This is a genomic window from Acetobacter orientalis (assembly GCF_000963965.1).
Classification (GTDB): Bacteria; Pseudomonadota; Alphaproteobacteria; order Acetobacterales; family Acetobacteraceae; genus Acetobacter; species Acetobacter orientalis.
This window is the reverse complement of the sequence record NZ_BAMX01000055.1, coordinates 154-57824: the sequence shown is the minus strand read 5'-3', so window position 1 is coordinate 57824 and position 57671 is coordinate 154. Positions and strand designations below refer to the sequence as shown.

45 protein-coding genes, 2 tRNA genes and 1 riboswitch (1 of these 48 running past the window's edge) are annotated in these 57671 nt (G+C 53.8%); of the genes, 30 read left to right on the top strand and 17 right to left on the bottom strand.

What is annotated here, in order from left to right; translation table 11 throughout:
* Both Abor_RS12730 and Abor_RS12725 read left to right on the top strand, forming a co-directional pair.
* Window positions 1-373, top strand: partial view of a glycosyltransferase family 2 protein gene (locus tag Abor_RS12730; RefSeq protein WP_371861274.1) — the 3' portion only. Its footprint begins 461 nt before the window's first position; 373 of the gene's 834 nt are visible here — the last part of the coding sequence; its start codon lies off the left edge, out of view; the stop codon is at window positions 371-373.
* Window positions 367-2070: an ArnT family glycosyltransferase gene (locus Abor_RS12725; protein WP_048842267.1), complete on the top strand. Its 1704-nt coding sequence runs from the start codon at window positions 367-369 to the stop codon at window positions 2068-2070. The genes Abor_RS12730 and Abor_RS12725 overlap by 7 nt, the downstream gene beginning before the upstream one ends.
* A 195-nt stretch (window positions 2071-2265) precedes the next feature.
* Here the strand turns inward: Abor_RS12725 and Abor_RS12720 are convergent.
* Window positions 2266-2341, bottom strand: a tRNA-Thr gene (locus Abor_RS12720).
* A 189-nt stretch (window positions 2342-2530) separates the two neighbouring features.
* Between Abor_RS12720 and Abor_RS12715 the strand changes: the two genes are divergently transcribed.
* Genes Abor_RS12715 through Abor_RS12705 form a run of 3 tightly spaced genes read left to right on the top strand, consistent with a single transcriptional unit; the run spans window position 2531 to window position 6416 of the window.
* Window positions 2531-4006, top strand: coding sequence for a paraquat-inducible protein A (locus tag Abor_RS12715; RefSeq protein WP_371861273.1), 1476 nt, complete (start codon window positions 2531-2533; stop codon window positions 4004-4006).
* Between the two features lie 47 nt (window positions 4007-4053).
* Window positions 4054-5712, top strand: coding sequence for a PqiB family protein (locus tag Abor_RS12710; protein ID WP_048842266.1), 1659 nt, complete (start codon window positions 4054-4056; stop codon window positions 5710-5712).
* 5 nt (window positions 5713-5717) lie between these two features.
* A complete protein-coding gene (locus Abor_RS12705; RefSeq protein WP_084594534.1) occupies window positions 5718-6416 on the top strand; it encodes a PqiC family protein in 699 nt (232 codons plus the stop codon).
* Window positions 6417-6560: 144 nt separating this feature from the next.
* Here Abor_RS12705 and purF read toward each other — a convergent pair whose 3' ends face one another.
* From purF to metH, 5 genes are all read right to left on the bottom strand, one after another.
* Entirely contained in the window at window positions 6561-8039 is a 1479-nt protein-coding gene (gene purF / locus Abor_RS12700) for an amidophosphoribosyltransferase (RefSeq protein ID WP_048842265.1), read from the bottom strand.
* Between the two features lie 47 nt (window positions 8040-8086).
* Window positions 8087-8611: a CvpA family protein gene (locus Abor_RS12695; RefSeq protein WP_048842264.1), complete on the bottom strand. Its 525-nt coding sequence runs from the start codon at window positions 8609-8611 to the stop codon at window positions 8087-8089.
* A 41-nt stretch (window positions 8612-8652) separates the two neighbouring features.
* Window positions 8653-9036: a phosphoribosyl-ATP pyrophosphatase gene (locus Abor_RS12690; RefSeq protein ID WP_232014995.1), complete on the bottom strand. Its 384-nt coding sequence runs from the start codon at window positions 9034-9036 to the stop codon at window positions 8653-8655.
* Window positions 9037-9086: 50 nt separating this feature from the next.
* Window positions 9087-10781, bottom strand: coding sequence for a Na/Pi cotransporter family protein (locus Abor_RS12685; RefSeq protein WP_048842262.1), 1695 nt, complete (start codon window positions 10779-10781; stop codon window positions 9087-9089).
* Window positions 10782-10865: 84 nt separating this feature from the next.
* Window positions 10866-14372 carry a methionine synthase gene (metH, locus tag Abor_RS12680; RefSeq protein ID WP_048842308.1) on the bottom strand — a complete coding sequence of 1169 codons (3507 nt, stop codon included), beginning with the start codon at window positions 14370-14372 and terminating at the stop codon, window positions 10866-10868.
* 7 nt (window positions 14373-14379) lie between these two features.
* On the opposite strand from metH, the gene Abor_RS12675 reads away from it, so the two are divergent.
* The 7 genes from Abor_RS12675 to Abor_RS12645 all read left to right on the top strand — a co-directional run bounded on the left by Abor_RS12675 (window position 14380) and on the right by Abor_RS12645 (window position 26483).
* Entirely contained in the window at window positions 14380-14880 is a 501-nt protein-coding gene (locus Abor_RS12675) for a hypothetical protein (protein WP_048842261.1), read from the top strand.
* A gap of 139 nt (window positions 14881-15019) precedes the next feature.
* The gene (locus Abor_RS12670; RefSeq protein WP_084594541.1) at window positions 15020-17287 is read left to right on the top strand and encodes a peptidase domain-containing ABC transporter; all 2268 of its coding nucleotides are present in this window, start codon (window positions 15020-15022) and stop codon (window positions 17285-17287) included.
* 3 nt (window positions 17288-17290) lie between these two features.
* Window positions 17291-18736 carry an HlyD family type I secretion periplasmic adaptor subunit gene (locus Abor_RS12665; protein WP_048842260.1) on the top strand — a complete coding sequence of 482 codons (1446 nt, stop codon included), beginning with the start codon at window positions 17291-17293 and terminating at the stop codon, window positions 18734-18736.
* A 48-nt stretch (window positions 18737-18784) separates the two neighbouring features.
* Window positions 18785-20584 (top strand): tetratricopeptide repeat protein, encoded by a 1800-nt coding sequence (locus tag Abor_RS12660; RefSeq protein ID WP_048842259.1) that lies wholly within the window; start codon window positions 18785-18787, stop codon window positions 20582-20584.
* 30 nt (window positions 20585-20614) lie between these two features.
* Complete coding sequence (locus Abor_RS12655; RefSeq protein WP_048842258.1) at window positions 20615-23710, top strand: glycosyltransferase; 3096 nt, start codon at window positions 20615-20617, stop codon at window positions 23708-23710.
* A 46-nt stretch (window positions 23711-23756) separates the two neighbouring features.
* Window positions 23757-25079 carry a hypothetical protein gene (locus Abor_RS12650; protein ID WP_146855187.1) on the top strand — a complete coding sequence of 441 codons (1323 nt, stop codon included), beginning with the start codon at window positions 23757-23759 and terminating at the stop codon, window positions 25077-25079.
* Window positions 25080-25136: 57 nt separating this feature from the next.
* Window positions 25137-26483 carry a glycosyltransferase family 4 protein gene (locus tag Abor_RS12645; protein WP_084594533.1) on the top strand — a complete coding sequence of 449 codons (1347 nt, stop codon included), beginning with the start codon at window positions 25137-25139 and terminating at the stop codon, window positions 26481-26483.
* 42 nt (window positions 26484-26525) lie between these two features.
* Here the strand turns inward: Abor_RS12645 and Abor_RS12640 are convergent, their stop codons facing one another.
* From Abor_RS12640 to Abor_RS12625, 4 genes are read right to left on the bottom strand one after another with little or no spacing between them, the layout of a single operon-like run.
* Complete coding sequence (locus tag Abor_RS12640) at window positions 26526-27116, bottom strand: PqiC family protein (protein ID WP_048842257.1); 591 nt, start codon at window positions 27114-27116, stop codon at window positions 26526-26528.
* A complete protein-coding gene (locus Abor_RS12635) occupies window positions 27113-28069 on the bottom strand; it encodes an MlaD family protein (RefSeq protein ID WP_048842256.1) in 957 nt (318 codons plus the stop codon). Before Abor_RS12635 ends, Abor_RS12640 begins: the two co-directional genes overlap by 4 nt.
* A gap of 6 nt (window positions 28070-28075) precedes the next feature.
* Entirely contained in the window at window positions 28076-28870 is a 795-nt protein-coding gene (locus Abor_RS12630) for an ABC transporter ATP-binding protein (RefSeq protein WP_048842255.1), read from the bottom strand.
* A gap of 3 nt (window positions 28871-28873) precedes the next feature.
* A complete protein-coding gene (locus Abor_RS12625) occupies window positions 28874-30043 on the bottom strand; it encodes an ABC transporter permease (RefSeq protein ID WP_052946443.1) in 1170 nt (389 codons plus the stop codon).
* Between the two features lie 257 nt (window positions 30044-30300).
* On the opposite strand from Abor_RS12625, the gene truB reads away from it, so the two are divergent.
* The 4 genes from truB (at window position 30301) to Abor_RS12605 (ending at window position 35445) form a co-directional block, all read left to right on the top strand.
* Entirely contained in the window at window positions 30301-31218 is a 918-nt protein-coding gene (gene truB / locus Abor_RS12620; protein ID WP_048842254.1) for a tRNA pseudouridine(55) synthase TruB, read from the top strand.
* Window positions 31219-31242: 24 nt separating this feature from the next.
* On the top strand, window positions 31243-31512 hold the full coding sequence (gene rpsO / locus Abor_RS12615) for a 30S ribosomal protein S15 (protein ID WP_048842253.1): 270 nt from the start codon (window positions 31243-31245) through the stop codon (window positions 31510-31512).
* Between the two features lie 295 nt (window positions 31513-31807).
* Window positions 31808-33967: a polyribonucleotide nucleotidyltransferase gene (gene pnp / locus Abor_RS12610; RefSeq protein WP_048842251.1), complete on the top strand. Its 2160-nt coding sequence runs from the start codon at window positions 31808-31810 to the stop codon at window positions 33965-33967.
* A gap of 59 nt (window positions 33968-34026) precedes the next feature.
* A complete protein-coding gene (locus Abor_RS12605) occupies window positions 34027-35445 on the top strand; it encodes an NAD(P)H-dependent flavin oxidoreductase (RefSeq protein ID WP_048842250.1) in 1419 nt (472 codons plus the stop codon).
* A 103-nt stretch (window positions 35446-35548) separates the two neighbouring features.
* On the opposite strand, the gene Abor_RS12600 is transcribed toward Abor_RS12605, so the two are convergent.
* Window positions 35549-35734, bottom strand: a complete 186-nt coding sequence (locus Abor_RS12600; RefSeq protein ID WP_048842249.1) for a YqaE/Pmp3 family membrane protein — start codon at window positions 35732-35734, stop codon at window positions 35549-35551.
* Between the two features lie 266 nt (window positions 35735-36000).
* Here Abor_RS12600 and gyrA point away from each other — a divergent pair, with 266 nt between their 5' ends.
* The 4 genes from gyrA to Abor_RS12580 all read left to right on the top strand — a co-directional run bounded on the left by gyrA (window position 36001) and on the right by Abor_RS12580 (window position 40189).
* The gene (gene gyrA, locus Abor_RS12595; protein WP_048842248.1) at window positions 36001-38817 is read left to right on the top strand and encodes a DNA gyrase subunit A; all 2817 of its coding nucleotides are present in this window, start codon (window positions 36001-36003) and stop codon (window positions 38815-38817) included.
* Window positions 38814-39347: a pantetheine-phosphate adenylyltransferase gene (gene coaD, locus Abor_RS12590; RefSeq protein WP_048842247.1), complete on the top strand. Its 534-nt coding sequence runs from the start codon at window positions 38814-38816 to the stop codon at window positions 39345-39347. Before gyrA ends, coaD begins: the two co-directional genes overlap by 4 nt.
* A 45-nt stretch (window positions 39348-39392) precedes the next feature.
* Entirely contained in the window at window positions 39393-39887 is a 495-nt protein-coding gene (locus Abor_RS12585; RefSeq protein WP_048842246.1) for a peptidylprolyl isomerase, read from the top strand.
* A 226-nt stretch (window positions 39888-40113) separates the two neighbouring features.
* Window positions 40114-40189: transfer RNA gene (locus Abor_RS12580), tRNA-Lys, on the top strand.
* Window positions 40190-40338: 149 nt separating this feature from the next.
* On the opposite strand, the gene Abor_RS12575 is transcribed toward Abor_RS12580, so the two are convergent.
* Together Abor_RS12575 and Abor_RS12570 are read right to left on the bottom strand one after the other, a co-directional pair.
* Window positions 40339-41265, bottom strand: coding sequence for a LysR family transcriptional regulator (locus Abor_RS12575; protein WP_048842245.1), 927 nt, complete (start codon window positions 41263-41265; stop codon window positions 40339-40341).
* A gap of 156 nt (window positions 41266-41421) precedes the next feature.
* Window positions 41422-41592: a hypothetical protein gene (locus Abor_RS12570; protein ID WP_158319742.1), complete on the bottom strand. Its 171-nt coding sequence runs from the start codon at window positions 41590-41592 to the stop codon at window positions 41422-41424.
* A 171-nt stretch (window positions 41593-41763) separates the two neighbouring features.
* On the opposite strand from Abor_RS12570, the gene Abor_RS12565 reads away from it, so the two are divergent.
* From Abor_RS12565 to gcvP, 6 genes are all read left to right on the top strand, one after another.
* Window positions 41764-44202, top strand: a complete 2439-nt coding sequence (locus Abor_RS12565; RefSeq protein WP_048842244.1) for a tetratricopeptide repeat protein — start codon at window positions 41764-41766, stop codon at window positions 44200-44202.
* Between the two features lie 155 nt (window positions 44203-44357).
* Window positions 44358-44822 (top strand): adenosylmethionine decarboxylase, encoded by a 465-nt coding sequence (gene speD, locus Abor_RS12560; protein WP_048842243.1) that lies wholly within the window; start codon window positions 44358-44360, stop codon window positions 44820-44822.
* A gap of 99 nt (window positions 44823-44921) precedes the next feature.
* A complete protein-coding gene (gene speE, locus Abor_RS12555; RefSeq protein ID WP_048842242.1) occupies window positions 44922-45794 on the top strand; it encodes a polyamine aminopropyltransferase in 873 nt (290 codons plus the stop codon).
* A gap of 48 nt (window positions 45795-45842) precedes the next feature.
* Window positions 45843-45932, top strand: a riboswitch (glycine riboswitch).
* A gap of 176 nt (window positions 45933-46108) precedes the next feature.
* Entirely contained in the window at window positions 46109-47245 is a 1137-nt protein-coding gene (gene gcvT / locus Abor_RS12550) for a glycine cleavage system aminomethyltransferase GcvT (protein ID WP_048842241.1), read from the top strand.
* 70 nt (window positions 47246-47315) lie between these two features.
* Window positions 47316-47681 (top strand): glycine cleavage system protein GcvH, encoded by a 366-nt coding sequence (gene gcvH / locus Abor_RS12545; protein WP_048842240.1) that lies wholly within the window; start codon window positions 47316-47318, stop codon window positions 47679-47681.
* 166 nt (window positions 47682-47847) lie between these two features.
* Window positions 47848-50778: an aminomethyl-transferring glycine dehydrogenase gene (gene gcvP, locus Abor_RS12540; RefSeq protein WP_048842303.1), complete on the top strand. Its 2931-nt coding sequence runs from the start codon at window positions 47848-47850 to the stop codon at window positions 50776-50778.
* Window positions 50779-51210: 432 nt separating this feature from the next.
* Here gcvP and Abor_RS12535 read toward each other — a convergent pair whose 3' ends face one another.
* From Abor_RS12535 to Abor_RS12520, 4 genes are all read right to left on the bottom strand, one after another.
* Window positions 51211-51984, bottom strand: coding sequence for a CHAP domain-containing protein (locus tag Abor_RS12535; protein WP_048842239.1), 774 nt, complete (start codon window positions 51982-51984; stop codon window positions 51211-51213).
* A gap of 318 nt (window positions 51985-52302) precedes the next feature.
* Window positions 52303-52653, bottom strand: coding sequence for a RidA family protein (locus Abor_RS12530; protein ID WP_048842238.1), 351 nt, complete (start codon window positions 52651-52653; stop codon window positions 52303-52305).
* Between the two features lie 46 nt (window positions 52654-52699).
* The gene (locus tag Abor_RS12525; protein ID WP_048842302.1) at window positions 52700-53380 is read right to left on the bottom strand and encodes a nucleotidyltransferase family protein; all 681 of its coding nucleotides are present in this window, start codon (window positions 53378-53380) and stop codon (window positions 52700-52702) included.
* Window positions 53381-53387: 7 nt separating this feature from the next.
* Complete coding sequence (locus tag Abor_RS12520) at window positions 53388-54455, bottom strand: XdhC family protein (RefSeq protein WP_048842301.1); 1068 nt, start codon at window positions 54453-54455, stop codon at window positions 53388-53390.
* A 204-nt stretch (window positions 54456-54659) separates the two neighbouring features.
* Here Abor_RS12520 and Abor_RS12515 point away from each other — a divergent pair, with 204 nt between their 5' ends.
* From Abor_RS12515 to Abor_RS12500, 4 genes are all read left to right on the top strand, one after another.
* The gene (locus Abor_RS12515) at window positions 54660-55073 is read left to right on the top strand and encodes a host attachment protein (protein ID WP_048842237.1); all 414 of its coding nucleotides are present in this window, start codon (window positions 54660-54662) and stop codon (window positions 55071-55073) included.
* A gap of 241 nt (window positions 55074-55314) precedes the next feature.
* Window positions 55315-55989: an MBL fold metallo-hydrolase gene (locus Abor_RS12510; protein WP_084594532.1), complete on the top strand. Its 675-nt coding sequence runs from the start codon at window positions 55315-55317 to the stop codon at window positions 55987-55989.
* 18 nt (window positions 55990-56007) lie between these two features.
* Complete coding sequence (locus tag Abor_RS12505) at window positions 56008-56514, top strand: DUF192 domain-containing protein (RefSeq protein ID WP_048842235.1); 507 nt, start codon at window positions 56008-56010, stop codon at window positions 56512-56514.
* Between the two features lie 86 nt (window positions 56515-56600).
* Window positions 56601-57581, top strand: coding sequence for an NAD-dependent epimerase/dehydratase family protein (locus Abor_RS12500; RefSeq protein ID WP_048842234.1), 981 nt, complete (start codon window positions 56601-56603; stop codon window positions 57579-57581).
* Window positions 57582-57671 lie beyond the last annotated feature (90 nt).

The window sequence follows — 57671 nt, the reverse complement described above, 5'->3', positions numbered from 1 at the left end:
GCCTTTAGTGGTGGGGGTTAGAAAACGCCGTCAAGATGGGTGGTCGCGCCGGTTTGCAACCCGCTTTGCAAATGGCTTACGCCGTCGTCTCTTGCGGGACGACTGCCCAGATACGGGTGCCCCGGTTAAACTGTTCCAGCGTGATGCCTTTTTGCGCCTGCCGCAATTTGAAGGGCTACACCGCTTTTTGCCCGCATTGCTTAACTCTTATGGTGTACCGTTAGTGTGTCACACTGTTAGGCACCGGCCACGGCTGCATGGGCATTCTAAATATACCAATCTCAACCGGGCCATTGTTGGCGTGCGCGATATGCTGGGCGTTATATGGCTCCGTAACCGCACCCGCTTGCCTAAATCGGTTAAGGAATGTTGACGCACTGGCTTAGCGGGCAACGCCTGTCTGGCCGGGCGCTTGCGTTGCTGGGGCTTTTTGCATTTCTGCTGTTTTTACCCGGTCGGGCCTCTATCCCCCCTTTCGACCGAGACGAACCCCGCTACATGGAAGCCACAGCCCAGATGCTGGAAAGTGGCAACTTTGTTGATGTACGCTTTCAAGACAAACCCCGCTATTTGCAGCCAGCAGGTATTTACTGGCTAGAAGCAGCAGCCGTTGCGGCCACGGGTACGCTTAAAGAGCGTGCTGTTTGGGCGTATCGTATTCCGTCTTTGCTCGCCATGTCGGTGTCGGTTGTGCTTACGGCATGGATTGGCTCTGCTTTGTTTGGGGCTACAGCCGGGCTTATGGCCGGTGTTATGCTCATGGTCTCGGTACTGGTTACGGCTGAAAGCCGTATGGGCACCATCGATTCGACCCTGCTTCTTACTGTGTTGCTGGCACAGGTTGCGTTGGTACGGGCTTTGCTAGACCGTGAAAACGGGCGGCCTACCCCTTGGCAGGCCGCGGTGTTGTTCTGGGTGGCTATCGGGTGCGGGCTTATGCTTAAAGGCCCGGTTATTCTTATACCTTCTCTTGGTACACCACTCGCCCTTGCACTGGTTGAGCGTAACCTCAGCCTTTGGCGTAGGCTTAGGCCCGCATGGGGCTGGTGCATTGCATTAGCCCTTATGCTGCCGTGGTGTGTAGCCATTGGGGTTGTGAGCCACGGTGCATTTTTTACCAATGCTGTAGGCACCAATTTTTTGGGCAAGGTGGCCTCGGGCCAGCAGGCGCATGGCCTGCCACCGGGTTACCATGTGCTGGTATTTTTGCTGGCATTCTGGCCGGGGTCTTTTTTTGTGGCAGCGGCCGTGCCCGCTATCTGGCAAAACCGCAGGGCGCAAACGGTCAAATATTTACTGTGCTGGATTATTCCGCACTGGGTGGTGTTTGAGCTTATTGCCACCAAACTGCCGCACTATGTTTTACCTACTTACCCGGCCATTGCTGTGCTGAGTGCTGGTATGCTGGCACGCGGTGCTGCCCAATGGCAGGCATGGCCTAAAGCACTTTGGGCGCGTGGGTTGCTTTGTTTTTATGGCGTCGCTTGGGCCTTAGTAGGGGTTGCCCTTGCCGCTGCTGGGCCTGTGCTGTTGTGGCAGCTTGAGCATGTTGTGTCTTTGCCCGCATTGGTTTTAGCAGGCGGCTGCTTACCCTTGGTGGGCTTGGCCGCTGTGCAAATTTACCGTGCAGAATTACGCCGGGCTTTTGTAACCAGTGCTACCTGTGCCGCCTTGCTTTATGTTGGGTTATTTACGGTTGTTGTGCCCCGCTTGCAGAGCATTTGGCTGGCCCCACGTTTGGCGGGCTTGGTGCAAACACATTTACCCTGCGGTGCACAAACGCAAGTGGCGTCAGTATCATTTTCTGAGCCAAGCTTGGTCTTTTTGCTGGGTGGTAAAGTACACCTTGTAGGGGTAGAGCAAGCTGCAAGCATGATGCTTGCCAACCGTACCTGCACGCTGGCGTTAGTTGATGAAAAAAAGCGTGCAGCCTTTATGGCGGCACTCGGTGGTGCACAGGCGCTGTCTTACGGCATGGTCTCTGGGCTTAATTATTCTAACGGGCACCACTTGGCTATCAGCCTTTATGGTTTGGCCCCGCAAGAGCCAACAGAACCCCCCAAACCATAAAAGCCTTTGCACGTTAGGGTGCATGCGGCACAGCTTGGCTCTGGCTCTGGCTCTGGCTCTGGCTCTGGCTCTGGCGTTGGCTTTGTGTGGCACGTGTGGTTTAGGCATAAGGTTTCCTGCAACCACAAAAGCAGGGTAAGCTGCCAAGCAACTTAAAAGGTATTTGAGAATATAGGGGAAAAATTGAAGGAAAACTGGTGCCCGCTGACGGATTCGAACCATCGGCCCCATCATTACGAATGACGTGCTCTACCAACTGAGCTAAGCGGGCATAACCAGTTTTCGAGCGCCGAGGTATCATGCTCATGGCACAAACGCAACTGAGAATGTTACAAAAAGCGGTTTCTACAGGCGGTGTTGCGTAAAAGAGCGCGCCCCGCATGGCTGCAATCTGTTGTGCGGACTATGACAAAGTGTTTATTTTCGTTTTAAGGTTGCTGGCATGAAGGTGGCACGTTTCATGGATCTGCTGCGGGAGGCTGTCTCGCCCGAGCAGGCACTCCCGGTTGATGAAACCCGGCACGTGCATATCGTGCACGATATGGTTGAGTGCCCGTGCTGTGGCCAGTTTCAAAAATTGCCCCCGCTTAAGCCCGGTACGCAGGCCCGCTGCCTGCGGTGCAACCAAATGCTAGACCGGCGCAATAAAACTGCCCCCATTGCAACGCCTTTGGCTTTTTGTATCAGCTCAGCCGCGCTGTATCTGGCCATGCTGTTTTCTACCCTCATGATGCTTGATTTGTATGGGCGGCAGCGCACGGTCGATATTATTACCGGCCCCATGGAGCTGCTGCACGAAGGGTGGGGAGAGGTCGGGGTGCTGGTGGCTATAGCCACCATTCTGGCGCCTGGCATTGTTATAGCCATGATGGGCATGATCCTGACATCAGCCCTTAGGCCAAACCTGCCGCCGTGGGTGCCGCATTTGCTGAAATGGTACGAACTGCTGCGCCCTTGGTCTATGGTTGAGGTGTATATTCTGGGCGTGTTTGTAGCCTACACCAAGCTGGTAGACCTTGCCTTTGTTGAAGTCGGGGCGGCGGTCTATTTAGTGGCTGCCCTTATGCTCACTATGGCGGCAACAGATGCCACACTCGATACAGAGCTTATCTGGCAGCAGCGTAAAATAGATACCACCATGCGCACCATGCAGGGTGTACGCCTGCCTTTAAGCGCTGTGTCTGTAGAGCAAGATGAAGAAATTACGGCCCCTTCAGCCAGCCGCGTGTCTTGCTTAAGCTGTGGGCTGGTTTTGGAGTTTGACCACGCTGTCCACCCCACAGAGCCAGTGGGCTATTGCCCACGTTGCGGCCATGTTGTGCGTAAGCGCAAAGCCAATAGCTTTAGCCGTACCATTGCATTGCTGGTTTCTGCCGTTGTGTTTTACGTGCCCGCCAATATGTACCCGGTTATGACCGTTATTAAAATGGGCAGCGGGAGTGGCCACACCATTGTGGAAGGGGCCATAGAGCTATGGCAAGATGGCATGATTCCGCTCTCACTTTTGGTGTTGTTTGCCAGCGTAACCGTGCCAGTGCTCAAGGTTGTGGGGCTTGCCGTTATGGTTATTGCCACAGCCCGCAAAAGCGCCACAGGCTTGGTGCTGCGCTCAAAACTTTTTAGAATCATTGATATTGTGGGGCGTTGGTCAATGATTGACGTCTTTATGGTGTCCATACTTGTGGCGGTTGTGCGTTTCAGCCATATGGCGAGCATTACTGCCAATGGGGGCATGGTTTGTTTTGCGGCGGTTGTTGTTTTGACCATTTTTGCCGTGCATACCTTTGACCCGCGTTTAATGTGGGACGCCGTAGAAAAAAAACGTACCCAAACTGGCACAGACCCACACGCCAGTGCCGGTACGGCTGGGGCAGTAGCGTGCCAGCAAAGCAGTGTGGGTGCTCATTTGGGTAATATGGAGCCGGACAGAGCGTGAACGGACAAAACTCTCAGCACTCTTCCAACGGGAACGACAGCGGCGTGATGCCAGATGCCGTGGTGCGCCGTATCCGGTTTTCTATTATCTGGATTATTCCAATCTTGTCCGTGCTTATTGCGGGCTTTTTGGTCTGGCGTAGCTTTGCCAGCAACGGGCCAGAAATTACCGTTGTGTTTGATACCGCAGATGGCATGACCAGCGGCCAAACCCAGCTTAAAAACAAGGCTGTGGTTTTGGGTACGGTGCAGAATATTTCTCTCACCGAAGACTTGCGGCACGTTAAAGTGCGTATTCGCATGAACTCCGGCACCAACGACATGCTCACAGACCGTGCGCGGTTTTGGGTGGTGCGCCCCCGCATTAACGGGGCCAGCATTACGGGCCTAGAAACCCTTATGTCTGGGGCTTACATTGCTTTCGACCCCGGTTTGGAAGGGGTCGATATTGGCAAAACCAAGCACATGACCACGTTTCAGGGGCTAGAAGCCCCACCCGGTGTGCGCTCAGACCAGCCGGGCCGTACTTATACGCTGGTTGCCCCTTCTATTGGGTCTATTGGGCAAGGTGCGCCTGTCTTTTTTCGGGATGTGGATGTAGGCGAGGTGCTGGGTTACACCATGCCCCCCGGTGGCCGTGGCCCTATTCTTATTCAGGTGTTTATCCGCGAGCCTTATGACCGCTACCTGCGTACCGATACACGTTTTTGGAATGTCTCTGGTGTGCAGGTTGGCTTTGGGGCTGGTGGCCTTAAAGTGCAGTTGCAGTCTTTGCAGGCACTCTTTTCTGGTGGCGTAGCCTTTGGCCTCCCGCGCGATGAAGACGGCTCTTCTACCGCTAGCGAAGCCCCAGCTGATACTGTTTTTAAGCTGTATGATAGTAAAGAAGATGCAGACAGCGCGGGCTACCATGAGCGTGTGCCACTTGCCACGTATGTAACCTCTTCTGTTAAAGGGCTTACGGCGGGCAGTCAGGTCACCATGTTCGGTATTCAGATTGGGAGTGTCACAAGCGTTAAGCTAGATCTCGACCAAAAAGCAGGGCACCCGCGTGTGCGTATTGGCATGCAAATTCAGCCCGAACGCGTGCTAGACGCCAAAGACATCAAACACGGTGCTTTGACCGATATGTTCAAAACACTGGTGGCCAATGGCTTGCGTGCGTCTACAGACAGCGCCAGCTTCCTGACGGGTGAGACCATGATCTCGCTCAACTTTGTTAAAAACCCACCCCCCGCCACAACCAGCATGGAAGGCCAAACGTTGGTTATTCCCGGTCAGGCTGGGGGCATGAACGGCATTATGGACTCGCTCTCTACCGTGGCGTCTCGCCTGTCGGCCATGCCGTTTGAGCAAATTGGCGTAAACGCTAACAACCTGCTGGCCAATGCAGACAAAACCCTAACCAGCCCAGAAATTAAACAGTCTTTGGCCAGCCTGAAGGTGTCTATGCAAAACCTGCAAGACATGAGCACCCAACTGCGCAAAGGCGTTGGCCCGCTTATGCAGCGCTTGCCAGAAATGACCAACCAGCTTGACCAGACTATCCAGAACGCCAACCGGCTTCTGGCCAGCTATGGGGGCAATAGCGACTTCCACCGCAATTTGCAGAGCATGGTTTTACAGTTAGGCCAGACCGCGCGGTCGCTCCGCTTCCTGTCTGACTTCCTGACCAACCACCCCTCAGCCCTGATCTCCGGACGGTAACAGCCATGAAACATCTTTCAGCCGCTCAGGCCCTTCCTACACGCCGCAGCCTGTTGCTTGGTGCTGCGGGGCTGGGTGTTATGGCAGTAACGCTTACGGCGTGCTCTTCCGGGTCGCCCTCTTTGTATACGCTGGCCGTGGTGCCGGGGCAGGCGCAGGCAGGTGGCCCGCGTTATGTTGAGGTACGCCAGCCCACCATTGCCTCTGGCCTAGACCGAGACAGAATGGTGACCAAAGACACCGGCTATAAACTGACCGTAGCCAGCAACGATGCGTGGGGAGATTCTCTTGCCGGGCAAATTAGCCGCGCCATGGCCGGAGACCTTGCCCAACGCCTACCCGGTACAGCCGTCTTTGCTGAAAATGATGCCGTAACCACCCAGCCTGATGCCTATGTTGAACTCTCAGTGACCCGCTTTGCAGAAGGCCCATCTGGCCGGGTTGAGATAGAGGCTGCTCTTTCTGTCCAGCCTGCTCTTGCCGGTGCCCCAGCGGGTGATGAGGGAGTGTACCTACAACGTCTGCATGTGCAGGGCGGTACAGTATCAGGCTCTGTCTCTTTGGCGCAGGAGCTTAGCACCCTGCTTGGCCAGATTGCCGATACCGCAGCCGCCCAGTTGCGCCTTGTGCCCGCCCAGCAGCAACAACTGGCAGAACAGCAACGCCAGCAGCAGGCTGCGGCAGTGCGTAAGGGCCATAAGTAACGTTGGTATAAGAGCCGTACTCTCGTAAAGGCTACGGCTACGCGGGTACGGTGTACTCACTGGCTTTGGGGTGTAGTTGAGCCCACAAAAAAGGCGGCCCGTTTAAAGGGGCCGCCTTTTTTGGTTTACCGTGTGGCGGTTAGCTCAGGCTGTGCCTTTGCCAAACTCCGCATCATGGTCAACTAAGGGAATGGGGTAGTCCCCTGTAAAGCAGGCATCGCAATACCGCTCACGGTAGGAGTCACGGCTTTCGTGGCCCATAGCGCGGTACAACCCATCGAGCGAGATAAAGGCCAAGCTGTCTACACCAATCAGTTCGGCCATTTTGGCAAGGTCGTACTGGGCGGCAAGCAGGTGGCTGCGCTCTGGGGTATCAATGCCGTAAAAGCAGGAATGTTTAGTGGGGGGGGAAGAAATGCGCATATGCACTTCTTTTGCGCCTGCTGCCCGCACCATATCCACAATCTTGCGCGATGTTGTGCCGCGCACAATGGAGTCATCCACCAAAATAACGCGCTTGCCATCTAGGGCAGGGCGGTTGGGGGAGTGCTTCATTCTTACGCCCAGATTACGGATCTGGTCTGTTGGCTCAATAAAGGTACGGCCCACATAATGGTTGCGTATAATGCCGAGCTCAAAGGGAATACCGCTGGCTTCGGCATACCCCATGGCAGAAGGCACGCCAGAATCGGGCACAGGCACCACAATGTCTGCATCCACACCGCTTTCCAGAGCCAGCTCGTGGCCAATCTGTTTACGCACAGCGTAAACAGGCAGCCCTTCCAGCACGGAGTCGGGGCGGGCAAAGTAAATATATTCAAACACACAGAAATGCGGTTTGCTTTGCCCAAACGGCCGCAGAGAGCGAATACCGTTTTGGTCAATAATTACCAGTTCGCCCGGTTCAACATCACGCACAAATTCTGCGCCAATAATGTCCAGACCGCAGGTTTCAGATGCGAGAACCCACGCCCCTTCTTCTCCGCTTTCAGCGGGTAGGCGGCCTAGCACCAGTGGGCGTACGCCCATGGGGTCACGCACACCCATAAGGGCATCGGTAGAGAGCACGACAAGCGAGTAAGCGCCCGTTACGCGTTTAAGCGCGTCTATCAGGCGGTCTTCCACTGTGGCGTAAAGTGATGTGGCAATAAGATGCACAAACACTTCTGTATCCATGGTGGACTGGAACAGGCAGCCACGGCGGATCAGCTCTTTACGCAGGCTTTCAGAGTTGGTCAGGTTACCGTTATGCGCCACGGCCAGCCCGCCAAAGGCAAACTCGGCAAACAAAGGCTGTACGTTGCGTAGCAGCGTAGCCCCGGTGGTTGCATAACGGTTGTGGCCAATAGCGCGGTCACCTTTAAGGGTGGCCATTACGCGGGGGTCGTTAAAAACATCCCCCACCAGCCCAAGCCCGCGGTGGGAATGGAACTGGGTGTCGTAGGAGACAATGCCAGCAGCTTCCTGCCCACGATGTTGCAAGGCATGGAGGCCAAGCGCTGTCAGGGCAGCAGCATCTTTGGCATTCCAGATGCCAAAAACCGCGCATTCTTCATGCGGGTGGTCATCATCATGGCAGGCAGCCGTAGAAGGCAGGGAACAGGGGGCGTCGTGGGCGTGCATTGGTGCGCAGGGCCTCCGCAAGTAACCGGAAGTAAGACGTAGGGGAACTATAGGGTGGCGTCATGGCCTGTGGAGCGCTCTGACGCAAGCCCTTTCGCGCCGAAATCTGGCAGAAAAGGTCTGAGAGTGGCTGCCCCACGCTGGATATATGGGGTTAGCCTACTGTTCTCTTCAAGGCTTTGCACATCTTCTGGCAGTAAAAGCCACTGTGCCCCCAAAAAAAGCACCACTACTAAAAAGCCGCCGCGCAGCAGGCCAAAAATACCCCCTAATGTGCGGTCTAGCCCGCTTAAAGCTGTGGCCTGCACCATGCGTACAATGGCACTTACCAAAAGAGAGACCACAACCAGCAAAACCAGCAACAGCCCAATAAAGGCCGCAATATCAGCCGTTAAGTGGTTGTGAATAAACGAGCGTGCCCACGGTATAACAAGGCCGTAATAGCGGCAGGCCAGCATAACAGACAGAATCCAGCCGCCTATGCCCAAGGCTTGCTGGGTAAAGCCACGCCACAGCCCATGCAGCGTTGAAAGCCCAATAAGCACAAGCGTAATGCCGTCTAGAACTGCCATAACGTGTTACGCTACCCCGCACAGGGCTGGTACGGTGTGCGTCATGGTAGTTTACTGGTTGAAATGCGCCAGGGGCGTTGGGTGCGGCCGTTCATTTTTTTACGGTGTGGGGGTTGGTTAAGCCGTAAAAAGAGCTCGCCCATTTCTATGCGGCGCAAAAGCTCTGTCCAGACTTCTTCTGGCTCTAGGGCCAAAGCCTGCCAGATACTTTCAAGCTCCAGCATAAACGCAGCGCTTTCTTGCACAACATCGGTAGGGTTTTTGGCAATAAAAGCCGCCACGCAAGCCGTAGCATGCACCCCGGCCCGGTTACACACAGCGCGCATGTCTGGGCTGGGTGTTTCTGGCTGCTGGGGGGGCTGCGTGTGTACGGGCGGGCGGGGGCTGTGCTGCATGGTGTAATGATGTGCGGGAGAAGCCCGCAAGGTCAACTGTTTGTGTGGGTACACGGTGGGTTTATGGCATGCGTATTTGGCTATGGGGCTGCGTTGGTGGCTTCATGCTCCACAAAAAGCGGCCCGTCTCCCGGTGTGAGCGGGTAAGAGGCTGCGGCCACAATATGCGTGTTAACACGCCGTAGGTCTCGCAAAAGCGTAAGCTGGTAGGTTGCAGTTTCTTCCTGCATGACAGCTTCGGCTGTTTCTGCCGGGGTTTTGGCCTCAGCCGAGCTGGTGCGCAGGCGCTCAAAATAGGCTGCGGTTGCATCACTCTCCAGGTCACGGAATAGGTCTTTCTGCCCTGCAAGCGGGTTACCCTCTGGCGGTGTTTGCCCCAACAGCACGGTGGCGCAAATATTAAGGTTATACCCAAGCTGGGTGAGCATACGCTCTACAGGGGCCATAAGGGCCGGGGGTAGCACAATGCGTTGGCGCGCCATTTTTTGCACCATGGGCACCAAGCTGCGCTCAACAATATCTTCGGCGTGTAGCAACTGGGTGCAAAAGGCTAAAATATCTTCTGCTCGCTCCATTTCAAGCTGGTTTGCTGTGTCTGGGTCTAGTCCGGCAAGGTAGGCGCGTATGGCGGCCCCTAGGTCTTCCATGGCGTTACCAAGGGGGCGGGCGGCCGCTGCGCGGGCTGGGTCTGTGGTGCGCATGCCGTCTTGCATGGCGGTAAGCATGGCCGCCAAAAGGTCGCACAGGCGCATGGTCTCACGCGTGGCGCTACCAATGGCAAGTTGGGGGGCTTTATCCAGCAGCAGGCGGTCAAGGTAGCGCGGTGCCCCCGGTGCGGCGTGGGCGTCTTCTACCGGGGTGGGTATTAAACGTTGCATCAGGCGGGCATAGGGGCGTAGGCCGGGCAGCATAAGGGCGGCTAACCCCACATTAAACAGCGTATGGAAGTCTGCCACCTGCCGGGCGGCATCTGGCTCCAAGCGCTCCATAAACGTGCAGATAAAAGGGAGCAGGGGCACAAGGAGCATGGCCCCAACCGCACGTACCAGCAGGTTACCCATAGAAATACGCCGTGCTGTGGGGTCTGTGCGGCTGCCTTCAATAACAGGGTTAATAGAGGTGCCAATATTAGCGCCCAAAACCAGAGCCAGCGCGGTTTCTAGGCCAATGGTGCCGCTTGTTGCAAAAGTAGTGACCAGCATAACCGTCGCAACAGAGGAATGGCTAACCCACGTAATAAGAGCCCCCAACAAAATGGCCGCCAAGGAGTGTGAGCTCATAGAGGCTAATACAGCAGTCAGCTCGGGTTTGTGGGTGTATGGCCCTAGCAGTACCAAAAATTGCCGTAGTGAGAGCAAAATAAGCCCAAGGCCAATAAATACCCGCCCAGAATCGCGCCATGCGCCTTGCCCACGCCTAAACAGGGCAACGCCTGTCAGCACAAAGGCTGGTGCAATGGCAGACACATCAAACGAGAGCAGTTGCACAATAAGTGTTGTGCCAACATTGGCCCCCAGCATAACCGCTAGGGCGGGGGCAAGGTCTAGCTGCCCGCGGGCGGCTAGACCCGTAATCATGAGCCCTGTTGCGGTAGAAGATTGTAAAATGGCGGTAATGCCAAGCCCGGTTAAAAAGGCTTGAAAGCGGTTGCCCAGCATGCGGGCCAGCAGGCTGTTAAGCCGTGCCCCGCAGGCCCGCTGCACGCCGGTCTGCACCATGTGCACGCCCCACAGAAGCAGGGCGACACTTCCGGCCAGATCAATCAGTGTCAGCATTTCCACCCGGTAAGGCTCCCTTCTCGTGTTTTCAGCGCTCTTGGCTGAATACTATAGAAGCTGCACCTTAAAAGTGAGGAAAAACTAGATTGTAAAATACTTTGCCCGTTTGTTCAGAATAACCAGAGCCGAGGTTGATTGCTCTGGGTGCAACTGGTCACCATCGGTCAAAGACACGCCAATACGCTCAGCACCCAACAGGGCTAAAATGGGGTGTTGGTCTTCCAACCGTGGGCAGGCCGGATACCCAAACGAGTAGCGTGAACCACGGTAGTTTTGCTGGAGCAGGGTGTCCATATCGCGGGCATCTTCTGCCGCAAAGCCAAGCTCTGCCCGAATGCGCTTGTGGGTATATTCGGCCATGGCTTCGGCTATTTCTACCGACAGGCCGTGCAGGTACAGGTAGTCTTGGTAGCGGTTTTCTTCAAACCAGTCGCGGGCAATGTCAGAGGCTTTTTGGCCTACGGTCACAACTTGCAGGCCCACAACATCGCGCTGCGGGTCGTTAATATCGCGTACAAAGTCGGCAATACAGTCACCATCTTCGCGCATTTGGCGGGGCAGGGTAAAGCGGGCGGCTTCTGTGGTGCCGTCTTCTTCAAACAACACCAGATCGTTGCCGTCGCCTGCTGCTTTCCAATACCCGTAAGAGGCTTGGGGCCGCAAAATATCGTCTTTGGCGGCAAGCTCTAACATGCGCTTTAGAATGGGGCGCAGTTCCTGCTTGGCCCAAACCATAAAGTCTTCCAGCGAGCGGCCCTGCTTTCTAAACCCCCACTGGAACTGGTACAGTGAACGCTCATTCAGAAACGGAATAACCGCCTCGGTTGGGGCCGTAATAATTTTGCTGCCCCAGAAAGGCGGTGTCAGCACGGGTTCATCTGCTACCATACGGGCGCGGCGCGCTTGGGCAGCTTCTTTATCAACCGCACCAAAACCGCGTGTTTCAGCCTGCTCTGGTGCACGGGCGTTACGGCGGGCAGACTTCCCTTCGCGCCGTTTGCTAATAGCGGCCAAGTAGTCATCAAACTTGTTTTGGGCAATGTGGTCCATCAGGGTCAGGCCATCAAACGCATCACGCGCATAGGCTACACGCCCTGTGGGGTTGTAGGCCGCCACACAGTCTTCTTCTACGTAGTTGCGGGTTAGGGCCGCCCCCCCAAGCAGTACTGGTACATCCAGCCCGCCGCGGGTAATTTCTTCAAGGTTTTCGCGCATAATCACGGTAGATTTTACCAAAAGACCAGACATGCCAATGGCATCGGCTTTTTCGCGCTTTGCGGCTTCAATCATGTCGGCTACCGGCACTTTAATGCCAAGGTTTACAACACGGTAGCCGTTATTGGTCAGAATAATATCCACCAAATTCTTACCAATATCGTGCACGTCGCCTTTTACGGTGGCCAGCACAATGGTGCCGCGCTGTTGGCCCTCGGCCCGTTCCATATGTGGCTCTAGCCACGCCACGGCGGCTTTCATGGTTTCGGCAGACTGCAACACAAACGGGAGCTGCATTTTACCAGCCCCAAACAACTCGCCTACAACCTTCATGCCATCTAGCAGCACGGTATTAATAATATCTATGGGGGCCATTTTGGTCATGGCTTCTTCAAGGTCTGCTTCCAGCCCTTTGCGGTCACCATCAACAATGCGGTCTTTTAGGCGCTCTTCTGCGGTTTCGGCTACTTTACGCTTTACGGCTTCAGACGCTTTGCGGTCTGCAAACATAGCCAGCAGGGTTTGCAGGGGGTCATAGTCTGGGGTGCGGCGGTCAAAAATCAGGTCTTCGGCAACTTTTACCTCTTCTGGGGCAATCATGTGCAGGGGCCGAATTTTGGAGACATGCACAATGGCGGCCGTCATGCCTGCTTTAATGGCATGGTCAAGATAAACCGAGTTAAGCACCGCACGGGCCGCCGGGTTAAGCCCAAACGAGATGTTGGAAAGACCCAGCACAATTTGCACATCGGGGAAGTTATCCCGGATCAGCTTAATGCCCTCTAGTGTCCATAGCCCCAGTTTACGGTCATCTTCCGCGCCGGTGGCAATGGTAAAGGTGAGCGGGTCAATCATCAGGTCAGACTGCGGCAGGCCGTATGTGTCGCAGGCAAACTCAATCAGGCGTGTGGCAATGCGCAGCTTGTCTTCTGGGCGGCGGGCCATGCCTTCTTCATCAATAGTCAGGGCCACAACGGCTGCACCAAACTTGCGGGCCAGCACCATACGGTCTGCGGCGGGGCCTTCTCCATCTTCAAAATTGATGGAGTTAATAATGGGCTTGCCCCCATGCAGTTTAAGGGCGGCCTCAATAACCGGCGTTTCGGTCGAATCAATGACCAGCGGCGCGTTCACAGATGAGGTGAAGCGTTTAATGACCTCATCCATTTCTGCGCGTTCATCGCGGCCAACAAAGGCGGTGCAAATATCAAGCGCGTTAGAGCCTTCTTTGGCTTGCTCGCGGCCCAAGGCGACACAGCCGTCCCAGTCGTGAGATTCTTGAAGTTCGCGCCATTTTTTGGAGCCATTGGCGTTGCAACGCTCTCCAATAGAGAAATAGGCGTTTTCCTGCCGCAACGGCACCTGCGTATACAGGCTAGATACGGAGGGCACCCACACAGAAGTTCTGGCAACTGGGGCGGGGCGGTGGTGGCCTGTGCCTTCAGCCCGGCGGCGCAGCATACCATCAAGTGCCGCAATATGCGGGGTAGAGGTGCCACAGCAGCCGCCAATTAGGTTAATGCCATCTTCCTGAATAAAGCGTTCAACCCAAATGGCCATTTCTTCAGGAGAGAGCGGGTAGTGGGTTTTACCATCTACCAGTTCTGGTAGGCCCGCGTTGGGCAGCACAGAAATAAGGCGTGGCCAGTTTTCAGAGAGCCAGCGCACATGTTCGGCCATTTCTTGCGGGCCAGTGGCGCAGTTTAGGCCCATTAGGTCTGCATCTAGGCTGTGCACAACGGTGGCGGCAGCGCCAATGTCTGGCCCAACAAGCAGTGTGCCTGTGGTTTCAACCGTCACCTGCACAAAAATAGGAGTGGTTACCCCCATTTCTGCACGGGCAATTTTCATGCCGTTTACGGCGGCTTTAATTTGCAGCGTGTCTTGGCAGGTCTCAATCAAGAAGGCATCAACACCGCCTTCAATCAGGCCACGGCCTTGCTCGGCTAGGGCGGCTTCAAGGGTATCGTAGTCTACATTGCCCAAAGAGGGTAGTTTGGTGCCGGGGCCAATAGAGCCAAGCACGTAGCGGGTGCGGCCATCGGCAAAGCTCTCAGCCGCTTCACGCGCTAAAATGGCAGATTTTTTGTTGATCTCGCGCGTTTTTTCCGTCAACCCAAACTCACCCAACGTAATGGGAGAGGCACCAAACGTGTTGGTTTCCACCATATCTGCCCCGGCTTCATAATAGCCGCGGTGAATTTCACGGATCAGTTCTGGGCGTGATAGGGTTAAAACTTCAGTGCAGTTTTCCTGCCCCCAGTAGTCACGTGTCAGGTCAAGGTCGAGCATCTGAATGCGTGACCCCATCCCACCATCACAGAGTAGAACTTGGTCGCGTAGGGCATCGAGCAGCGGAAGACGAGAAGACATGGCATCCATGAAGCAGGAAAATGAGGAAAACACCCCAGCAAGCGGGGGCATAAAGGGCACAACGTTATTCCAGAGTAACGCCGTTCTGTCCACCGATGCTCTTGCGTGGCGTGGCGCGTCCGACACGCGTATTCCGCTAGTGTTTGTTACGCCACAAACTCTGCCACTTCCTGCTGCCAGAACACAAAGTGCTGCGTTGTTTATTAATATGGCCCCTGTGCCCGCCATGGCGCAGGGGTGGTTGGCGGTAAAAGAGTGGCATACCCCCACGCAAAGTGTGGCCCACGAGCCTGCGTGTGTGTGCTGCGTTAACCCTGCCGGAGTGGGGCGTGTGCTTGCCAGTTTAGCGCAGGAGCGCGCGCGCGGCGTATGTGAGTTTTTTACAAACCTTTATGTGGTATGTGCTGCATCGTTAATGGAAGATGTTCGTAAAACTTTAGAAAAAGATAATATTTCTAACTCTCTTTATGGCATTAAAAATAAAAAGAATAATTTATTGTGTTACTAATAACGTAACAAACAATAATATACCATATATTACCGATATAAATTCTTTGAAATAAACCAAAAGCGCTGTCATATAGGTAGGGTTGGCTGTCATATTGACGGTAAAGCCAACAAATTTTGGTTTTATTAAAGGGTTTTGCGTGAACCAGTCTGACCATGTGCCTGAGCTTGCTGGCGCAGCACCTCATGGCGCGCATACGGCAGAAAAGCCAGCCCCAGCCATTATCCGGCTGCGGGCTGTGCTGGCCGCCGCAAAATACCACGGGCTAGAACTCGATATTCGGGATTTTGCCGCAGAGCCGGGCGAAGAAAGCCCTTCTCCCGCTACGTTGTCGCGTTGGCTGCGCGAGCAGGGGGCTATGGCCAAAGGTATGCGCATACGCTGGCGCTACCTTATTAAAATGACCAACTCTCCGCCTATTGTTTTAATGTTTCGTGATGGTAGCGCAGCCCTTATGGTTGCCAGCAGCCCCGAAAAAGGCGTGATCTGGCTCCGTGACCCGTTAAAAGATGAAAGTGCCGAACCCGTACCTGTTGATGAGCTACGCCTAAGCCGTCTCTGGACGGGTGATGTCTTGCTGGTTAAAGGCCAAGTTGGCCAGTCAGAGGCAGAGGCCCCCATTACTTTTGGCTGGTTTGCCAAAATGGTGCTGCGCGAAAAAAAATCCCTGCGCGACATTGCTATTGCCTCAATGGCGCTGAGTATTTTGCAAATTTTCCCGCCTCTTATTGTAATGCAGGTTATAGACAAAGTCGTAAATTACCACTCTCTTTCGACACTTATTTCAATTTCAGGCATTATTGTTGTCTTTTCCCTCTATGAGGTGTTGTTGGGTTATGGGCGGCAAGAAATTTCTCTTATTTTAACCACACGTGTTGATGCACGCCTGTCTCTCCACCTTTTTAGCCGCTTGGTGGCTTTACCCTTAGAGTATTTCGAGCGCCAACAGACCGGTAATATGCTCGGTCGTGTTATGGCTATTTATAAAGTACGAGATTTCCTGACCGGAAAACTCATGAGCACTTTTCTAGATCTTTTTACACTTTTTGTTATTCTGCCCTTTTTATTTTATCTCAGTTCCACTTTGGCTTGGATGACGGTAGCTACAGCAGGCATGATTGGCCTTATTGTGGTTATTTTTACCGCGCCACTCAGCAGAATTATGGATAAACAAATTGCGGCAGAGCGTGACCGCAGCGCCGTTTTATACGAAACTGTGGCCGGTATTCGTACCCTCAAAACCCTAGCGCTTGAAAATAGCCGCAAGCAGTTGTGGGACGAAATGACCGCCTATGTTGTGCGCTGGAAATTAGCCTCGGGTCGTATAGCTAACTGGCCGCAAACACTTGTTAAACCACTCGATATGTTCATTAACCGCGGCATTATTCTGGTAGGTGCCTATTTGGCTGTGGTTAACCCCTCAGCCGTTGGGGCAGGGGGGCTTGTTGCGTTCATGATGTTGGGTGGCCGTGTTGCGGCCCCACTGGTAGGCATGGCCAAATTGATGGATGACTACACAGAAGTCATGACTTCTCTGGGCGAGGCGGCATCGGTTCTTAACCAGCCAACAGAAACCAAAGCCCTTACAACCGGTATGCGCCCGGTTATAAAAGGTGCATTGTCTTTTGAAGGGGTTAATTTTACCTACCCCGGTGCCACAACACTTGCTTTAAAAGACGTAAACTTTGACCTGCCAGCCGGAACCATGCTGGGTTTGGTGGGGCGGAGTGGCTCAGGTAAATCTACCATTACCCGCTTGCTACAAGGGGTAAGCCGTTCTTACACAGGGTATTTAAAACTTGATGGTATAGATTTAAGAGAAATAAATCTAACCCATTTACGCCGCTCTTTTGGTGTGGTGCTACAAGACAACTTTCTGTTTCGCGGCACTATCCGCGAAAATATAACAGCAGGCCGCCCCGGCTACACAATAGATGATGTTATTCGCGCAGCCCGCATGGCAGGGGCTGAAGAATTTATTGAGCGTATGCCCGCCGGGTACGAAACCTTTATTGAAGAAGGGTCTACCAATATTTCAGGTGGGCAAAGGCAGCGTTTGGCTATTGCCCGTGCGGTTATAACAGACCCCAAACTCATGATTTTAGATGAAGCAACCTCAGCCCTAGACCCAGAGAGCGAGGCGCTTGTTAACGCCAACCTTGAGCGTATTGGTAAAGGGCGCACAATGGTTATTGTGTCGCACCGTCTTTCTTCTTTGGTTAATTGTGACCAAATTTGCGTTATGGATCGTGGGACAGTGGTTGACCTTGCCCCCCATGCAGTATTGCTTGAGCGGTGTGAAATTTACCGCACACTCTGGATGCAGCAAAACCGCCATACCGAAGGGCGACACACCCAAAAAAATACACCAGATCAAGACACTTCTTTATTGGTGGAAGGAGAATAACTCATGAGTGAAAAAGATGTTATTCCAACCCCACAACCACAAGAGAGTGCCGGTATAGACGACACACAAATAGATTTTTTGCGCCAAGCAAACGACCCGTTTGCTCAAACTGATATGCCTATAGCACTGCTGGAATTTCATTCCCCTACTGCGGCTTTGGTCAATATGCCGCCAACGGCTACGGCGCAGTATCTTATTTGGCTTATCGGCGCTCTTACTCTTTCTATTGTAACCGTTATGACCATTTTCCCGCTCGATAAAGTGGTGTCAACACAAGGGCAAATTATCTCTACCCAGGTCCCCCTTATTGTGCAGTCCTTTGATACTGCCATCATTAAATCTATCGATGTAAACGAAGGGGATTACGTGCATAAAGGAGATATTTTAGCCCATTTAGACCCCACAACTAGTGGGGCTGATAGTGGTAATATGAAAATACAAAAAGACCAGTACCAAGCAGAAGTTGACCGCCTTACTGCCGAGGCCGAAGGCCGAGACTATACCGTGCAAACAAACAGCCCTGCCTCTGTTCAGCAGGGTGCCGCATTTTTTCAGCGTAAAGCAGAATATAACGCAAAAATTGCAAATTTAGATAAGAAAATTTCTAGCCTACAGCACGACCTGCAAGGGTTTGAGGCAAACGCCGCTATGTATGCAGCCCAAACAAAAGTGGCAGCCGATGTGCATAAAATGCGTATGCAACTGCAAAAAGATCAGGTTGGTAGTAAACTCTCAACATTAAGCGCGCAAAGCACATTAATGGAGACAGAGCGCTCCCAAATCTCAGCGCAGCAACAAGCTGCCTCAACACGTAGTAAACTTGCGGCACAAATTTCAGAAAAAGACGAATATGTGCAAAGCTGGAAAGCCGATGTGTATAAAGACCTTATTTTAGCAGAGCATCATTTGGCAGAGGCAAACAGCCAATACCAAAAAGCTGTTTTACATAATACGCTTAGCATATTACGCGCAGACCAAGATGCCGTGGTGCTTAATATTGCCAAAGTATCTGTTGGCTCTGTACTGAATATTGGCCAACGTATTATGACGCTTACACCAGTCAGTAAAGGTTTGGAGGTCGAGACCGTTTTATCTGGTAAAGATGTGGGCTTTGTTAAATTGGGTGATAAAGCGCTCGTTAAATTTGCCACCTTTCCCTTTCAGCAATATGGGGGGGCAAATGCCACTGTGCGCACAATTAGTGCAGATTCTTTTGTAGCAGACCAAGAGGGGCAACAAAACGGCATTACGCCTGATGCAACCAACAAAGCCTTTTACCGCCTGCGTTTAAGAATAGACCGCTACACATTGCATGGTGTGCCATCTTTCTTTCACCCTCAACCCGGTATGCCCGTTACGGCAGACATTAAGGTGGGTAAACGTACCATGATGCAATATATGCTTAATAGTTTTATGCCGCTTATGAGTAATGGCATGCGTGAGCCTTAGTTTTACCCTATTGCGCGTCAAAACACTTTTCAGAAAAGGGATAGTGTAATGGTTTTTTCCATACTCCCCCCTCTTTTTAAACGCAAACACGCCACATCACTTACAAGCCGCTTGGCAGACGCACAAAGCCTGATGGCTGAAGGACAAGACCCTGTAAAAGGTTTTTCTCACCTTTCCGTCCTTGCGCGTGAAGGTGTGCCAGAAGCGCAATTTCTGGTTGGGCAAGCCTACCTTAACGGTACAGTAGTACCTGCCAATTTGGTAGAAGGTGTGCGCTGGGTTAGGCGTGCTGCACAAAAACATTGGCCAGATGCCTGCTTTATTTTGGCAACGCTGTACTTATATGGTTTGCCACCCGAAGCTGAAAGTGAAGCAGAAAAAACCGCTGCGTCTGTTTTTGATGCAGAGCCAAAGGGTTTTGTTAAACCAGAAGCTAACTTTGAAAAATCAGCCTATTGGGCAAAAATTGCCGCAACACAAGGCCATGCCGATGCACAAGCCATGTATGGCTATGTGTTATGTAACGGGCCAGAGCATATCAGAAACCTTGAAGAAGGTATGGTCTGGTACCATAAGGCAGTTGCAGCAGAGTGTGTGCAAGGTTATCTGGGGCTTGGCTTAGTTATACTTAATACCGCCCAAACTGATGATGAGTATAAACAGGCTGCGCGTTATCTTAAAAAAGCAGCAGAGAGCGGTTTAGGTACAGCACTGTATTTAATGGGTGTGTTAGCTGAGCGCGGTTTAGGACGTCCTGTCGATATGGCTGAGGCCATACAGTATTACGCCGTAGCGGCAGATAAAAATGTCTCAAGCGCGCAGGCTAAATATGGTGTGGCTCTTATGGTCGGGCAAAATGTTGCCAAAGATACGACACGTGGAGAAACCTTTTTACGCCGCGCTGCTTTGTCGGGTGATGCAGAGGCAGCCGCAACATTAGGCGACCTGTACGGCCGTGGTGGCGAGTTTCCTCCTAACTATGCAGAAGCGATCGCGTGGTACCGTTTTGCCTCAGAACACGGCCATGCAGCAGCCAGCTACACGCTTGGCACGTTATATGAAGAGGGTATTGCTGTACCACAAGACCCCCAAGAGGCCGAGCGCTGGTTTAACAAAGCCCTAGAGCAAGGACATGAAGGCGCACCGGCAGGGCTGGGTAATTTGTTGCTGGAAGGCAAAATTTCGGCACAGGCAGGTGCGCGGGTTATGAAGCGTTACAAAGAAAAAGCCGAACAGGGTGATTTACTGTCTGCTTTTAATTTTGGTGTCTGCTTAGCCGAGGGCGTAGGTGTGCAAAAAGACGAAGCCGAAGCCCTTAAATGGTTGCATAAAGCAGCACAAGGTGTGGTCAATGCGCAGTATTGGTATGGCACTTTGCTATTAACTGGCAAAGGTGCTCCCCCAAACCTGCAAGAGGGCCGCGCATGGATAGAAAAAGCGGCCAATGCTGGCATGGCGCAAGCGGAGCTAGCCTATGCAGACCTTTTGCTGAATGGGGAGGGAGGAGAAAAAAACCACATAAAAGCACTAGAATTTTACAGAAAAGCAGCAGATGCAGGCTTAGTATGGGCCATGTTTTCTGTCGGTGCCATGTACGGCGGCGGGCATGAGGTACCCCAAGACCGTCTTGCGGCACAAAAATGGTTTTATGCTGCGGCTCAAAAAGGGAATGCAGCCGCCCAACTGATGTTAGGCCGGTACTTTGCGCAGGGTTTGGCGGGTGAGCACAATAGAGAGCAAGCCAAATTTTGGTACCAAAAAGCAGCAGCACAGAATATTCCTGATGCCATACAAGAATTAGCGGAATTGACTAAGCAGGAAGATAACTTGGAGCCCTCTTTGCTGTAAGCGCGAAAAATATTGCATAAAGAGTGTATCATGACTCTCATAAATCATGACTTTATTTGGCAAGACGCAACGCTAACCGCTAAACAGCGTAACAGCCTGATACAAAAAGATGCTCAACATGCTTTTCAGGCAGGTATGCAAGCATGGGAAGAGGGTAAGCCTTACACCGCACATGACTGGCTTGCGCGTGCTTACCGCTTGGCACCAGAGAGTGGGCATGTTTTGTTTGCGCTCGCTCTTGCAAGGCGTGCCGTGCATGATGGCGCTGGTGCTCAAAAACTTTTGCAAAACCTTGTTAATAAATATGACTTTAAAGAGGGGTGGGTTTTACTGCACCACCTTTGGTGTGAGCAAGGTTACTTTGAAGGCGCTAAACATGCCTTAGCGCATCTTCTTTCTTCTTTTTCGCTTACATCAGACATCCAAAAAATTGCTGATCAATTTTGTAAGGAACATAGTTTTACGTGGTGTGGTCTTACAGAGGCTGGTCAAGTGCAGTGGGGTGGTGTGGGGGCAGGTAAGGCCCCTATTTTGTATTTAAACCACCAACGGGTTGTTTTGCGTAAAAAAGGTGCACGTTATTTCTGCCCTGCTGGGTGGGCTAAGGTTGAACATATTGAGCTTATGTTCGAGACCGACCAACCAGTGCTCGGTATCCCTTTTCTGGTAAAACGCATAATGGCGTGTGAAGGGTTTGTTAGCGCGCAAGAGGGGCAAATACAGGGCTGGGTTTGGCACCCATATGCACCAGAAATAAACCCCACTCTTTCTGTTATAGGCGCAGATGGGCGAAAAATTACACAGATTAATACAAACGAGAGTGCCCTCTCTTTCTCACCTGAAAGACCAGCAACACGCTACCGTAAATTTACGCTGCCAACGCAGGATATAGCGTATGAGCTAGTGCATATTTTTGCCCCTAATGGGCAAGAGTTAGCTGGTAGCCCTGTTGTTGTACAACACAAACAAAGGAGTGCCGCATTTTTAGCATCTTATTTTGTACGTAATAAAAAAGAAATTTTAGGGAGAGAATGCCTCTCTTCAAAAATTCAACCATTTTTACCAATTCCAGTTTTAGAAAACACACAAAATGTTGCTAAAGTTTCAGACCACCAAGTGCCTGTAGCCATTATTATTCCGGTGTATGGGCAAAAAGCACTCACTTTGGCCTGTCTTACCTCTGTGCAAAAAACAGTGCAGGGTATGGGCGTTACGGTTGTTGTGGTTAACGATGCCTCACCAGAGGTTGAGTTGGTACAAGACGTAAAAGAGTTTTGTAGAAAAAATGATTTTATATTTTTAAGCCATAAACGCAATAAAGGCTTTCCGGCCTCAGTCAATACAGGGTTAAAAGCCGTTAAAGGGCATGATGTAATTTTACTTAACAGTGACACGCTTGTGCCCAAAGGGTGGGTTACAGAACTACAGAACATTGCTTATGCGCATAATGATACTGGAACAGTAACACCTTTTTCCAATAAAGGTGGCTTGGTTTCTTACCCCTGCGTTAAAATTGAAAACCCACTGCCGCCATTACAGACATTAAAAACGCTTATGCTGGCAGTAGAGGCTGCCAATAAAGGGCGGTGTGCAGATATTCCGACCGGTAATGGTTTTTGCCTTTATATCCGGCATGATTGCTTGGAACAGACTGGGTATTTCAGAGAAGACGTTTTTGCCCAAGGGTATGGAGAAGAAAACGATTTTTGTATGCGTGCTCAAGCACTCGGCTGGCGGCATAAGGCTGCGCTGGGCGTTTATGTTGGGCATGTTGGCGGGGCCTCTTTTGGGCAAAGCCGCCAAGCTCTTATGGAGCGTAACGAGGCCATATTAGAATATTTACACCCCGGCTATCAAAAAAAAATTGCTGTATGGGTTAAAATAGACCCGTTATGGCAGGAAAGGCGCCGTATAGACCTTTTGCGCTTAAGAGCATCAAAGTCAGGTACAAAAACCACCAATAAGACGGTGCTCATGATTACCCATGCACAAGGCGGGGGTGTTGAGCAGGTCGTGCAGAAGCGCGTTTCTGTTTACCAAACACAAGCAAGGCGCGTTTTAATTTTACGGCCTATAGAAAACGGATGCCTGATAGAAGACCCGTTGCATAAAAAGGATTATCCGTCCTTACGTTTTAGGCTGCCAGACGAGCTTGCTTTGCTTAAGCGCGTGCTTGTAGCAGAAGGTGCGCAACATATAGAAATACACCATCTTGTAGGGCATCATGCCTGCCTTTATGGTTTTATGCGCAATTCTGGTTATCCCTATACGCTGTATATTCATGATTATGCTCTTTTTTGCCAAAGAATTTCTCTGTTAGGGCCAGAAGGGGTTTACTGTGGTGAGCCAGAGCCGCAAGGCTGCGCACAGTGTATTGCTTTGGCCGGGCATCATCTTACGCAAGATTGCACAGTACCAGAGTATTTGGCGCGCTCGGAATACTTACTCCAAAAAGCCCGGCATGTGTATGTACCTTCACATGACACAGCCACAAGAATGGCGAAGCATTTTGCGGGTATAAACTATTCTGTACGTGCTTTGCAAAATGATAAAAATTTAGAAAAACCATTTAAAAAATTGTCTAAAAGCCTGCGTACACAGACAACACTAGCCTCTGGTGCACTTTCAAGCCCTTATGTGCAGGGTAAGCCCGCACGGGTGCGATTGTGTCTTATTGGTGCTATAGGGCACGAAAAAGGATACTCTGTTTTACACCAAGCGGCATTAAATGCTGCCATGCACGACTTACCTCTTGAGTTTGTGATTGTAGGCCACACCCCCAACGATCAGCTTTTACTTAACACGCAACGTGTTTTTATAACCGGGCGTTACCAAGAGGCAGAGGCTGTGTCACTTATTCAATCATTCCAGCCTGATGCAGCCTTTTTTCCATCTTTATGGCCAGAAACATGGTGCCTTACATTAGGGCTGGCATGGCAGGCGGGGCTACAAGCGCTTGTGTTTGACCACGGCGCACCAGCAGAGAGAGTGCGGCAAACGGGTCGCGGTTGGTTGCTAAATTCAAAATTACGAGGGTCTGCCTTAAATCAAGTATTGATAAAAACTGTGCTTGGTTGCAAGAACAGTAAAGACGGAAAGAATCCTAACCTTTTCATAAAACTATAGGGTTTTATTAAGAGTTTCTTTAATTTCTTCTGACGGAAACAGCTTTATGTCACAGTCAAGCCAGATGCCAGCCCAACAGCGTATTTCAGATTTGAAAGTATCCGGACACCTGATGACACTTCAGACGGGTTTGTTCTGTATTTTTCACACTCCGGGCCAACCACCGCCAAGTGCTGCTGGCTTGCCCGGGGTGCGCATTTCGCGTGCTCCTCTGTCGCAAAGCCAGCAGATGGAAATTGTAACCTTTGAGCCAGACGGTTGGATTGGTGCACAAACCGGGGCTGCTCTTGTGCGCGTACACCAAGGGCCAGTGCAGGTGATGGTCACCATTTATCAGGAGTTAGATACCCCGCACGAAGCACCCCGTTTACAGGTGGTGCAGTTAAGCGCACAGGCAGAACCCCAACTTGACGCCAAGGGCGTGCCGGAAGCTATGCTGCAACATCAGGTTGCCCCAGCGGTTGCTACCGGCCCAGAAGAGACATCGGCCGCTACAATACCTGAAATTGGCGCACATATTCAGCGCCAAGGGGATGTGGCCGTACGGTTGGGAGAATGGATGGGCCAGCCCGGTAGTAATGCCTGGATAGAAGGGTTTGGTATTTCTCCCACAAGTTTGGTTGGCCCTGAAGACATTGAATACCAAGCGGTATTAGGCAAAGGGTGGCTTTCTCCGTGGGTAGAAGGTGGCAAATATTGCGGCAGCCGTGGTATGGCTTTGCCCATTCTTGGTTTGTGTGTACGCCTTAAAGGTAAAGCGGCAAAACAGTATATTTGCCGCGTGCAAGCCACATTTACAGATGGTACCGAAGTAGGCCCGCTTGAAACAGACGAACCTGTAGAAGCCCCCACTCTTGCCCCGTTAGAAGCCTTTTTACTTAAAATTGTGCCCCGCCGTGGTGCACAAAACAAAAAAAACCGTTCTCCCTCAACGTTATCAGACCCTTTGGTGGCAGAGGCAGAACTTGCGGCTTTGCTTGACGGAGAAGAAACGGCTTTTGATGAATTAGATGATGACTTCGCCCTTTCTCTTGAAGATGAGACTGATTGGGCACCGCAAGACCCTACTACGCCTGTTACGCGGCGGGGTAGGGGTAAGGTTGCTCCCTCTAAGGCAAAGGCAGCCAGCCCGTCTCCCAAGCCGGTTAAACGCGGGCGTAAAGCGGCTACGGCAAAGCAGGCACTACCGCTTAAAGAAACACGCCGTGTTTATGCAGAAGAAGGGGGGCAGCCGGAACGCCGGGGGCGTGGGCGGCCTGCACGGCGCAGTGTAGAACAAGCCGATACGCGCCCCACACCCACAGGCCGTAGTGTAGCGGCTAAGCGTGCTACAGTGCGGAGACGTAAAGCTGCAACACGTAGAGGATAATAGGAAAAAACCCGGTTTATTTGCCGGGTTTCTCTTTTTATTTTAAAGGCATTCTTCTTGAAATATCTTTTTGTACACCAAAGCTTTCCGGGTCAATATCTTCACATTGTCAGGCATTTGGTCAGGCAAGGTGGGCACGAAATTGTTTTTATTAGCGAAGATAATGCCAATGTTATTGCCGGTGTGCGGCGTGTGCGTTACGGCCTGCCACGCACTGCGGCGGAGCAGGCGCACCCGGGTGTAAGAGAGTTTGATGTGGGCCTTATGCGGGCCGATGCTGTTGCACGCTCTGCGGAAACGTTAAAAAAGCTTGGTTTTACACCAGATATTATTATTGGGCACCATGGGTGGGGGGAGCTGCTTAATATACAAGATGTTTATCCAGACGTGCCTATTTTGGGGTATTTTGAATTTTATTATCATACCGATGCTGGGTATGACCTTAATTTTGACTCTGAATTTCCAACGAACCCCCAAACTTTGCCGTTAGTGAGAGCTAAAAACTGCATTAATCTTTTAGCATTAACCAACCCCGGCTATGGCCAAACCCCCACACTTTTTCAAAAAGGGGCTTACCCAGCATGGGCGCAGGAGAAAATGACTGTGCTGCGTGAAGGTGTTGACCTTGAGCGGTGTAAGCCAAAACCTGCTCTTTTTAAAAAGGTTACCTCTGTTTGTGGTATTTCTATAAAACCAAAACAGAAATTAATAACTTATGTCTCGCGCGATTTAGAGCCTTACCGGGGCTTTCATGTTTTTATGCGTGCCTTACCCTATGTGCTTGCACAAGAACCAGACGCACAGGTTGTACTGGTGGGGAGCGATGGCGTGAGTTACGGCGCTAAACTTCTTTCAGGGTGTTGGCGCGATATTTTAGTGCGTGAACTAGGAGAGCGCTTAGACCTCTCGCGCGTGCATTTTGTTGGTAAGGTGGAGTATGAAGACTTTCTGACCCTGCTGCAGCGCTCTGATGCGCATGTTTATTTAACATATCCCTTTGTTGCGTCTTGGTCTTTGCGCGAAGCAATGGCGATAGGGTGTGCGCTTGTTGGGAGTGATACAGCCCCTGTGCGGGAGTTTTTAACTGATGGGGAAACCGGGCTTTTGGTGCCCTTTCATGACCCCGAGCGTATAGCCCATGGTATTTTGCGCCTCTTGCAAGACAAGGTCTTGGGGCAGGCTTTACGGCGTGCAGCGCGCGTACAGGCAGAGCGTACGTTATGCCTAAAAACCTATTTGGCTGACTATGACGCTTTGATTGCGCAAGTGATTGCCCACCACACGGCAGAGCGGCGTGCGCATGGGCAGGGCACAGCAGTGCCTGCAAAACGTAAGAAAATAGCCACACCTAAAAAGAACCCACCCCTTGTTAAAGGTGTGGGCCGTAAAAAGCGTGGTGGCTAAGGCACAAGCTGCGCAGAGTATGCGGCTTATACCGGCCAAGGTTTACTGGTGGGGCGGCAGAGAGGCATTAACCTTATCAGCCAGCATAATAACCAGTTTGCGCATAAGGGCCGCCATATCAGCATCTGAGGCAACAGAACCGTTTGCGGTTAAGTGTGCTCGCTCACGGATTAAAGGTTGCTGGGGGTCTTGGGGCATAATGGCCCAGTAGGCGTCCAGCACGGCTTGCCCGTCTGTATCCACATCAAAGCGTGAAACATTAACTTGTATGCGTAGGGTGGCGGCATCTGCCAAAGGTTGGTCGGTAATCAGCAGCGTTGGGTGGAATGTGGCAATTTCGTTGGTAATCAGGTCTGTAATGCCCACAGAAAGCCGTGTTGCCCACCGTGATTTGGGGCTACGCAGAATTTCTTCTCCATTACGGATCACCATATCCTGCGTATCGAGGTAATCGGGCAGCATAATGCGGGCAATTTGTACGGTCTGCGCCCGCGCAGAAAGGTGCGGCGGCTGCACAATTTGGTCTGAGGGCATGCCCAGTGTGTAAAGCCGCAAAGGGGGAGAGGCACAGCCAGAAAGGAGTGTGCACGCCCCAAGCAGAGCGGCAGCCAAATGGCGGGCAGAGAACATCATGGGCGGCGTCCCATCAGCAGAAGTTGCGGGTTACGCTCAACATCTCCGGCAAACCCACGTAAAGACGCCGCAGCGGCGGCAATATCACGCAGGGCTGCATCCATATTGGCGCGGTCTATGGAGCGTGGTGAGAAAATAGCCTGAAGGGAATCAAGCGTTTGGGTGGCAGAAACCAGCGTGGCGTGCAGGTCTTTGCCGCGCTCGGCCATTTGGGTGTTACTGGTTTGCAAAAGGGTATCCATTTTGCCCAGCGTTATTTCCAGCTTGCTTTGCAGGTCTTTAATGGCGGTTGTCGCGGCCGCTATGGTCTGCTGCGATGTGTCTGACGTGGCTTTAACGCTGGCAATTAAAGGCGGCAGGTCTTTGTTAAGTGTGCCACTGAGTTCTTGCACCGAGCGCAGCGTGTCATCTGCATGTTGGGCAATGTCTTTCACCGGAATACGGCCCAGCGTGTCTTTGAGTTTTTCAACGGGGGAAAGCCGGACAGGAATTTCCGTCTCGTCTGTAATGCGGGGGTGCAAAATGGCTGGGGCAGATTTATCAAAATCAAGATCAATGTTGGACTGGCCAGTTACAAAACTTTGCAGGTTCAGCTCTGCTCGCAAGCCAATAGCAATAAGGTCTTGAATACGGACAGACGTACCACCGGGCATGTCATGCACAACATGGATCTGGTGCGGCTCTAGTGTGAGCGTAACCGGAATATAGGCTTTGTGGTCTTGGGGGTCGAAGCGGAGTGTTATGCTTTTAACCGTACCGACTTTTACCCCCCTAAAGGTAACCGGTGCGCCAATGCTTAACCCGCTAATAGAGTTTTGGAACACCACCACAGCCTCGCGCGAGGGGGCGAAAATTTTAATGTGGCCAAACAGCATAATAATGGCCATGGCCAGTATGCCGCCGCCCACCACAAACGCGCCAATAAGGGTTTTCCGGTTTGTGCTTTCAGCCATTGCGCATCAGCCTTTTGCTTCAGAGGCAGAGGGTATAGTTGCCTCACGGTTCATGAAAGCCATTACTTCGGGAATGGTGCAGTGGTCGCGTAGGTCGCGCGGGGCACCTCGGGCAATGGGCGTGTGGGTTTTGGCATCAAGAAAAATGCCGTCATCTGCAATTTTAAACAGGCTTGGTAATTCGTGGCTTACAATAACAATTGTTGCCCCCAAGCCATCTCTTAAGCTCAAAATCAGGTCGTCTAAGCGGGCAGAGGTAATGGGGTCTAGCCCGGCAGAGGGTTCATCAAAAAATAAAATATCTGGGTCTAGGGCAATGGCGCGGGCAAGCCCCGCACGTTTGCGCATACCCCCAGAAATTTCAGAGGGCATAAGGTCTATGGCCTGCTCCATGCCTACAAAGCCCAGTTTAAGCTCAACAAGACGGCGGATAACCTCTGGTTGGAGTTTGGTAAACATTTCCATGGGCAGGGCTACGTTTTCCCCCACGGTCATGGAGCTCCAAAGTGCGGCACTTTGAAACAGCACGCCAAAGCGGTGGTTTAGCTCTGTACGGCGGCGGTTGTTTTGTGCCCAGTAGTCTTCTTGCTCCACCAAAATCTGGCCAGAGGAGGGGCGTAGCAGGCCAATCATGCTTTTAAGCAGAGTGCTTTTGCCGCAGCCAGAGCCACCCATGACAGCAAAAATAGACCCGCGCTTAAGGTCAAACGACACGTTTTGCTGAATAACCTTGCGGCCAAAAGCCAAAGACAGGTCGCGTACTTCTATTAAGGTTTGGGGGGCGGTGTCTGGGTGCGTCATGGGTTAAATATCCAGCGCGTTGGCAATAACGGCAAAAATGGCGTCCATGGCAATAATGCCTACAATGCCAATCACCACAGCACGGGTTGCGGCAATGCCTACATCTGCGGCACTGCGGCCCGCTTTTAGCCCCACGCGGCAGGCGGCTAGGGCAATAAAGCTGGCAAAAAAGAAAGATTTTACAAAACCAAACACAAATTCATGCAAGGCCACGCCATCAAACGTGGTGGTTAAATACCCCACGGCAGAGGCACTCATCATGCTCATGGCCACCACAAAGCCACCCAAAATGGCAATGAGCGTGCCGTAAATATAGAGCAACGGCATCATGAGTGAGAGGGACAGGATAGAAGGCAGAATAATGTAGCTGGAGACGGGAATACCAAAGACCTCTAGCGCATCAATTTCTTCATTGCCGAGCATGGTTGAAATGCGGGCGGCATAAGCGCCCCCTGTGCGCCCGGCCATAATAATGGCGGTCATAATGGCTGAAATTTCTCGTGCGCAGGCAATACCCACAAGGTTGGCTACATAAATTTCAGCGGCAAAGCGGCGCAGTTCTATAAGTCCCACAAACGCTAAAATGGCCCCCACCAGAAAATTAACCACACCAACAATAAGTAGGGCAGAAGGGCCAGCATTCCAGAGGTCTGTGGCAAGGTCTTTCCAGCGCATGCCGCTTTTGCCGGTCAGGGTTTTGGCGGCCCCTTGCGTGGTTTCTGCGGCCATGCAGGCAACGGTGCCGGTCTCGTTCAGCGCTTGTAGGGTGGCATCGCCTACGCGTGTGAGCAGGGCATCTGTATTGGTTTTGGGGGCCGGGGGTTGGGCTGGTTCGCGGGGGAGCAAGGCCAGAAGGCGTTGCGCGCCATCTGGCAGGCTGGTGGGGTCAAACTCTAGCCCGGCATGGCCAGCGGCCTGTTTTACGTCCCACAAAAACGCAACAAAGGCCGAGTCCCAGTTGGTAATCTGGCTGGTGTCTATTTGTAACGTCTGGCCACGGGGGGCGTCTTGTAACCCATCGGCGGGAAAAGGGGCCATGCCGCCATGCGCCACGTCCCAACTACCGCTTAGGCGGAGCACGGGTGTGCCGGTCTGTGTTTCCAAAGACCATGCGGCGTGCGCTGGGGTGCCAGAGGCGGGGCCGTCTGGTGGGGGGGGCTGGTTCTGGGTCATGACGTGGGGCAACACTACGGCAGCATACTCTGCCTGACCAGTCTGTTCAGGCATGTCTGTGCAGAGGGTAAAATAACACGCGCAGCGCTTTGGGTGGGGGTAAGGCGCAGAAAACTGGCATTGCAGCGGGCTTAGGGGTTCGCTAGATGCAGGGCAGTTTTGTTGGTGTTGGGCGGCTTGCGGTCTGCACTGTGTTCACGTTTTTGGGTTCTGGGCCGTAAGGCGCAAGAGAGCCTGCACCCCACGGGAGTTCTTTTATGCGACGCAAACGCGGCAGACCCATTGATGGCTGGCTGATTATAGATAAGCCCTCTGGCATGACCTCAACCCAAGTTGTTGGCAAAGCCCGATGGTTGCTTGATGCGCAAAAAGTAGGGCATGGCGGCACACTAGACCCCTTGGCAACAGGCCTTTTGCCGTTGGCTTTTGGTAAAGCCACCAAAACCGTGCCCTATGTTATGGACGGCACAAAAATATACCATTTCACCCTAAAAATGGGTGAAGCCCGCGACAGCGACGATGCCGATGGCACTGTAACCGGCTATTCTGATGTACGCCCCACAGACGACCAACTGCGTGCCGCCCTGCCAGCCTTAACGGGCAATATTATGCAAGTGCCGCCTGTGTTCTCTGCCCTTAAAGTAGGGGGGCAGCGCTCTTATGATATGGCGCGTGAAGGCCGCCCCCCAGAGCTACCCCCAAGGCCCGCCCGTGTAGACCGTTTTGAGCTGATTGAGCGCATAGACCGCGACACAGCGGTGTTTGTGGTCGAGTCTGGTAAAGGGGTGTATATGCGCGCCCTTGCGCGGGATGTGGCGCTGGCGTGTGGCACTGTGGGCCATATTACCGTACTGCGCCGCCTGCGCGTGGGGCCTTTTACCGTGGCCGATGCAATAACACTGGACAAATTGGCCCCAAACGACGACAAGGCCTCTGCCTTGCCGGAACTGTTACGTCCGGTCGAGACCGCGCTGGCCGACATCCCGGCGGTGGCCCTGACCGAAGACGAAGCAGCCTCTTTGATGCATGGACGGGCCATAAGCCTTGTTGACCTTATGGGGCGCTTGCCCAAGGTCGATGAGGAAGACAGCCCCCTGTGCGCCACAGAAGGCGGGCGCGTATTGGGCATTTGCCGCCTGCAAGACGGGCTGCTGCGTCCTGTACGGATTCTCTGACCTTATTGTTTATGGAGACACACGATGTCGATTACTACAGAACGCCGCACGGCTCTGATTAGCGAATACCAGACTTCCCCTACCGATACAGGGTCACCCGAAGTTCAGGTTGCTATCCTCACCGAGCGGATTGTTAACCTCACCGAGCATCTGAAAACCCACGCCAAGGACTTCCACTCCCGTCGTGGTCTGCTGATCCTCGTTGGCCGTCGTCGTAGCCTGCTGGACTACCTGCGCGGCAAAAGCAACGCCCGTTATGACGCGCTTATCGCCCGTCTGGGTCTGCGTCGCTAAAAGCGGTTTGCGTGGGGGCAGGGGTAACCTTGCCCCCACGCACCCCTTTGCACAGAGCTGGCCAATGTGCCAGAACTCCTGACAAGCCCCATACGCATGGGGTGTGCTTGTAAATACGGCCATAGGTTTGCAAAGCAGGAATGACAGGATTCCGGCGGGCCACGGCGTTTCCGACCACATGGTGCCTGGGGTAAGCTCCGCCAGACTCCATGCCGTCCGAGGCGCTGTCCGCTCCCACTATCCTTATTCCCGCACCGCATGTGGCCTTATAATTTGATAAGGAAAGTGGAACAGTATGAGCATTGACTTCAAATATTATCGCAAAGAAATCGAGTGGGGCGGCCGCCCGCTGGTACTCGAAACAGGTAAAATTGCCCGCCAGGCCGATGGCGCAGTGGTTGTCACCTACGGTGAAACCGTGGTGCTGTGTACCGCTGTTGGCGCAAAAAATGTTAAAGCCGGTCAGGACTTCTTCCCCCTTACCGTCAACTATCAGGAAAAAGCCTACGCAGCCGGTAAAATTCCCGGTGGTTTCTTCAAGCGTGAAGGCCGTCCGTCTGAGCACGAAACCCTTGTTTCCCGCCTGATCGACCGCCCAATTCGTCCGCTGTTCCCAGAAGGGTTCCGCAACGAAGTGCAGGTTATTGCCACCGTGCTGACGCACGATATGGAAAATGACCCCTCCATTCCGGCTCTTATCGGCTGCTCTGCTGCTCTTACGCTGTCTGGTATTCCGTTCTTTGGCCCAGTGGGTGCTGCACGCGTTGCCTATATCGATGGCGCTTTTGTGCTCAACCCCACCACAGAGCAAATGAAAAACGCTAATCTGGATCTGGTTGTGGCCGGTACAGAAGAAGGCGTTCTGATGGTTGAATCAGAAGCTTCCGAGCTGTCTGAAGAAGTCATGCTTGAAGCGGTGACCTTTGGCCACAACGCGTTCCAGCCTGTTATTGAAGCCATTATTTCTTTGGCTGAACACGCTGCAAAAGCACCGTGGGACCTGCCGGAAGAATCCAAAGAAGCTCAGAAACTGCGCACCCGCGTAGACAAAGTTGGCCGCAAGCTGATTGCTGATGCTTACAAGGAAAAGGTGAAACAGGCCCGCTACGAAAAAATTGCGGCTGCAAAAGCAACCATTATTGAGAAACTGGCCGCAGAAGAGCTGGATACAGACGCTGCCAAGCCAATGCTCAAAGACCTTGAAGCAGACGTTGTGCGTACCTCTGTGCTCAAGACCGGCCTGCGTATTGATGGGCGTGATCTTGTAACCGTGCGCCCCATCGTGTCTGAAGTGGGTATTCTGCCCCGCGCGCATGGTTCTTCTCTGTTTACCCGTGGTGAAACGCAGGCACTGGTTGTGACCACGCTTGGCACCGCGCAAGACGAGCAGGTTATTGACGCGCTAGAAGGTGAATACCGCACCAACTTCCTGCTGCACTACAACTTCCCTCCCTTCTCTGTGGGTGAGTGCGGTCGTATTGGGTCACCGGGCCGTCGTGAAATTGGGCATGGCAAGCTGGCATGGCGCGCTCTGCACCCGCTGCTGCCAACCCGCAAAGAATTTCCGTACACCCTGCGTGTGGTGTCTGAAATTACGGAAAGCAATGGCTCTTCTTCCATGGCCACCGTCTGCGGTAGCTCTCTGGCCCTGATGGATGCCGGTGTGCCCCTAAAACGCCCAGTGGCTGGTATTGCCATGGGTCTGATTAAAGAAGGCAAAGACTTTGCCGTTCTGTCAGACATTCTGGGTGATGAAGACCACCTTGGCGACATGGACTTTAAGGTAGCTGGTACCGAGCAGGGTGTGACCGCCCTTCAGATGGACATCAAAATTACGTCCATCACGCCAGAAATCATGAAGATTGCGCTGGATCAGGCCCGTGGTGGCCGCATGCACATTCTGGGTGAAATGAGCAAGGCGCTGACAGAAGGCCGCACCGGCGTTTCTTCTACAGCACCAAAAATCACCACCTTGACTGTGCCCCGCGAAAAAATCCGTGATGTGATTGGCTCAGGCGGTAAAGTTATCCGTGAGATCGTTGAATATTCTGGTGCGAAGGTCGATATCGGAGATGATGGCACCATCACCATCGCCGCTATGTCTGACGATCAGGCACAAAAAGCCATTGAGCGCATCAACGGTATTGTGGCTGAACCAGAAATTGGCCGCATCTACGACGGTAAAGTGGTTAAAACCGCAGACTTCGGCGCATTTGTAAACTTCCTTGGTGCGCGTGACGGTCTGGTTCATATCTCCGAACTTGCACAGGGTCGCGTTGGCAAAACCACGGATGTGGTGAAGCAGGGCGACGCCGTTAAAGTTAAGGTCATTGGTTTTGATGACCGCGGTAAAGTGAAGCTGTCTATGCGCGTTGTTGACCAAGAAACGGGTGCAGACTTAACCGAAACGGTCGGAGCAAAGCCTGCTCGCGCTCCTCGTCGGGATGCTGAATAAGCATCCCCTCGGGGTGCTTTTCACAGCAGAGCTTGATTAGGCAGAACGATAGGATAGCAATGAAGCCGATCAATGCAGTTCGTATGGGGGGCGTGGATGTCCTGCCGCTGGTAGAAGGCGGTAAGGGCGTTTCCGTGTCCACTGGTACGTCAGCCGGAGCGTGGGCTGCGGCAGGCGGGGCCGGTACGGTCTCCATCGTCAATGCGGACAGTTATGATGAGGCCGGAAACCCCGTGCCTCAGATTTATCACGGTCGTACCCGTCGGGAACGGCATGAAGAACTGGTAGAATACGCCATTCGTGGTGGTATTGCTCAGGCCCGTATCGCGCACGACATCGCAGGGGGTAAGGGCCGCATTCACGCCAATATCCTGTGGGAAATGGGCGGGGCAGAGCGGGTTATTACCGGCGTGCTTGAAGGGGCTCCGGGCCTTATTCAAGGTCTGACTTGTGGGGCCGGTATGCCCTACCGTCTGGCCGATATTGCCGCGCAGTACGGTATTTATTACTACCCCATCGTTTCATCCGCACGGGCTTTTAATGCGCTGTGGAAGCGGTCTTTCCACAAAACGGCAGAACTGCTTGGTGGTGTGGTGTATGAAGACCCGTGGCGTGCGGGTGGGCATAACGGGCTTTCCAACACAGAAGACCCCCTAAAGCCAGAAGACCCATACCCCCGTGTTGCCGCTTTGCGTAAACTCATGCGTGGTTTTGGGCTGGATAACACACCCATTATTATGGCGGGTGGCGTTTGGTGGCTGGAAGAATGGGAAGACTGGCTGGATAACCCAGAGCTTGGCCCCATTGTGTTTCAGTTCGGGACACGGCCCCTGCTCACGCAGGAAAGCCCCATTCCTGAAGCATGGAAGCAGCGTTTGCTGACCCTCAAAAAGGGTGATGTTTACCTTAACCGCTTCTCTCCGACCGGGTTCTATTCCTCTGCGGTGAACAACAGCTTCCTGCAAGATTTACGCGGGCGTTCAGAGCGGCAGGTTGCGTTCTCGGCAGAGCCACTAGGCACGCACGATACGGCTTATGGTGTGGGGGCGCGTAAGCGCGAAGTGTTTGTGGCCGCCCAAGACCTTGCTCGTATTCAAGCATGGGAAAACGCAGGCTTTACAGAAGCATTACGTACACAAGACTCAACCCTTGTGTTTGTAACGCCAGACAGCGCGCGCGAAATTGTGGCAGACCAAGTTGCCTGCATGGGCTGCTTGTCTGAGTGCAAGTTCTCTAACTGGAGCCAGCGCGGGCCGTCTTATTCTAACGGCCACCGTGCAGACCCGCGGTCTTTCTGCATTCAAAAAACACTGCAAACTGTGGCACACGCCAGCGGGCCGGAGGCTGCTGAGGTTATTGACCATAACCTGATGTTTGGCGGCACCAATGCGTGGCGCTTTGCAACAGACCCCTTCTACGCCAACGGCTTTGTACCCACCGTGCAGCAATTGATCGACCGGATCATGAGTGGGCGTTAAGCCCTGCGGTGCAGGCTTGGTGCATGGCACAGCAAAAAGGCAGCCCCTTTACGGTGGGCTGCCTTTTTTTATGCCGACAAGCGCAAGCTCGGGGGGCAGGGTTTTAGTGGCCAAACTGCTTAAGTTTTTGGTCTGTTTTATACTGGCTTAGCGCGTAAACAGACCAGATTGCGGCAGGAATCCAGCCAATAATGGTAATTTGCAACAGCAGGCACACAAGCCCGGAAAACGGGCGGCCAATGGTAAAGAATTGCAGCCAAGGTAGCAGCAGGGCCAGGATCAGGCGCATAAGGTAAACCTTTATACAAAGAGTGTTGGGGCCTTTTAACCCTATGATGAGGGCACAATAGAGGCAAAACAAGCCCGTTAGCCGCTTTTGCGCATGCTAAAGTGGGGCTTGCCCTAGGTGCTTTGGGCTTTGTGTGCTAGACAAAATGCCGGTGTTCTTATGCCTGCCTGCGCAGGGTTTTGTGTGGTGTGGGGTAAAGAGCCCAGTATTTTCTCAGGCGTGCCTTTTTTCGTTACGGGCGCGCGGCATGACAAGACGGATGGACCTTGACCGAGATTTCTGACCAGCCGGGATCGCCGGAGCCTTCTGACCTGCTGCCTGTCACCATTGAGGAGGAGATGCGCTCCTCCTACCTCGCCTATGCGATGTCGGTGATTGTCAGCCGTGCCCTGCCCGATGTGCGAGACGGCCTAAAGCCCGTGCACCGGCGTATTTTGTACGCCATGCACGAAAGTGGGTTCACTCACGATAAAGCCTACCGTAAGTCTGCCCGTGCGGTGGGTGAAGTGATGGGTAAATATCACCCACACGGTGACTCCTCTATCTACGATGCCATGGTGCGTATGGCGCAGTCATGGTCTATGCGTGTTAAACTTATTGACGGGCAAGGTAACTTTGGCTCGGTCGATGGCGATAGCCCAGCGGCCATGCGTTATACCGAAGCGCGTCTGGCGAAAGCCTCTACCTTCCTGCTGGAAGATATCGACCGCGACACTGTCGATTTTCAGCCCAACTACGATGAAAGCGAGCACGAACCCACCGTTCTGCCAGCCGCTTTCCCTAACCTGCTCATTAACGGTGCCACCGGCATTGCTGTGGGTATGGCCACCAATATTCCGCCCCATAACCCTGTTGAAGTGATTGATGCCACACTGGCTCTCATTGAAAAGCCGGATATGGAGCTAGACGACCTGCTAGAATACGTGCCGGGGCCAGACTTCCCGACAGGTGGTATTATTCTGGGCCGTTCTGGTATTCGCAACGCGTTTGCAACCGGGCGGGGGGCTATTATTATCCGTGCCCGTGCCGAGGTTGAGGAAATCCGTAAAGATCGTAAAGCGATCATTATTACGGAAATTCCGTATCAGGTGAACAAAGCCACCCTGCAAGAGCGCATTGCCGAACTGGTGCGTAATAAGCAGATTGAAGGCATTTCAGACATCCGTGATGAATCTGACCGCTCTGGTATGCGGGTGGTCATTGAAATTAAACGCGATGCTACGCCAGAAGTGGTGCTTAACCACCTGTACCGTTACACCCAGTTGCAAACCTCGTTTGGCGTGAACATGCTGGCCCTAGATGGCGGCAAACCCCGCCTTATGGGGCTTAAAGATGTGCTGGCAGCCTTTATTGCCTTCCGTGAGGAAGTCATTTTGCGCCGCTCACGTTTTGAGCTGAACAAAGCGCGTGACCGTGGGCACATTCTGGTTGGTCTGGTTATTGCCGTTGCCAATATTGATGCGGTTATTGCGCTTATTCGTGCTGCACCAGATGCGGCAACTGCGCGTGAATCGCTCATGGCAGCAAGTTGGGATGCAAGCGATGTTGCCCCTCTGCTGGCGCTCATTCATGATGACGGCAACCAGATTATTGAGGGTAAGGTACGCCTAACCGAGGCACAGGCCCGTGGCATTCTGGAGCTGCGCCTGCAACGCCTCACCGGCCTTGAGCGCGACAAAATTCAGAACGAATTGTCTGAAGTTGCTGTCCGTATTAACGAACTGCTCGAAATTATTGGCAGCCACGTGCGCCGCATGGAAGTGCTGCGTGATGAGCTGACCCGTGCCCGTGCAGAAATTGCCACCCCCCGTGCCACCGAAATTGCCGACTACGCAGGCGACCAAGACGACGAAAGCCTGATTGAGCCCGGCCAGATGGTGGTGACCATCACCCGCGAAGGCTTTATTAAGCGCACCCCGCTTGATGTCTTCCGGGCGCAAAACCGGGGTGGCCGTGGCCGCACCGGTGCTGGCACACGTGGTGATGATATTGTGGTGCGTTCGTTTAACGCCCACACACACCAGTGGGTCATGTTCTTCTCGTCTGGTGGTAAAGCCTACCGAGAAAAAGTGTGGCGCTTGCCAGAAGCCAGCCCCACCGCCAAAGGCCGGGCACTGGTTAACCTGTTGCCAGACCTAGGCACAGACACCATTACCGCCGTGCTGCCCCTGCCGCATGATGAAGAGTTGTGGGAAGCCCTGCACCTTGTCTTTGCCACAGCCAGTGGCGGGGTGCGGCGTAACCGCCTGAGCGACTTCCGCAATATTCGCTCTTCCGGCCTTATCGCCATGAAGCTCGATGAAGGCGATAGCCTTATTGGTGTTGCCACCTGCCGCGAAGGGCAGGACGTGTTCTTGGCAACCCGTAATGCGCGCTGCATTCGTTTCCAGATTACAGATGACACGTTGCGCGTTTTTGCTGGCCGCGGGTCTTCTGGCGTGCGCGGTATTCGCTTAGCAGATGGTGATAAGGTCATCAGCCTAGCCGTGCTGAACCATGTTGACGCCACAGTTGAAGAGCGGTCTGCCTACCTGCGTATGGCCAACGCCAAACGCCGGGCAGAAAATGCCGCCGAAAACATCGAAGATGATGCAGAAACACCGGTTGTAGATGCTGAGGAAGAAGAAGGGACAGACACATCTGCCCTTCTGACGCCAGAGCGTTTTGCTGAGCTTGAAACCGCAGAAGAAATTTTGCTGGTGGTCAGCAATGGCGGGTATGGCCGTAGGTCTTCTGCCTATGACTACCGCGTGAGCGGGCGTGGCGGTCAGGGTATTACCAACATGACCTTCTCTGCCAATAAGCGTGGTACAGAGGTTGCCGCAACCCTGCCCGTGCTTGATGGTACAGACGTTATGCTGGTGACAGACGCTGGGCGCCTTATCCGTGTGCCGGTTAATCAGGTACGTGTCATGGCGCGTCAGGCTAGTGGTGTTACCTTGTTCCGCCTGAACGACAATGAAAGCGTGACCAGCGTTTTCCCTGTGATGGATGATGAGGGTGAGGAAGACAGCAGCGGCACAGAAACCGCCTCTGCCGCGCCCCCACCCGAAACGCCAGATACAACCGGGCAAGACGCATGACCACCAGCCCATGCGTCCAGTTGCGGCGCATAGGGTTTTACGCGGGTACGTTTGACCCCGTTACCACCGGGCATTTGGACGTGATAGAACGTGCAGCCCGGTTGGTAGACCGCTTGGTTATTGGTGTTGCCAAAAACCCCGGCAAAAACCCGCTTATGCCCTTGGCAGAGCGGGTGGAGTGTGTGCAGCAGGCTCTCCCCCCCATTGCGCAGCGTACTGGGTGTGAGCTTGCTGTGGTCTCGTTCCATTCTTTGCTGGTTGAGGCGGTGCGGCAGCAGGGGGCAAGCCTTATTTTCCGTGGTTTGCGCGTACTCACAGATTTTGACTACGAAATTCAGATGTCTGGCGTAAACCGCAGGCTCGATCCGTCTATAGAAACCGTGTTTCTTATGGCGTCTGAGCGCACGCAGTTTATCTCGTCGCGGTTTGTAAAAGAAATTGCCAGCTATGGTGGTGATATTTCTGATTTTGTCACCCCATATACACAAGAACGCCTGTTGACCCGGCTTAAGGCCAAGGTTGCAGGGTAGGGCAGGCTGACCTGCCTACTAGATAAGTTTAAGGAGAGACCCTTTATGTCTACCGAAGCAGATAAAAACGACCTGATTTATATGGACGTGCCAGAAGGCCGTGTGGTTATTCGCCTGCGCCCAGACATTGCACCGCTGGCGGCTGAACGTATCCGTACCCTTTCTGCTGAAGGGTTCTACGATAACGTGCCATTCCACCGTGTTATCTCTGGCTTTATGGCCCAAGCAGGTGACCCAACAGGCACCGGCTCAGGCGGTAGCGAGCTGCCAGACCTGAAGGCAGAATTCACCCGTGAAGCCAAGTTCCTGCGTGGCACAGTGGGTATGGCGCGTACGTCTGACCCAAACAGCGCCAACAGCCAGTTCTTTATTATGTTCGAGCCCTCTCCGCACCTTGATGGCCAGTACACCATTGTGGGTGATGTGGTTGAAGGCATGGAACATATCGACAAAATTAAGCGTGGTGCTGGTGGTTCAGGCATGGTGCGTGAGCCAGACCGTATTGCCCGCATGCGCCCCGCCACAGCAGAAAACGCCTAATTTTTTTCTGCTTTTAGGCTTTCTGGAAAAACGCAGTACTACGGTGCTGCGTTTTTTTTGTGCCCAGTTTAGGGCGCTAAATACGCCTAAATGCAGATTTTTTTGCTTAAATGCATGAAATCGCACCAGATCGCTTGACAGGGGCGGGGGCGGCGTCTAGATAGCGTCCCAACAAAGAGCACACCCTGTGCACAACGGGGCGCGGTACTTTGTTCTTGTATGGTGTGAGCCGGTAGCTCAGTTGGTAGAGCATTCGACTTTTAATCGAATGGTCGAGGGTTCGAGTCCCTCCCGGCTCACCATTCAATTTTCCCTTAAGATATAAAGACTCTCAAAATTCTCCACACCCGAGTCTTATCTGCTTGCGACTCGTAAAATTGGCAGTTTTTTAAGGGTTGTAGAGTCGTTGGCCTCGCACATGTCCTCGTAATGGCGGGGCTTATTCACAAAATTATCCACAGGGTAGGTTTTGTTCCCATGGTGGTGTGGTGCCGTAGCACTCCAGCAAATAATCAATCATGGCGCGTACTTTTAAGGGGGTGCTTTGCCCCGGTGCATAAACCGCGTGCAGGGGCGGGGCCTCTACCAAGGGTTCATCTAGGGTAACGGGGCAGAGCTGGCCGTTTTGTAGTTCTTTGCTCACAACAAACACGGGTAGGTAAATAAGCCCTTGCCCAGCCACAGCGGCCTCACGCAAGGCATCGCCATTATTAGCGCATAGCGGCCCGCTTACTGGCACGCTTACCGTACCTTTGGGGCCAAAATTCCACCGTGTAGGGCCGCCGGGCTCACCCAAGGTGTAACCAAGGCAGTGGTGCTGGCTCAGTTCAGCCACCTGTGTGGGGGTGCCCATGCGGGCCAAGTAAGCGGGCGCTGCACAGACAACACAACGTATGGGGGCAAGGCGGCGTGTACGTAGGCTGCTGGGGGCCATATGGCGTATGCGTAAGGTTAGGTCCCACCCTTCTTCAATTAAATCTACCGCACGGTCGTTCAGGCCTAGCTCGACAGTCACCAAAGGGTAGCGGCGGCTAAATTCGGGCAACAGGGGTGCTACATAGCGTATGGCAAAAGACACGGGGGCGTTTAGGCGCAGGCGGCCCCTTGGCTCCCGCCGTTGGGCGGTTACGGTTTGCTCTACGTCGTCTAGGTCTGCCAGAATTTTCTGGCTCCCTTCTAAAAACAAGCGGCCTGCTTCGGTAAGGGAGAGTTTGCGTGTGCTGCGGTGAAAGAGCGTGGCCCCCATGCGCGTTTCCAGCGCGGTAATGTGTTTTGTAATCATGGTTGGGGACAAGCACATGGCACGCCCCGCGGCCGTAAAGCTGCCTGTTGCTACCACTTTTACAAAAACCTGCATGCTCGTAATGCGGTCTAGCACGCTGCCCCCTCTTTATACCGTGTGTAGCGCGGGTGCGTTGTGCGCCGCTGGCTACCAGCCAAGCATAGCACAGCCTGTTTTTTTATGCCGCAGTAGGGCAGGGGCATAGGCAGCGGTAGTGTTAGGGCAATACACCTAAATGGGGGCGCTTAGCCGTTAACGGGTGCCGGGTGGGCGGCCATTATATTCCCGAAAATACCCATAGTCGTGCCGGGTGTGGCGGTAGCCATCACGGGGGTGGTGGTGGTGCCTGCCTTCGTAACAGCCAGCCAGCAAAAACGGTAAAAGCAGCAAAGCCATACCAACGGGAAAGCGTTTTTTATGCATCGTTCTGTGCCTTGTACTGTGGTGTAAGCCAAACATTATAAGACCCACCAAAGTTGCGTGGCGCTTTGGTGGCAAAGGGGTGGTTTTGCTTTGTCAGTTTTTGCAAAGGGTGCAAAAAGAGAGCCTATCAGCCTTTTATAAAGGGCATTTTTTAGAAACGGTTTTGTCTTTGTGAAAACTTGCCGCACATTCTCGTATGGTGTTTGGGGTCTTTTGCTGGCGCAAGGCGTGGTATATGGGGCTGTGCCACAAAGTGGGGTAGATGGGTTAAGTACCGCCCCCCGCGTTGCTGTGCAGCATGAGCACCTTCAAAATGGCGGGGCTACAAACAGTGTGGCCTCTTTAGCGCTGCCGTTTGATACGCACACAGGCATTGCCGCCTTTTGGTCTGGCCCAGATTTTATTGTGCTGGCAGACCGCCGCCTGCCCGCACTTGCCCGTGCTTCTGGCGGTAATGGTCTTTTTGCATCGCTTAACGTGACACTGCTCGACCACGCTACCGTGGTGCAGGTGCACTTGCCTAGCCACCCAGACCTAAACCTAACCCAACAAAAAGAGGGGTGGTTACTAAGTGCCGCCCCCCGTAGTGCCGGTAAGGTGGGTCTTACCCCTGTGCCAGAAGCCGGAGGGGTAAGGTTTGCGCTGGCACAAGCCGGGCAATGCCTGAGCTTACCAGACCCGGCTTCTGGGGTGCGGTTGTTGGTGGCAACATCACGCAGTGCTTCGGGCGGTATTATGCAGCCGGTGCAGGCTATAGGCTATACGGTGCGGCCCTCGCTTGAAGGCGTGGTGATTGCCGCAGATTCAGACCAACTCCTGCTAAGCCCCACGCCACAAGGGCCAGTATTACAGGCCATAGCCTTTAACCCCCTGCCAGTTGGGCTGCCATTGCCGCTCCCCAACACTCTCGGCCCAGCGGCTAAAGACAGGCTCTGGCTTGGCCTGAGCACGCCCGACGGCCAACCTGCCCCGCAGGCAACAGTTGCACAGCTTAAAGCCGCAACAGACCGTTTGGCACAGGCCCCCGCAAACCAAAAAACGGCTCTGGCCTTTGCTGCCGCCCGTATGGCGCTTGCGCAGGGTGATGTAACGGCAGCGGCCACGCTCTTGCCGCCTGTTACGCCCCCACAAGGCTTGCAAGGGGCAAGCCCGTCTCTTGCACCTCCAAACGCGTATTCAATAGGGCCAGAAAAGCCAGAAAACCGCTTTGTGCGTGCGGCTATAAACCTGCTTGCGGGCAACCCAGGCGCTGCCCAACCTTTGAGTGAAAGCGGGTGGTATGCTTGGCCCGAGTTGCATGTATGGCAGGGCCTATACGGCTTATATGCTGGGCAAGACAGCCAAAAAACAACAGTGCTGCTGGCACAAGGTGTAGAACAGCTTACGCACTACCCCGCCGCTTTGCGCGAGCATATTTTACCGCAAGTGGCATTGGCTGTGGCACGCTACGGCCAGCCTGATACCCGCCAGAGGCTCGATACCCTGCCAGATGGGTCGTTTTACGATCTGGCCCGCGCAATACGCCAAGTGCGTGATGGGCAAAATGAAACAGCCCGCGTAGCGTTTGAAAACCTGACAGCCTCTACCAACACCACAGTTGCAGCCTTTGCGCAGGTGGCTCTTGTGCGGTTGCTGCGTGAAACAGACCAAATAGCGCCAGACATGGCTGTAGAGGCCTACGAAAAACTGCTGAAACAGCCAGACAAAACCACAATGCCCAACGGCCCACGGCAGCAGGCTACGTTGGGTTTGGCAGTGGCACTGGCGCAAAATAACCAGCCCCGTGCGGCCTTGGCACAGATGCAGGTGCTCAAACCCAGCCTAGAAATGCCACAAGACATACTGGCCGGGGCTTACCAGCAAATTTTGTATCGGCTTGTTTTTAGTACCTTGCACACACAAGCCGGGCAGCATGGGTTGGCCCCCCAAACAGCAGAAGGGCTTTCGGTAGAAGAAATTGTGCAGCTTGTGGCCCAATGCTTGCCAAATGTGGCAGATGGCGAAGGGAAAGCCAAATTGTTGGCGGGGTACGGAAAATTACTCCTCAATTTGCAAAAACCGTCTGAAGCACAAAAAGTTTTTGAGCAAGCTATTCTTATGCAGCCTAGCCCCCTTGCGCGCTCAGAAGTGCAAGATCTTTTGGCGCAGGCTGCTTTGTTGCAAGGCCATATTAGTGCCGCCCAACGCGCCACAGGCCAAATTGCGTTTGCGGCCCTAGAGCCAGACCTGGCCGCCCGCAAAGCCTATGATAGCGCGCGCGTAGCCCAAGCGCAGGGTGAGCCCGATAAAGCGCTAAGCCTACTTGCCAAAGACGAAACCGATGCAGGCCTAGACCTGCGCGGCCAACTGTATGAGGCAGACCATCGCTGGGCAGAGGCCGTGCAGGTTGTGGGGCGTTTGGCCAGCCGTGCTTTGCCGCAAAGCGGGCCTTTAAATGAGCCACAACGAATCTTGGCGCTGCGCTTAGCAACCGATGCCGCCGCCGCGCACGACAAGCAGACTCTGCTTACGTTAAAGGGGTGGCTTGCGGGCCGTACTTTGGGGCATGAGCGCGATACCTTGTTGACACTTCAGTTACAAAGCGCGGGTGCGGCCACAGCATCGCATTGATATGGTTCAGTTCTCGGGCTGTGGTGCAAGATTATAATATTTTTTCTTGTAAAAAATGCTTGTAATACAAAACAGAAGAACGTAGTTACACCCCCTCTTGGCCCAAGGGGGCGGTTTTCGCCCAACAGGCTGTCTACTGGTTTGGGGGTACGTCAATGAACGCACTTGCTCAACTGGGGATGGTCTCGGAACTCCCGAGCAATAACCAGGCATCTTCTGTTCCGGTCTCGTCTGACGATGATCGTAAAGATTACTTCGTCGAAAAAGACGGCGAGAAATTTGCAGGTACACATCTGCTCGTAGATTTGTGGGATGCTACAAATCTCGATGATCCGGAAAAAATTGACCGGACACTGTGCGAAGCCGCACTGGCAGCTGGCGCTACCATTTTGCATAGCCATTTCCACCATTTTACGCCTAACGGTGGCGTATCTGGTGTGGTTGTATTGGCCGAAAGCCATATTTCCATTCACACATGGCCCGAGCGCAACTTTGCGGCGGTAGATATTTTCATGTGTGGTGCGTGCGACCCGCACCTTGCCATTCCCGTCATGCAGCGCCTGTTTCAAGCGCAAGGTGTCGAGGTGGATGAGCAACGCCGTGGGCGTGTAGCGCTTTAAGGCGCACTCTCCCCGCTTTATTCTGTCGTCCCGGCAGGGGCAGGGCAGGGCTTTGGTGGCCCTGTCCTGACCCTGTTCGTGTATTTGGATGAAAGACATATGACCCAGCAATGGATTGAAGAAACCCTTTACGATAACTGGGGCCAGCGCTTTCGCGTGACCAAAGAACTGGCGCGCACCAAAAGTCCGTTTCAGGATATTGTGGTGTTCGAAAGTGACTCACACGGCCGTGTGCTCATGCTTGATGGCGTGGTGCAAATTACCGAGCGTGATGAGTTTGTGTACCAAGAAATGCTTACACATGTGCCGCTCTTTACCCACGGTGCAGCCCGCTCTGTGCTCATTATTGGCGCAGGTGATGGTGGTGTATTGCGCCGCGTGCTTGAACACCCCGGCGTAGAAAAAGCCGTTATGGTAGAAATTGACGGTGCTGTCATTGAACTTTCCAAACAGCACCTGCCCGGTATTGCTGGCGATGCCTGGAACAACCCGCGCGCTGAAGTGATTGTGGGTGATGGCATAGATTATGTGGCCCGTGCGGCAGATGCCTCTTTTGATGTGATTATTGTAGACAGCACAGACCCCATTGGCGTGGGTGAAGTTTTGTTTACAGACAGTTTCTACCAACATTGTGCGCGAATCCTGACCGCAGATGGCCTGATCGTAAACCAGTGCGGTGTGCCTTTCATGCAGGCTGATGAACTGTATGAAACCAGCGTGCGCCGGGCCAAATTCTTCCCGCAGGTTTCAGCCTATGTTGCGGCTGTGCCAACTTATGTGGGTGGCTTCATGACCCTTGGCATTGCGTCTAAAGGCAAAAGCCCGGCTGGCCAGAGCATCGAGACCGTGCGTACCCTTGCCCAGCAGGCTGGTATTTTGGGCAACACGCAATATTGGACACCAGAAATCCATGTTGGGGCGTTTAACCTGCCACCCTACATTGCCAAACACCTGCCCAAAGCCGAAGGCTAAAGGCAGCATACTACCCGATTGACTTGGCATCGTAATGATGTCAGGGTTTTGCTGTGCAGAGGGAGAGACTGGCCACGCGCCAGCGCCGAAGGAGCAACCGCCCCGGAAACTCTCAGGCAAAAGGACCCTGCACAGTAAACTTCTGGAGAGAGGTGCGTAAGCACCCGCCGACGGGATAGCGATCTCAGGCAGCCATACAGAAGGGGCAGACGGATACCACCCTCTTTGGTCCGGGGCCCTCAATTTGTTTTGTTGCCACCCTCAGTTTTTAGAACGTGCAACAGCCCCGGCCTTTGTTATGCAAGGCGGCGTGCATGAGCACTGACTCTTTACTACACACTCCCCTTTATTCCCTTCATGAAGAGGCTGGCGGCAAAATGGTGCCGTTTGCAGGCTACGCCATGCCCTTGCAGTATGCAGAGGGCATTATGGCCGAGCACCGCCATGTGCGTGAGCATGCAGGCTTGTTTGATGTCTCTCATATGGGGCAGGTTAAGCTCATAGCCCGCTCTGGCGGGGTAGAAGATAGCGCTCTGGCGCTCGAGCGCCTTGTGCCAGCCGATATTGTATCTCTTAAAAACGGGCGGCAGCGTTATACCCAGTTTACCAACGCACAAGGCGGCATTTTAGATGACCTGATGGTGGCCCGCCTTGATGATACTTTGGTGTTGGTGGTTAATGCCGCCTGCAAAGCGCAAGATATTGCCTTGCTGCAAAACGAACTTGCCGCAGACTGCCTTGTAGAACCCCTAGAAGAACGCGCCCTGCTTGCCCTGCAAGGCCCAGAGGCCGAACTTGCCCTTGCAACCTTGGCACCAGAAGTGGCCGACATGGCCTTTATGGACGTGCGTGAGCTTGATGTAGATGGCGCAAGCTGCGTTATCTCGCGCTCTGGTTATACGGGTGAAGACGGGTTTGAAATTTCCGTGCCCGCCATGGATGCCTCCCGCGTGGCGCGTAAATTGCTTGAGCACCCAGCCGTTAAGCTTATTGGCCTTGGCGCGCGCGACAGTTTACGCCTTGAGGCGGGTTTGTGCCTGTACGGCTCAGATATTGATGAAACCACAACGCCGGTTGAAGCTGCACTTGAATGGTCTATTCAAAAAACGCGCCGCCGGGGTGGCAAGCGTGAAGGCGGTTTTCCGGGGGCAGAGGTTATTCTGCAAGAGCTTGAAACGGGTGTGACGCGCCGCCGCGTGGGCCTACGCCCAGAAGGCCGCGCTCCAGTCCGCCACAATGCGCCCTTATGTGCCGATGCCACATTGCAAGAGGGCCTAGGCCGCGTCACCTCTGGCGCATTTGGCCCAACGGTAGAAGGGCCAGTGGCTATGGGGTATGTCGCGCTGTCACACGCTGCCCCGCAAACCCCGGTTTTTGCAGAGCTACGCGGCCGGGCTGTTGCGGCAACGGTGGTGGCCCTGCCTTTTGTGCCAGCACGTTTCAAACGCTAAGTCTACGGCATCGCAAACTGTTTGTTTTTCCCGTCATATTTTAAAATTATCCTTACGGAGTAGCACACCAATGACCCTGTATTTCACAAAAGAACATGAATGGCTCCGCCTTGATGGAGAGACCGCTTTTGTTGGCATTACCAAACACGCCGCAGAAGAACTGGGCGAACTGGTTTTTGTAGAAAGCCGCGAAGCAGGCACAGAAGTAACGGCTGGCGAATCTGTTGCCGTTGTTGAATCTGTTAAAGCCGCGTCAGACATCTACGCACCTGTTGATGGCGTTGTGCTTGAAGGCAACCCCGCCTTAGCCGATGACCCCGCCCGCGTAAGCTCAGACCCAGAGGGCGAAGGCTGGATCCTTAAATTCCGCCTGACCAACCCAGAACAGCTTTCTGGCTTGATGGATGCTGCCGCTTACACGGCATTTTTGGGCTAACGCAGCCTTTAGCCTGCTTGCTGTGCGGTTGTGTGGCTTAGGCCGCCGCACAGTAAGGGGGTCTTAAAAATGTGCAGGCCGTATGCAGGCGGGGGCTTTAACGCTCTGCTTGGCCTACGCGCCCCTCTTGCCGGTTTGTTTTCTGCCCTTTCAGGAATTGTTGCGTATGTTCTCGCTTGCTTCCGGCTCAGCCCATAGTTCTGGCTGTTCTGTTGATACTCTGCCCGTTTTTGCTGGCCTCAAGCCAGAAGCTGGCACCTTTGTGCCCCGCCATATCGGCCCGTCGGCAGATGATGTGGCAAGTATGCTGGCAACCGTAGGTGCTCCCTCGCTTGATGCGCTTATGCGGGAAACGCTGCCAGAAGCTATTCGGGCTACCAAACCTATGGGTATTGGTCCCGGCTGGAGCGAGGTCGATGTGTTAGCCCACCTCCGTACTCTCGCCAGCCAGAATGAGGTTATGACCTCGCTTATCGGGCAGGGGTATTACGGCACGGTTCTGCCTGCGGTTATACAGCGCAACATTCTTGAAAACCCAGCTTGGTACACGGCCTATACGCCGTACCAACCCGAAATTAGCCAAGGCCGCCTAGAAGCCCTGCTTAATTTCCAGACCATGATAACCGAGCTTACAGGGCTGGATATTGCCAATGCTTCGTTGCTCGATGAAGCAACGGCCGCAGCAGAAGCCATGGCTATGGCCCACCGTGTTGCTAAGTCTAAGGCAACAGCCTTTTTTGTCGATGCCGAATGCCACCCCCAAACGCTGGCCGTGCTCAAAACCCGGGCCGAACCCTTGGGCATTGCGCTGGTTGTGGGCTGCCCCCAGACAGACCTTGTTGCGGCTGATGTGTTTGGCGCACTCTTTCAATACCCCGGCACCACTGGCACCGTAGCAGACCCCCGCACTGCAATTGATGCCTTGCATGCTGCTGGTGCCATTGCCGTTATGGCGGCAGACCCGCTGGCACTTACCGTTTTGGCCTCACCGGGTGAGTTGGGGGCCGATATTGCTATTGGTTCTACCCAGCGTTTTGGCGTGCCAATGGGCTTTGGTGGCCCGCATGCAGCCTATATGGCCGTGCGTGATGCCTGGAAGCGTAACCTGCCGGGCCGTTTGGTGGGGGTATCGGTTGATAGTCAGGGCCGCCCTGCTTATCGCCTTGCCCTGCAAACCCGTGAGCAACATATCCGGCGCGAAAAAGCTACCTCCAACATTTGCACAGCACAGGTTTTGCTGGCCGTTATTGCGGGTATGTATGCGGTCTATCATGGCCCAGACGGTCTTGCGGCAATAGCTAAACGTGTGCATGGCCTCACCACCGCCTTGGCCGCAGGCCTTAAAGCACTGGGTGTTACTGTCGAGACCGAGCATTTTTTTGACACGCTTACCGTACAGGTGGGCGCAGGTGCTGCCGATATTCTGGCCCGTGCCCGCTCTGCCGGTATTAACCTACGTAACGCTGGGCATGGCCGCCTTGGCATAAGCCTAGATGAAACCACAACACCGGCAACCATTGTTGCGGTGTGGGGCGCATTTTGCACCGAGCAAAGCCGTGTTGAGGCTATGGCCAAAACACTGGCACCTGCACCAAGCGCTTTGCCTGCAAGCCTTGTGCGCCAGTCTGCTTTCTTAACGCAGCCGGTTTTCCGCTCCTGCCAGTCTGAAACAGATATGCTGCGCTACCTGCGCCGCTTGGCCGATAAAGACCTCGCACTCGACCGCACCATGATTCCACTTGGCTCATGTACCATGAAGCTGAATGCCACGGTCGAAATGCTGCCCATTACATGGCCCGGCTTTTGCGACATGCACCCCTTTGCCCCAATTGAGCAAACCAAAGGCTACCAGGCCCTGTTTGCAGACCTTGAGCAGTGGCTATGTGCCATTAGCGGGTACGATGCAGTGTCTTTCCAGCCTAACTCTGGCGCGCAGGGTGAGTATGCAGGCCTGCTGGCCATTAGTGCGTACCACCGTGCCAATGGGCAAACCAACCGTACGGTATGCCTTATTCCGGCCTCTGCCCACGGCACCAACCCGGCCTCTGCCCAAATGGCAGGCATGAAAGTGGTTGTGGTTAAATGCGATGCGGGCGGTAATATTGACCTAGAAGACATGCGCGCAAAAGTAGCTACCCACGCGCAAGACCTTTCAGCCGTCATGATCACATACCCGTCCACCCACGGCGTGTTTGAAGAAAGCATGCGCGAAATTTGCGATCTGGTGCACCAGGCCGGAGGGCAGGTGTATGTTGATGGCGCAAACATGAACGCACAGGTTGGTCTTGCCCGCCCGGCAGATTACGGCGGCGATGTGAGCCACTTTAACCTGCATAAAACCTTCTGCATTCCCCACGGTGGCGGTGGCCCCGGCATGGGGCCAATTGGTGTGCGTGCTCACCTTAAACCCTTCTTGCCCGGTAACCCTGCGGCAGAAGGCACAGCACAGGGCACAACGTTAGCTGTCAGTGCAGCCCCTTATGGCTCTGCATCTATTCTCCCTATTTCATGGGCGTATATCCGCCTTATGGGAGATGACGGGTTGCAACGCGCAACCGAGGTCGCAATCCTTAATGCCAACTATATTGTAAGCCGCTTGGCAGGGGCCTACCCCGTGCTGTATCGCGGGGCCAAAGGCCGCGTGGCGCATGAGTGTATTCTCGACCTACGGCCCATAAAAGACAGCGTGGGCGTTACGGTAGATGACATGGCTAAAAGGCTGGTGGACTACGGCTTCCATGCCCCTACAGTCAGCTTTCCGGTTGCGGGTACGTTCATGATCGAACCGACCGAATCTGAAGGGAAAGCCGAGTTAGACCGTTTTTGCGATGCCATGCTGGCCATGCGGGAAGAAGTGCGTGCAATCGAAGCCGGTAAACTCACGGCTGAGCACTCTGCCCTGCGGCATGCCCCCCATACTGGCAGCATGGTCACAGCAACTGACTGGCACTATGCCTACACCCGGCAAGAGGCCAGCTTTCCACCCGGTGTAAACCCAAGCCGTAAATATTGGCCGACAGTAAGCCGGATCGATAACGCGCACGGAGACCGCAACCTTGTGTGCTCCTGCCCAGACATTGCGGAATGGATGGAGTAAACCTGCCGCTTCTCATAGGCAGTGTCTCTCAAAAAGGGGGGGGGAGCCAGAACCGGCTCTCCCCCTTTTTTATGCACAACCGTACTCTTTGGCCTTCTAAGCTGCTTTCAAGGCCAAAAACCACACAGCCACACTCAACACAGCTTATGGTGTTGTTTTTGTAAAAAACAAAAAATAGGTTTTTAACCCTCGGCAAACGCTACCGCCGGTGTGCTTGTCGCGTGCCTAAAGGCATGCAGTGTTGGCACTTTCTTGGCGGTTAAAAGGGTATTTGTGCTGCTATGCTGCTCTTAAAAGGGGGCAACACCCAGCATGCAGGTAATAAAAAACCCCCAGCCATAAAAAATGGAGGGGGTTTGAAAAACCAGCTTTAAGAACCGTAAAACCTCTCAGGTTTCATGATTTTTGAAGCTGCTTTATGGGGCTAAAAAGTTAGTCGCGGCTTTCTGAGAAAGTGGCTTTGCTACCAGCTAAACCATCAACTGGCTCAGCATTGGCGGGGGCAGAGGCCAACTGGGTTTCTGCACCGTTTTTGTTCAGCTTTTTAGCCCAAGCCAGCATCACATCATTTTTAGGTGCTGGTGCGCTGCCGGGGCGGCGGCCATAAATAAAGCCATATGTGGGGTAGATAGACCCGTAAGTGCCAGATTTGTTGTTAAGAGCCACACGAACAGCAGACCAGTCGTTGTTGGGGGAGACGTCAATAACTGGTGTATTGTGGCTAATGCCGTTTTGCGCCCAGTGAGACTGGTCAATAATAATAGTGCGGCTGTTTATAACGTTGCGCACAACAGCCACATGGCCCAGCGGCATGCGGCGCACACCACGGAAGTTCAGCACGCTGCCTTCTTCTGGGGCAGAGCCACGCTCATACACGCCAGCGGCATTGTGCCACCAGTCGCGGGCGTTGCCATGCAGCACAACGTCTGAGGCAGACTTGGCGTAAGCAACACACTGGATAACGTGCCCACCACCATGCCCACGGCGACCACGGCGCATAACAATGCGGTGCGCGTGTGCCCCAGCATAATAATGCGTGGCGGAACCATGGGCCGCGGCAAGCGTAATTTTGTGAGAGTGGTTATGTGCGGCAGCAGCGTGGCGGGCTTTCGCCGCCGCTGGCTGCGCAAACACTGCGGCAGATAACGACAGAAATGACAGAGCGGCCAGTTTCAATTTTAAAGTGCCAGACCGTCCATCGCGCATCTCAGCGTACCCTTCTGTCCTGCATTGCATTCAGCTTTGGTGTGGTGAGTTAGGTATTAAACATCTGTGCAAGTCAGGCAAGCGTTCAATGCGCAGCAAAAACGCTCTTTTGTGCATTTGCAAGAAAATAGCCAATGAAAATTAATTATTAGGAATAAAATCCTATCAACCGCCACCGAGTTGCCGGAATTTCAAAGCTGAACCAGTGTCGTGTCATATCGTTGTAACAAAACCCCGTGAAGGGATTCGCACGCTCTGTGGCACAGATGCAACGTTCTGCCCCATGCCACACAGCACGCCATAAGCCGCATAGAGGGCTTATTTTGTGGTAATCAGCATAATCTCAACCAGAATACGGGGGTCGGCCATAACAGCCTGTACGCACGCGCGGGCAGGGGCCATGTTTTCTGGCAGCCAAGCGCTCCATAGTTTGTTCAGGGTGTCGCGGTCGTTAATATCTTTAAGCCAAATTTGGGCTTGCAGCAGGCGGGTGTTGTCGGTGCCATGCTGCTCAAGCAGGGTATCAATCTGCTCAAGTATGTCGCGGGTCTGGCCTTCTGCATCCAGTTCAAGGTTGCGGGCCACTACCCCCTGCGTGAAGATAAAACCATGATATTCTACCGCAGAAGACAAAATGGGGTTGGGGTTTGTACGCAGGATTTTGCTCATAAGATTCTCTTGCTTAATTAGAGTAACAGGTCACGGGGCTGGTTGCTTAACCAGCGCGGGTGCTACTTTTCAGTGCGCTTGGCTCTTGGTCAATGGGGGCTTTTGTTAAACGCGCAAACTCTGCCAAGCGTTCCGGTGTATCAAAGTCTACCAGTTCGGCTGGGTTGGCGGGCACGCGCAGTACGGCGGCCCCTAAAGCGGCTAAAATGGCACGGCCGCCCTTGTCGCCTTCAACGGCTTTAAGTGCTGCAAATTGGCTATGGTGCCAAATAACCGGGTTGCCGGGGCGGCCTGCAAGCTCTGGCGCTGCGGCAGGGGGCGGGGGCACTAACGCCTGCGTTGCTATAAGCGCATTCATAAGCGTGGCAGACACCAAGGGCATATCGCCCAAACACACCAGCACTGCCTGAGCACCTAAATTCTCGGCATAGGCCACACCCGCTTTAAGCGAGGCAGAAAGCCCCTGTGCAGCATTATGTGCAGTGCAACTGTGCAGCCGTGGGTCTGTAGGCAGTGCGGTTTGCACAAGGTGGTGTAGGTCTGGCTGGTTGGGTGGTACAACAACAATAATATGGGCTGCACGGCTAAGCAGTGCTGTGTTTACCGTGCGGGCCAACATGGTTTGGCCCGTAGCATCTGGTGCCAGCAACTTGTGGGCAGGTGCCGTGCGGCTTGAGCGCCCTGCGGCCAGCACAAGTACCGCAACAGTGGCGGCGGCTTCTGCCATTATGGGGTTACCACCCCGGCGCACGGGCTAATGGTGCATTACGCCTTACGGCAATAATCTGCGCTAAAACAGAAAGCGCAATTTCCTCGGCACCAATGGCGCCAATAGAGAGGCCTACCGGGCCATGAATACGGGCCAGAGCCTCTTCGGTAAAACCACATTCCCGAAGGCGCTTCATGCGGCTGGTCTGTGTCGTGCGGGACCCAAGGGCACCAATATAAAAAGCGGGGCTGCCCAGTGCATATTCTAGTGTTGGGTCATCCAGTTTGGCGTCATGGGTTAGGGTTACAATGGCGGTCATGCTGTCTACGCCAAGGCTTTCAAGGGCTTCATCTGGCCAGTCGGTGAGCAGCGTCTGCCCAAGCACAAAGCCGGGAAAGCGCTCAGGTGTGGCTAAGGCGGTGCGGGGGTCTATCACTATTGGGGCTAGGCCAGTCATACGGGCCATCTGGGCTAGGTGCTGGGCAATATGCACAGCCCCCACAATAAGGAGCCGGGGTGGTGGTGTAAGCGGCTGTAAAAACCATGCCTGCCCGTGTGGGTCTTCCCAATTCTGGCTTTTGCCATTTGTCAGGCAGGTTTGGGCTATAGGCTTCAAACCGTCAGGGGTATTGGGGGTCAAGGTGGCCCCTTCAACCGGGGTGGGTAGGAGCACATGGGCTGTGCCCTCTAGCGTGCGGGCCAACACCACACCTTGGCGGGCAGTTTGTAACGCGCAGGCTTTTTCTAATACGGTCAGTGGCAAGGTGCCGGTGGGGCAGTGTGGTGTTTGTATGGCTTCTACCAACACATCTAGCTTGCCGCCGCAGGCCAGCCCCACGTCCCACGCGCGGTCTGTGCTTACGCCATAAGACAGCACGGTTGCCGGTGCACCCGCCATAATGTCTTGCGCGGTGGTTATCACGTCTGTCTCTACACACCCGCCACTTACCGAGCCTTCTACCCGGCCCGTATCGCTTATGGCCATAAAGCTGCCTGCTGGGCGGGGGGAGCTCCCCCATGTGCCAACCACGGTTGCTAACGCCACTTTGTGGCCAGCCTGCGCCCAGTGTAGGGCGTGCTCAACTGTGCTCATGGCTGTGCCACCACGCAAAAGGGAGAGAAAGAGGGCCGTATCATACGCGTGTTTGTATCACTTTTACAGGAGCAGACCCATGCCACGAAAGAGGGGGCAGGACTGCTTGCCACGAGGGTTTTCTGAAACCACCCCCCTTGATAGGCGTTAAAAGAGCACCACGTTATGACACGTTTTTAGACCGAATTATAAGGAAGAACATTCATGTTAGAATCCCGTGATGGCCGCGTTATTTACGTTGTGGCAGATGGTGGCAAAGTTCGCTTTCTGCACGATGCACAGGGTGAAATGCGCGACGTAACCGATTTCGATCAGCACGATCACGAAGGCACGCCCGGTAAAGTACCATCAGGTGCCACCCCAGCAGACCAAGCCAAAGAAGCCTTCGCCCGCGTTGTGGCAGAGCGTATTAACGCAGCCGTACAGTCTGGTGGTAAGGTTGATGGTCTGGTTATTGCAGCCCCAGCCCCTATTCTGCACGAAATTCGTGAAAATCTGAGCAAGCCCGCACAGGCTAAACTCATCAAAACCTTCACCAAAGACCTTACCAACATTCCGGCACATGACCTGCGCCACCATTTTGATATTCCGGCAACCGGCTGGCAACTGCCCGCCTAAGCCCGCGCAAAAGCAGCCGCACTTAATACAGGCGGGCTGCATATCAGGCTTGAAAACTGCCAGAGTGTTACCGCTCTGGCAGTTTTTTTATGTATACACACCCAAGGCCTACCTGCCATGACACACCATACCCTTTAGCTGTGTATGCTCATGGTACGCAGGCCGGAGGGGTCTTGGCACCGTGCGGTGGTCGTGGCCTAAAGGCGTAAGTTTTACTCAAGGTTTAAGGAGTGGGCGGGCTTTGCATCTTGCTTATCCCGGTATGCAATTACGGGTTATTCCCGTTACGGCATTTCGTCAGAATTGTTCTCTTGTATGGTCACCAGATACAGGCCAAGCCTTTTTGGTCGACCCCGGCGGAGATGCAGAAACACTGGCCCGCATTCTCGAGCAGGCGGGCCTGACACTCGACACTATCCTGCTTACGCATGGCCACCTAGACCATGCGGGCGGTGTGGCGCCTTTATGCCGTATTTTGGCCCAAACGCAGGGTAAAGCCCCGCGCGTTCTCGGCCCACAAAAGCAAGATGCCTTTTTGCTGGCTTCAATTGCCGAGCAAGCCAAGCATTTTGGGCTTGAAGGGCTAGAGAATGCCACAGTTGATGCCTACACAACCGACGGCCAAACCCTAGAACTCTTGGGCCGCACCTTGCGTGTGCTGCATATTCCCGGCCACACACCGGGGCATGTGGCGTATGTTGATGAGGCCGCGCGTATCGCCTTTGTCGGAGATATTTTATTTCGTGGCACAATAGGCCGTACAGACTTTGCCTACGGTAACGGCCCGCAACTTGTGCAAGGCATTCGCGAAAAACTTCTTCCTTTGGGCGATGATATCGTGATTATGCCAGGGCATGGCGGCTCCAGCACATTAGGGGCAGAGCGTGCCGATAACCCGTTCCTTCGTGTGGGCTGAATGAAAGAGAGACCTAAAATGAAACACAGTCTTCGCGCTTTACTCGCCGCAGGGCTGCTTGTGGGGGCTTTGTCCAGCGCTCCCTTTTATGCCCGCGCCGCCCAAGACACAGCCGAGCCAACACAGGCCCAGCCAACCTTACCGCAAGAAAAACTGAGCATTCACTCAGGGGCCGCAAGCCATACATTTTCCGTAGAACTCGCCACAACACCGCGCCAACAGCAGGTGGGCGAAATGTTCCGTACGCAAATTGCGCCAGAAAGCGGCATGCTCTTTCTGTGGCAAACCCCACAGCAAAGCGATATGTGGATGGAAAATACACTGGTGCCGCTAGACATTGTGTTTATTGCCCCAGACCACCGTATTCAGGCCATTGCCGAAAACGCCGTGCCCCGCAGCTTGGCCCATATCAGCAGCCACGGCCCGGTTATTGCCACGCTTGAACTGCCGGGCGGCACCACAGCACGCCTAGGCATTACAGTGGGTGACAAAATCGACACCCCATCTCTTACCAAAAAACCCTGAAAAACTGCCTGCCCCGGTAACGGCTGCGGGCAGGTAGCCACAGGTGCACAGCCTCTGGGTAAGGGGCTGTAACAAAGGCAATTACGTTGACCATTTTAGTAACCGGTGCCGCTGGCTTTGTCGGGTTTCATGTCAGTCAGGCGTTACTGGCCCAAGGTGTGCGGGTTATCGGGGTCGATAACCTGAACACTTATTACACACCCGCCCTTAAACACGCCCGTTTGGCCTTACTGCAAACCCAGCCGGGTTTCTCTTTTCATAAGCTAGACCTTGCTGCGCCAGAGGCCCTGTCCGTTCTCGCGTCTGAAAAAAACAGCATCACTGGTATTTTGCATTTTGCGGCGCAAGCTGGGGTGCGGTACTCCATGCTCAATCCGGCAGCTTTTGCGCATTCTAACGTGCTGGGTCACCTTGCCGTGCTAGAGTTTGCCCGCACGCTGCCCCGCTTGGTGCATCTGGTTTATGCGTCTTCTTCATCTGTCTATGGGCGTAACACCACCTTGCCCTTTAGCGAGACAGACCGAGTAGACCAACCCGGCTCGTTTTACGCAGTGACCAAACGCACAGCAGAGCTTACCTCATCCACCTACAGCCACCTGTATGGCCTGCCTCAAACGGGTTTACGGTTTTTTACGGTGTATGGCCCGTGGGGGCGGCCAGATATGGCCTATTACAGCTTTGCTAAAGCTATTCTCAGCGGTGCAGATGTCACCTTGTACGAAGGGGATGCCCTCGCCCGAGACTTCACCTACATTGCCGATGTCGTCTCAGCCGTACTGGCCGTGCTGGCTAAACCGCCAGAGCACGGAGCGGCACGGGTGCTCAATATTGGCAACCACCGCCCAGAATCAGTGCGTACCCTTGTGCAGTTGCTAGAGCAGCAGCTTGGCTGCAAAGCCCATATAACCCTCAAGCCCCGCCCAGAAGCCGATGTCGAAACCACATGGGCCAATATAGATGCCATACACGCCCTAACCGGCTGGCAACCCACAACGCAGCTGGCCCAAGGCATTGCGCAGTTCGTGGCATGGTTCAAAACCTACCAAAACTCAGGGCATCAAGCCTGAGTTCCCCATAGACGTTTAAAAATTACCAACCCTTAATAAAGTTTATAGCGGTTTTTCCGCCCTCTAAGTGCCTGTTTTCACCCCCATCCC

Excerpts from the sequence above, each read along its gene's own strand:
- gcvH (WP_048842240.1), top strand. The coding sequence starts at position 47,316 with ATGACCCTGTATTTCACAAAAGAACATGAATGGCTCCGCCTTGATGGA.
- Abor_RS12715 (WP_371861273.1), top strand. The coding sequence starts at position 2,531 with ATGGATCTGCTGCGGGAGGCTGTCTCGCCCGAGCAGGCACTCCCGGTT.
- Abor_RS12525 (WP_048842302.1), bottom strand. The coding sequence starts at position 53,380 with ATGGCAGAAGCCGCCGCCACTGTTGCGGTACTTGTGCTGGCCGCAGGG.
- gcvP (WP_048842303.1), top strand. The coding sequence starts at position 47,848 with ATGTTCTCGCTTGCTTCCGGCTCAGCCCATAGTTCTGGCTGTTCTGTT.
- purF (WP_048842265.1), bottom strand. The coding sequence starts at position 8,039 with ATGCACGCCCACGACGCCCCCTGTTCCCTGCCTTCTACGGCTGCCTGC.
- pnp (WP_048842251.1), top strand. The coding sequence starts at position 31,808 with ATGAGCATTGACTTCAAATATTATCGCAAAGAAATCGAGTGGGGCGGC.
- Abor_RS12710 (WP_048842266.1), top strand. The coding sequence starts at position 4,054 with ATGCCAGATGCCGTGGTGCGCCGTATCCGGTTTTCTATTATCTGGATT.
- Abor_RS12650 (WP_146855187.1), top strand. The coding sequence starts at position 23,757 with ATGTCACAGTCAAGCCAGATGCCAGCCCAACAGCGTATTTCAGATTTG.
- Abor_RS12625 (WP_052946443.1), bottom strand. The coding sequence starts at position 30,043 with ATGACCCAGAACCAGCCCCCCCCACCAGACGGCCCCGCCTCTGGCACC.
- truB (WP_048842254.1), top strand. The coding sequence starts at position 30,301 with ATGCGACGCAAACGCGGCAGACCCATTGATGGCTGGCTGATTATAGAT.
- Abor_RS12535 (WP_048842239.1), bottom strand. The coding sequence starts at position 51,984 with ATGCGCGATGGACGGTCTGGCACTTTAAAATTGAAACTGGCCGCTCTG.
- metH (WP_048842308.1), bottom strand. The coding sequence starts at position 14,372 with ATGTCTTCTCGTCTTCCGCTGCTCGATGCCCTACGCGACCAAGTTCTA.
- Abor_RS12505 (WP_048842235.1), top strand. The coding sequence starts at position 56,008 with ATGAAACACAGTCTTCGCGCTTTACTCGCCGCAGGGCTGCTTGTGGGG.
- Abor_RS12675 (WP_048842261.1), top strand. The coding sequence starts at position 14,380 with ATGAAGCAGGAAAATGAGGAAAACACCCCAGCAAGCGGGGGCATAAAG.
- speD (WP_048842243.1), top strand. The coding sequence starts at position 44,358 with ATGAACGCACTTGCTCAACTGGGGATGGTCTCGGAACTCCCGAGCAAT.
- Abor_RS12635 (WP_048842256.1), bottom strand. The coding sequence starts at position 28,069 with ATGGCTGAAAGCACAAACCGGAAAACCCTTATTGGCGCGTTTGTGGTG.
- speE (WP_048842242.1), top strand. The coding sequence starts at position 44,922 with ATGACCCAGCAATGGATTGAAGAAACCCTTTACGATAACTGGGGCCAG.
- Abor_RS12530 (WP_048842238.1), bottom strand. The coding sequence starts at position 52,653 with ATGAGCAAAATCCTGCGTACAAACCCCAACCCCATTTTGTCTTCTGCG.
- Abor_RS12685 (WP_048842262.1), bottom strand. The coding sequence starts at position 10,781 with ATGCTGACACTGATTGATCTGGCCGGAAGTGTCGCCCTGCTTCTGTGG.
- Abor_RS12605 (WP_048842250.1), top strand. The coding sequence starts at position 34,027 with ATGAAGCCGATCAATGCAGTTCGTATGGGGGGCGTGGATGTCCTGCCG.
- Abor_RS12665 (WP_048842260.1), top strand. The coding sequence starts at position 17,291 with ATGAGTGAAAAAGATGTTATTCCAACCCCACAACCACAAGAGAGTGCC.
- Abor_RS12655 (WP_048842258.1), top strand. The coding sequence starts at position 20,615 with ATGACTCTCATAAATCATGACTTTATTTGGCAAGACGCAACGCTAACC.
- Abor_RS12640 (WP_048842257.1), bottom strand. The coding sequence starts at position 27,116 with ATGATGTTCTCTGCCCGCCATTTGGCTGCCGCTCTGCTTGGGGCGTGC.
- Abor_RS12630 (WP_048842255.1), bottom strand. The coding sequence starts at position 28,870 with ATGACGCACCCAGACACCGCCCCCCAAACCTTAATAGAAGTACGCGAC.
- Abor_RS12585 (WP_048842246.1), top strand. The coding sequence starts at position 39,393 with ATGTCTACCGAAGCAGATAAAAACGACCTGATTTATATGGACGTGCCA.
- rpsO (WP_048842253.1), top strand. The coding sequence starts at position 31,243 with ATGTCGATTACTACAGAACGCCGCACGGCTCTGATTAGCGAATACCAG.
- Abor_RS12705 (WP_084594534.1), top strand. The coding sequence starts at position 5,718 with ATGAAACATCTTTCAGCCGCTCAGGCCCTTCCTACACGCCGCAGCCTG.
- Abor_RS12570 (WP_158319742.1), bottom strand. The coding sequence starts at position 41,592 with ATGCATAAAAAACGCTTTCCCGTTGGTATGGCTTTGCTGCTTTTACCG.
- Abor_RS12515 (WP_048842237.1), top strand. The coding sequence starts at position 54,660 with ATGTTAGAATCCCGTGATGGCCGCGTTATTTACGTTGTGGCAGATGGT.
- Abor_RS12660 (WP_048842259.1), top strand. The coding sequence starts at position 18,785 with ATGGTTTTTTCCATACTCCCCCCTCTTTTTAAACGCAAACACGCCACA.
- coaD (WP_048842247.1), top strand. The coding sequence starts at position 38,814 with ATGACCACCAGCCCATGCGTCCAGTTGCGGCGCATAGGGTTTTACGCG.
- gcvT (WP_048842241.1), top strand. The coding sequence starts at position 46,109 with ATGAGCACTGACTCTTTACTACACACTCCCCTTTATTCCCTTCATGAA.
- Abor_RS12600 (WP_048842249.1), bottom strand. The coding sequence starts at position 35,734 with ATGCGCCTGATCCTGGCCCTGCTGCTACCTTGGCTGCAATTCTTTACC.
- Abor_RS12520 (WP_048842301.1), bottom strand. The coding sequence starts at position 54,455 with ATGAGCACAGTTGAGCACGCCCTACACTGGGCGCAGGCTGGCCACAAA.
- Abor_RS12695 (WP_048842264.1), bottom strand. The coding sequence starts at position 8,611 with ATGGCAGTTCTAGACGGCATTACGCTTGTGCTTATTGGGCTTTCAACG.
- Abor_RS12725 (WP_048842267.1), top strand. The coding sequence starts at position 367 with ATGTTGACGCACTGGCTTAGCGGGCAACGCCTGTCTGGCCGGGCGCTT.